General features: G+C 52.2%; 52 protein-coding genes (1 of these 52 running past the window's edge). 27 read left to right on the plus strand and 25 right to left on the minus strand.

Annotated elements, in window-relative coordinates; translation table 11 throughout:
• Nucleotides 1-91: 91 nt before the first annotated feature.
• Nucleotides 92-607 carry an outer membrane protein OmpX gene (gene ompX, locus B4923_RS15620; protein WP_109055300.1) on the minus strand — a complete coding sequence of 172 codons (516 nt, stop codon included), beginning with the start codon at nucleotides 605-607 and terminating at the stop codon, nucleotides 92-94.
• Nucleotides 608-1,003: 396 nt separating this feature from the next.
• Here ompX and rhtA point away from each other — a divergent pair, with 396 nt between their 5' ends.
• The 5 genes from rhtA (at nucleotide 1,004) to glnQ (ending at nucleotide 5,542) form a co-directional block, all read left to right on the plus strand.
• Nucleotides 1,004-1,894 (plus strand): threonine/homoserine exporter RhtA, encoded by an 891-nt coding sequence (gene rhtA / locus B4923_RS15625; protein WP_109055440.1) that lies wholly within the window; start codon nucleotides 1,004-1,006, stop codon nucleotides 1,892-1,894.
• A gap of 413 nt (nucleotides 1,895-2,307) precedes the next feature.
• Complete coding sequence (gene dps, locus B4923_RS15630) at nucleotides 2,308-2,811, plus strand: DNA starvation/stationary phase protection protein Dps (RefSeq protein WP_109055301.1); 504 nt, start codon at nucleotides 2,308-2,310, stop codon at nucleotides 2,809-2,811.
• 453 nt (nucleotides 2,812-3,264) lie between these two features.
• Entirely contained in the window at nucleotides 3,265-4,011 is a 747-nt protein-coding gene (gene glnH, locus B4923_RS15635) for a glutamine ABC transporter substrate-binding protein GlnH (RefSeq protein ID WP_109055302.1), read from the plus strand.
• Between the two features lie 152 nt (nucleotides 4,012-4,163).
• The gene (glnP, locus tag B4923_RS15640) at nucleotides 4,164-4,823 is read left to right on the plus strand and encodes a glutamine ABC transporter permease GlnP (protein ID WP_109055303.1); all 660 of its coding nucleotides are present in this window, start codon (nucleotides 4,164-4,166) and stop codon (nucleotides 4,821-4,823) included.
• The gene (gene glnQ, locus B4923_RS15645; protein WP_109055304.1) at nucleotides 4,820-5,542 is read left to right on the plus strand and encodes a glutamine ABC transporter ATP-binding protein GlnQ; all 723 of its coding nucleotides are present in this window, start codon (nucleotides 4,820-4,822) and stop codon (nucleotides 5,540-5,542) included. The genes glnP and glnQ overlap by 4 nt, the downstream gene beginning before the upstream one ends.
• A 43-nt stretch (nucleotides 5,543-5,585) precedes the next feature.
• On the opposite strand, the gene B4923_RS15650 is transcribed toward glnQ, so the two are convergent.
• The 3 genes from B4923_RS15650 to dinG all read right to left on the minus strand — a co-directional run bounded on the left by B4923_RS15650 (nucleotide 5,586) and on the right by dinG (nucleotide 10,697).
• Nucleotides 5,586-7,445 carry a M3 family metallopeptidase gene (locus tag B4923_RS15650; protein WP_109055305.1) on the minus strand — a complete coding sequence of 620 codons (1,860 nt, stop codon included), beginning with the start codon at nucleotides 7,443-7,445 and terminating at the stop codon, nucleotides 5,586-5,588.
• A 61-nt stretch (nucleotides 7,446-7,506) separates the two neighbouring features.
• Nucleotides 7,507-8,475 carry a DNA-binding protein YbiB gene (gene ybiB / locus B4923_RS15655; RefSeq protein WP_109055306.1) on the minus strand — a complete coding sequence of 323 codons (969 nt, stop codon included), beginning with the start codon at nucleotides 8,473-8,475 and terminating at the stop codon, nucleotides 7,507-7,509.
• A 122-nt stretch (nucleotides 8,476-8,597) separates the two neighbouring features.
• Complete coding sequence (gene dinG, locus B4923_RS15660; protein WP_109055307.1) at nucleotides 8,598-10,697, minus strand: ATP-dependent DNA helicase DinG; 2,100 nt, start codon at nucleotides 10,695-10,697, stop codon at nucleotides 8,598-8,600.
• 160 nt (nucleotides 10,698-10,857) lie between these two features.
• Between dinG and B4923_RS15665 the strand changes: the two genes are divergently transcribed.
• The 3 genes from B4923_RS15665 (at nucleotide 10,858) to B4923_RS21125 (ending at nucleotide 12,608) form a co-directional block, all read left to right on the plus strand.
• Complete coding sequence (locus tag B4923_RS15665; protein ID WP_109055308.1) at nucleotides 10,858-11,745, plus strand: AraC family transcriptional regulator; 888 nt, start codon at nucleotides 10,858-10,860, stop codon at nucleotides 11,743-11,745.
• Between the two features lie 49 nt (nucleotides 11,746-11,794).
• On the plus strand, nucleotides 11,795-12,430 hold the full coding sequence (locus tag B4923_RS15670) for a LysE family translocator (RefSeq protein ID WP_109055309.1): 636 nt from the start codon (nucleotides 11,795-11,797) through the stop codon (nucleotides 12,428-12,430).
• Between the two features lie 70 nt (nucleotides 12,431-12,500).
• On the plus strand, nucleotides 12,501-12,608 hold the full coding sequence (locus tag B4923_RS21125) for a hypothetical protein (protein WP_245929619.1): 108 nt from the start codon (nucleotides 12,501-12,503) through the stop codon (nucleotides 12,606-12,608).
• Between the two features lie 34 nt (nucleotides 12,609-12,642).
• On the opposite strand, the gene idi is transcribed toward B4923_RS21125, so the two are convergent.
• The 3 genes from idi to cedA all read right to left on the minus strand — a co-directional run bounded on the left by idi (nucleotide 12,643) and on the right by cedA (nucleotide 16,161).
• Nucleotides 12,643-13,188 (minus strand): isopentenyl-diphosphate Delta-isomerase, encoded by a 546-nt coding sequence (idi, locus tag B4923_RS15675; protein WP_109055310.1) that lies wholly within the window; start codon nucleotides 13,186-13,188, stop codon nucleotides 12,643-12,645.
• Nucleotides 13,189-13,308: 120 nt separating this feature from the next.
• Nucleotides 13,309-15,615, minus strand: a complete 2,307-nt coding sequence (gene bglX, locus B4923_RS15680; RefSeq protein ID WP_109055311.1) for a beta-glucosidase BglX — start codon at nucleotides 15,613-15,615, stop codon at nucleotides 13,309-13,311.
• 312 nt (nucleotides 15,616-15,927) lie between these two features.
• Nucleotides 15,928-16,161, minus strand: coding sequence for a cell division activator CedA (gene cedA / locus B4923_RS15685; protein ID WP_109055312.1), 234 nt, complete (start codon nucleotides 16,159-16,161; stop codon nucleotides 15,928-15,930).
• A 204-nt stretch (nucleotides 16,162-16,365) separates the two neighbouring features.
• Here cedA and katE point away from each other — a divergent pair, with 204 nt between their 5' ends.
• A complete protein-coding gene (gene katE / locus B4923_RS15690) occupies nucleotides 16,366-18,624 on the plus strand; it encodes a catalase HPII (protein ID WP_109055313.1) in 2,259 nt (752 codons plus the stop codon).
• Nucleotides 18,625-18,828: 204 nt separating this feature from the next.
• On the opposite strand, the gene B4923_RS15695 is transcribed toward katE, so the two are convergent.
• Nucleotides 18,829-20,166 (minus strand): aspartate aminotransferase family protein, encoded by a 1,338-nt coding sequence (locus B4923_RS15695; RefSeq protein WP_109055314.1) that lies wholly within the window; start codon nucleotides 20,164-20,166, stop codon nucleotides 18,829-18,831.
• 450 nt (nucleotides 20,167-20,616) lie between these two features.
• On the opposite strand from B4923_RS15695, the gene B4923_RS15700 reads away from it, so the two are divergent.
• The 5 genes from B4923_RS15700 (at nucleotide 20,617) to B4923_RS15720 (ending at nucleotide 25,956) form a co-directional block, all read left to right on the plus strand.
• The gene (locus B4923_RS15700) at nucleotides 20,617-21,633 is read left to right on the plus strand and encodes an ABC transporter substrate-binding protein (protein WP_109055315.1); all 1,017 of its coding nucleotides are present in this window, start codon (nucleotides 20,617-20,619) and stop codon (nucleotides 21,631-21,633) included.
• Nucleotides 21,634-21,664: 31 nt separating this feature from the next.
• The gene (locus tag B4923_RS15705) at nucleotides 21,665-22,675 is read left to right on the plus strand and encodes an ABC transporter ATP-binding protein (protein ID WP_109055316.1); all 1,011 of its coding nucleotides are present in this window, start codon (nucleotides 21,665-21,667) and stop codon (nucleotides 22,673-22,675) included.
• Nucleotides 22,672-24,321 (plus strand): ABC transporter permease subunit, encoded by a 1,650-nt coding sequence (locus tag B4923_RS15710; RefSeq protein WP_109055317.1) that lies wholly within the window; start codon nucleotides 22,672-22,674, stop codon nucleotides 24,319-24,321. Before B4923_RS15705 ends, B4923_RS15710 begins: the two co-directional genes overlap by 4 nt.
• A gap of 37 nt (nucleotides 24,322-24,358) precedes the next feature.
• Nucleotides 24,359-25,129: a DeoR/GlpR family DNA-binding transcription regulator gene (locus B4923_RS15715; protein ID WP_109055318.1), complete on the plus strand. Its 771-nt coding sequence runs from the start codon at nucleotides 24,359-24,361 to the stop codon at nucleotides 25,127-25,129.
• 140 nt (nucleotides 25,130-25,269) lie between these two features.
• Nucleotides 25,270-25,956, plus strand: coding sequence for a glutathione S-transferase family protein (locus B4923_RS15720; protein WP_109055319.1), 687 nt, complete (start codon nucleotides 25,270-25,272; stop codon nucleotides 25,954-25,956).
• 78 nt (nucleotides 25,957-26,034) lie between these two features.
• On the opposite strand, the gene pbpG is transcribed toward B4923_RS15720, so the two are convergent.
• The 8 genes from pbpG to B4923_RS15760 form a co-directional block, all read right to left on the minus strand.
• On the minus strand, nucleotides 26,035-26,982 hold the full coding sequence (pbpG, locus tag B4923_RS15725) for a D-alanyl-D-alanine endopeptidase (protein WP_109055320.1): 948 nt from the start codon (nucleotides 26,980-26,982) through the stop codon (nucleotides 26,035-26,037).
• Nucleotides 26,983-27,179: 197 nt separating this feature from the next.
• The gene (locus B4923_RS15730) at nucleotides 27,180-27,689 is read right to left on the minus strand and encodes a DUF6622 family protein (RefSeq protein ID WP_109055321.1); all 510 of its coding nucleotides are present in this window, start codon (nucleotides 27,687-27,689) and stop codon (nucleotides 27,180-27,182) included.
• Nucleotides 27,690-27,834: 145 nt separating this feature from the next.
• Nucleotides 27,835-29,349, minus strand: a complete 1,515-nt coding sequence (locus B4923_RS15735; protein WP_109055322.1) for an ABC transporter substrate-binding protein — start codon at nucleotides 29,347-29,349, stop codon at nucleotides 27,835-27,837.
• Nucleotides 29,330-30,364 (minus strand): ABC transporter ATP-binding protein, encoded by a 1,035-nt coding sequence (locus tag B4923_RS15740; protein WP_109055323.1) that lies wholly within the window; start codon nucleotides 30,362-30,364, stop codon nucleotides 29,330-29,332. The genes B4923_RS15735 and B4923_RS15740 overlap by 20 nt, the downstream gene beginning before the upstream one ends.
• Nucleotides 30,365-31,342, minus strand: a complete 978-nt coding sequence (locus tag B4923_RS15745; RefSeq protein ID WP_109055324.1) for an ABC transporter ATP-binding protein — start codon at nucleotides 31,340-31,342, stop codon at nucleotides 30,365-30,367.
• The gene (locus B4923_RS15750) at nucleotides 31,339-32,184 is read right to left on the minus strand and encodes an ABC transporter permease (protein WP_109055441.1); all 846 of its coding nucleotides are present in this window, start codon (nucleotides 32,182-32,184) and stop codon (nucleotides 31,339-31,341) included. Before B4923_RS15750 ends, B4923_RS15745 begins: the two co-directional genes overlap by 4 nt.
• Nucleotides 32,185-32,249: 65 nt before the next feature.
• Nucleotides 32,250-33,188 carry an ABC transporter permease gene (locus B4923_RS15755; protein ID WP_109055325.1) on the minus strand — a complete coding sequence of 313 codons (939 nt, stop codon included), beginning with the start codon at nucleotides 33,186-33,188 and terminating at the stop codon, nucleotides 32,250-32,252.
• A 2-nt stretch (nucleotides 33,189-33,190) separates the two neighbouring features.
• A complete protein-coding gene (locus tag B4923_RS15760) occupies nucleotides 33,191-34,090 on the minus strand; it encodes a proline iminopeptidase-family hydrolase (RefSeq protein ID WP_109055326.1) in 900 nt (299 codons plus the stop codon).
• A 248-nt stretch (nucleotides 34,091-34,338) separates the two neighbouring features.
• Between B4923_RS15760 and B4923_RS15765 the strand changes: the two genes are divergently transcribed.
• The gene (locus B4923_RS15765; RefSeq protein ID WP_109055442.1) at nucleotides 34,339-35,094 is read left to right on the plus strand and encodes a LuxR family transcriptional regulator; all 756 of its coding nucleotides are present in this window, start codon (nucleotides 34,339-34,341) and stop codon (nucleotides 35,092-35,094) included.
• A gap of 91 nt (nucleotides 35,095-35,185) precedes the next feature.
• Nucleotides 35,186-36,103 carry a proline iminopeptidase-family hydrolase gene (locus tag B4923_RS15770; protein WP_109055327.1) on the plus strand — a complete coding sequence of 306 codons (918 nt, stop codon included), beginning with the start codon at nucleotides 35,186-35,188 and terminating at the stop codon, nucleotides 36,101-36,103.
• A gap of 283 nt (nucleotides 36,104-36,386) precedes the next feature.
• Here the strand turns inward: B4923_RS15770 and B4923_RS15775 are convergent, their stop codons facing one another.
• From B4923_RS15775 to cyaB, 4 genes are all read right to left on the minus strand, one after another.
• Nucleotides 36,387-37,796, minus strand: a complete 1,410-nt coding sequence (locus B4923_RS15775) for a flavocytochrome c (protein WP_109055328.1) — start codon at nucleotides 37,794-37,796, stop codon at nucleotides 36,387-36,389.
• Nucleotides 37,797-38,200: 404 nt separating this feature from the next.
• On the minus strand, nucleotides 38,201-38,551 hold the full coding sequence (locus B4923_RS15780) for an FMN-binding protein (protein ID WP_109055443.1): 351 nt from the start codon (nucleotides 38,549-38,551) through the stop codon (nucleotides 38,201-38,203).
• Nucleotides 38,552-38,679: 128 nt separating this feature from the next.
• Nucleotides 38,680-40,089, minus strand: a complete 1,410-nt coding sequence (locus tag B4923_RS15785; protein ID WP_109055329.1) for a flavocytochrome c — start codon at nucleotides 40,087-40,089, stop codon at nucleotides 38,680-38,682.
• Nucleotides 40,090-40,684: 595 nt separating this feature from the next.
• On the minus strand, nucleotides 40,685-41,224 hold the full coding sequence (gene cyaB, locus B4923_RS15790) for a class IV adenylate cyclase (RefSeq protein ID WP_109055330.1): 540 nt from the start codon (nucleotides 41,222-41,224) through the stop codon (nucleotides 40,685-40,687).
• Nucleotides 41,225-41,561: 337 nt separating this feature from the next.
• Between cyaB and B4923_RS20810 the strand changes: the two genes are divergently transcribed.
• A complete protein-coding gene (locus B4923_RS20810) occupies nucleotides 41,562-41,747 on the plus strand; it encodes a hypothetical protein (RefSeq protein ID WP_146187266.1) in 186 nt (61 codons plus the stop codon).
• A gap of 32 nt (nucleotides 41,748-41,779) precedes the next feature.
• Here B4923_RS20810 and B4923_RS15800 read toward each other — a convergent pair whose 3' ends face one another.
• From B4923_RS15800 to B4923_RS15815, 4 genes are all read right to left on the minus strand, one after another.
• Entirely contained in the window at nucleotides 41,780-42,328 is a 549-nt protein-coding gene (locus B4923_RS15800) for a hypothetical protein (protein ID WP_109055332.1), read from the minus strand.
• A gap of 1 nt (nucleotide 42,329) precedes the next feature.
• Nucleotides 42,330-43,292 carry a homocysteine S-methyltransferase gene (mmuM, locus tag B4923_RS15805; RefSeq protein WP_109055333.1) on the minus strand — a complete coding sequence of 321 codons (963 nt, stop codon included), beginning with the start codon at nucleotides 43,290-43,292 and terminating at the stop codon, nucleotides 42,330-42,332.
• Nucleotides 43,293-43,411: 119 nt separating this feature from the next.
• On the minus strand, nucleotides 43,412-44,350 hold the full coding sequence (gene dusC / locus B4923_RS15810; protein WP_109055334.1) for a tRNA dihydrouridine(16) synthase DusC: 939 nt from the start codon (nucleotides 44,348-44,350) through the stop codon (nucleotides 43,412-43,414).
• 171 nt (nucleotides 44,351-44,521) lie between these two features.
• Nucleotides 44,522-45,397 (minus strand): helix-turn-helix domain-containing protein, encoded by an 876-nt coding sequence (locus B4923_RS15815; protein WP_109055335.1) that lies wholly within the window; start codon nucleotides 45,395-45,397, stop codon nucleotides 44,522-44,524.
• Nucleotides 45,398-45,511: 114 nt separating this feature from the next.
• Between B4923_RS15815 and B4923_RS15820 the strand changes: the two genes are divergently transcribed.
• On the plus strand, nucleotides 45,512-46,435 hold the full coding sequence (locus B4923_RS15820) for a DMT family transporter (protein ID WP_109055336.1): 924 nt from the start codon (nucleotides 45,512-45,514) through the stop codon (nucleotides 46,433-46,435).
• Between the two features lie 83 nt (nucleotides 46,436-46,518).
• Here B4923_RS15820 and rhlE read toward each other — a convergent pair whose 3' ends face one another.
• Nucleotides 46,519-47,889 (minus strand): ATP-dependent RNA helicase RhlE, encoded by a 1,371-nt coding sequence (gene rhlE, locus B4923_RS15825; protein ID WP_109055444.1) that lies wholly within the window; start codon nucleotides 47,887-47,889, stop codon nucleotides 46,519-46,521.
• Between the two features lie 455 nt (nucleotides 47,890-48,344).
• Here rhlE and B4923_RS15830 point away from each other — a divergent pair, with 455 nt between their 5' ends.
• The 9 genes from B4923_RS15830 to B4923_RS15870 form a co-directional block, all read left to right on the plus strand.
• The gene (locus B4923_RS15830; protein WP_109055337.1) at nucleotides 48,345-49,055 is read left to right on the plus strand and encodes a CerR family C-terminal domain-containing protein; all 711 of its coding nucleotides are present in this window, start codon (nucleotides 48,345-48,347) and stop codon (nucleotides 49,053-49,055) included.
• A 6-nt stretch (nucleotides 49,056-49,061) separates the two neighbouring features.
• Entirely contained in the window at nucleotides 49,062-50,072 is a 1,011-nt protein-coding gene (hlyD, locus tag B4923_RS15835; RefSeq protein WP_109055338.1) for a secretion protein HlyD, read from the plus strand.
• Nucleotides 50,065-51,807, plus strand: a complete 1,743-nt coding sequence (locus B4923_RS15840) for an ATP-binding cassette domain-containing protein (RefSeq protein ID WP_109055339.1) — start codon at nucleotides 50,065-50,067, stop codon at nucleotides 51,805-51,807. Before hlyD ends, B4923_RS15840 begins: the two co-directional genes overlap by 8 nt.
• A complete protein-coding gene (locus B4923_RS15845; RefSeq protein ID WP_109055340.1) occupies nucleotides 51,800-52,945 on the plus strand; it encodes an ABC transporter permease in 1,146 nt (381 codons plus the stop codon). The genes B4923_RS15840 and B4923_RS15845 overlap by 8 nt, the downstream gene beginning before the upstream one ends.
• A gap of 9 nt (nucleotides 52,946-52,954) precedes the next feature.
• Nucleotides 52,955-54,061 (plus strand): ABC transporter permease, encoded by a 1,107-nt coding sequence (locus B4923_RS15850; protein WP_109055341.1) that lies wholly within the window; start codon nucleotides 52,955-52,957, stop codon nucleotides 54,059-54,061.
• Between the two features lie 155 nt (nucleotides 54,062-54,216).
• The gene (locus B4923_RS15855) at nucleotides 54,217-54,612 is read left to right on the plus strand and encodes a hypothetical protein (RefSeq protein ID WP_170116070.1); all 396 of its coding nucleotides are present in this window, start codon (nucleotides 54,217-54,219) and stop codon (nucleotides 54,610-54,612) included.
• A gap of 27 nt (nucleotides 54,613-54,639) precedes the next feature.
• Nucleotides 54,640-54,990 carry a hypothetical protein gene (locus tag B4923_RS15860; protein WP_109055343.1) on the plus strand — a complete coding sequence of 117 codons (351 nt, stop codon included), beginning with the start codon at nucleotides 54,640-54,642 and terminating at the stop codon, nucleotides 54,988-54,990.
• A gap of 10 nt (nucleotides 54,991-55,000) precedes the next feature.
• Nucleotides 55,001-56,137, plus strand: a complete 1,137-nt coding sequence (locus B4923_RS15865) for an efflux RND transporter periplasmic adaptor subunit (protein ID WP_109055344.1) — start codon at nucleotides 55,001-55,003, stop codon at nucleotides 56,135-56,137.
• A gap of 13 nt (nucleotides 56,138-56,150) precedes the next feature.
• A protein-coding gene (locus B4923_RS15870; protein ID WP_109055345.1) for an ABC transporter permease crosses the window boundary here: on the plus strand, nucleotides 56,151-57,671 show its 5' portion. Its footprint extends 411 nt past the window's final position; the window shows 1,521 of its 1,932 coding nt (coding positions 1-1,521); it begins with the start codon at nucleotides 56,151-56,153; the stop codon falls past the right edge of the window.

Below are 57,671 nucleotides of genomic sequence, written 5' to 3' on the forward strand. Positions count from 1 at the left end.
AGGGATAAAAAAATCCGCCTCTTAAAAAAGAGGCGGATTTTGATTGACACATCTAACACCAAAACTGAAGGCAAAAGCCACTGGTTTTAGATTAGAAGCGGTAACCTACGCCAACAGCCCAGGTGCCGACATCAACACTGCGGATACGGCTTTGTTCGTAACCCACATCCAGAGCAACGTCCTGGATCGGGTTGAACTGCAAACCAGCACCGTAGGTGAAGCCATAATCGTCATTGCTCTGATGGGAAGAACCGTCAGTTTCGTTGCCGGTATATTTACCATGACTGAAACCAACAACACCGTAGATGCTTGCCCAGTCATTCAGACGATAGGCTGGGCCGGCAGTAAAGCCCATGTATTGACCTTTGGTGTATAAACCGTCGTTAGTATTGCTATCTCCCAAATAGGTGAAAGAACCAATTACACCCAGCGGATCATTATCTTGCTCATAACGATATTTCAGGTTAAAGCCTTTTGCTTTATTAATGACACCTTGAGCGTCACCCTGAGCATAACCGGCAGTCACCGTGCTCTGGCCAGCCATTGCGGAACCTGCGCTAACGGCTAATACACAAGCCAATGCTGAAAGACACGCGATTTTTTTCATATATACAGCCTCGAATTCATCTTATGAAAGAATACCTAACGCCCTAAATATAACAAACAAATGATAGACTTTCTGCCTGATAAATAATCTTCAATTGTACCTTTGATGTAACAAATATTTTCAAACTCGCGCTATCACGCTAATTATATTGATCTTTTAAAGAAGACAACCAAACCGGAAAATAATTCTCCACAAGGGGCTAAAACAGATAATTCTTAATTATTCGCTCAGTTTTCATGCTAATTAATTTGCATAAAAATACACCAGATAAATATATCGTAAATAAAAGTCAATAAAAGTAAGTTTTACCCCGACAAATCCTTTACAATTGACTAGTCTGGCAGTAATGTTTTTTCGTCCACCAGCATGATTTATTCCATTATTAAGGCCGAAAGCATGACCTTATCTTCTCAGCGAGTGCCGGCATTGCTTGCCATACTGCTGATCATTATATCCATGATCTCCATCCAAAGCGGCGCCGCGCTAGCCAAAAGCCTGTTTCCGGTGGTTGGTGCTACGGGAATAACCGCATTGCGTCTGGGTATCGGCACATTGATCCTTTGCGTCATTTTCAAACCCTGGCGGATGCGCTTTAGCAGTAACCGACTGCCGTTGATCGTTTATGGCGTGACGCTGGGGGGCATGAATTTTCTATTTTACCTTTCACTGCGTACTGTTCCTCTCGGCATTGCCGTAGCACTGGAATTTACCGGTCCACTCGCGGTCGCAATGTTATCATCACGCAGGTTGATCGATTTTGTGTGGGTTATTCTGGCGATACTGGGATTGTGGTTTTTATTACCGCTTGGACATAATATCGGCAATGTCGATATTACAGGCGCACTTTGCGCAATTGGTGCGGGCGCATGCTGGGCGTTATATATTCTCTTTGGACAAAAAGCAGGCTCAAATCATGGGCCGGGGACCGTTGCTATCGGGTCATTTATTGCTGCGATGATATTTTGTCCAATCGGGGTCATCTATGCTGAATCTGCATTATTTTCGCTCTCAATATTACCATTGGGTATTGCGGTTGCTATTCTTTCCACCGCGCTCCCCTATTCTCTTGAAATGATAGCCTTAACTCGTCTGCCGGCCAGAACCTTTAGCACACTGATGAGTATGGAGCCGGCGATTGCAGCCGTTTCTGGTATTCTGTTTCTCAACGAGCAATTGTCCTTTACCCAGTGGATGGCGCTATTATTTATTATTACCGCCTCTATTGGCGCAACGATGACGATAAAATCAGCCGCGCCTGCGGAGGAAGAAAATAATCACGCCGCATGATGTCTGGTCGATTTCCCACTCCCGCGCGTCCCCACGACGTTCACTTTCATCCAATCCTCACCAACCTCGATCGTTATCGGCCCTATGCTTCAATAACAGGAACTTATTTCATCTGATATTAACTGTTATATTTTATAGGAAAATCATTATTTAACCATAACGAAAGGATAATGATTATCATTATATGAAAATAAATTATTTCAATTTCGCTTAATGGGAATATCATTTTAGCTTATATCTGATGACCAGCGGTTGATCGCTATCAGAAAAAACCTGATAATAAAAATTATCGCCTATATCTTCTATAACTATTTATTCGATAGGTAATTCTTTTCAATATTTTGTTTGATTGCTGCTATAATTAACCAAGTTGAACAGTTAGATGATGAAAATTAAATAAGAGGATTATATTTATGCGTACCGCTAAACTGGTAAACCCCGCATCTTCCGAACTTATCTACACTCGTAATGATTTGGATGATGACGTGAAGACCTCTACTATCAAGCTGTTAAACCATCTGGTAGTAGACTTTATTGACCTGTCTCTGATAACCAAGCAGGCGCACTGGAACATGCGTGGCGCAAACTTTATTGCCGTACATGAGATGCTTGATGGTTTCCGTACTGCGATTACCGATCATCAGGACACCATGGCAGAACGTATCGTTCAGCTCGGTGGCGTTGCGCTGGGTACCGTACAGGTGGTCAACGAACAGACTTCGCTGAAAAGCTATCCAACGGATATCCATCGTGTGCAGGACCATCTGAAAGCGCTGGCAGAACGTTATGCCGTCGTCGCCAATGATGTTCGCAAAGCAATCACCAAAGCGGAAGATGAAGATACTGCGGATATCCTGACAGCCGCATCGCGCGATCTGGATAAATTCCTGTGGTTCATCGAATCCAATATTGAATGATGCCAACATTGAATGATGATTGTCATCGGGCTGCTTCGGCGGCCCTTTTTATTGGTGCCTGCTCGCCAGCGATTTTCCGCTTACCCGGGGATTTTGTTCATGATGTAACCCCGTTACGGTCATTACTCGCTATTTTATCCGTTTTAGCGCTCAAAAAATTAGCTTTTACCTGAAATATTGCAAGATAACCGCAATCAACGGTTGTTTCCCCGGTATAAATTAGTTAATCATAGCAACGCTCTGCGCAATGACATTGGATTAAAAAATGTTCATCTTCGGCAGAGCAACGACATAAAAACAACAGGTTAAGTAAAGCACTTGGTGACTAACCTAATGTTTTTGCAGGTTTTTTACTACAGTCGTTATTTTTGAACGATGTCTGATCGTGCCTGTAAAACATCGTCCCTATAAAACACAGGGCTTTCCACAACTGATATAAACAGGAAGGATTTGATGAAATCATTACTTAAAGCTTCTTTGGCTGCACTGACGCTGGCCATGAGTATTTCCAGCTACGCCGCAGAGAAAGAACTGATTGTCGCCACTGACACCGCATTCGTTCCATTCGAGTTCAAACAGGGTGACAAATATGTCGGTTTCGATATCGATCTTTGGGATGCTATCGCCAAACAACTCAATCTGAGCTATACCCTGAAACCGATGGATTTCAGCGGTATTATTCCTGCGCTGCAAACCCGTAATGTGGATCTGGCCCTGGCGGGTATTACCATTACTGACGAGCGTAAAAAAGCCATCGATTTTTCCGACGGTTATTACAACAGCGGCCTGCTGGTCATGGTGAAAGCCGACAATAATGAGATCAAAAGCGAACAGGATCTGGCCGGGAAAGTCGTCGCGGTGAAAAGCGGTACCGGCTCCGTCGATTACGCTAAAGCCAATATAAAAACGAAAGATCTGCGCCAGTTCCCGAACATCGATAATGCCTATATGGAATTAGGGACTAACCGTGCCGATGCCGTTTTGCATGATACGCCGAACATTCTTTACTTCATCAAAACAGCAGGTAACGGCCAGTTCAAAGCCGTTGGCGATTCTATCAAAGCACAGCAGTACGGCATCGCATTCCCGAAAAACAGCGATCTGCGTGAAAAAGTCAATGGCGCACTCAAGACTCTGCAAGAAAACGGCACTTATGCCGAGATCTACAAAAAATGGTTTGGTGTGGAACCTACACTCTAAATAATTCGAGCTGCCGGACAAAACGTTATCGTTTTTGAATAATGCAACGCGTTGGCCTTTTACGGGCGAGGCCCATGGAGGCAAAGCCAACGCCCATGCAACTCGAAGTATGACGAGTATAAGTAATTGCCGAATTAATCTGGAGATATTCCATGCAGTTTGACTGGAGCGCCATTTGGCCTTCTCTGCCCCTCTTGTTAGAAGGGGCAAAAATGACATTGCTGATCTCAGTACTGGGTCTGCTTGGCGGTTTGGTTATTGGTGTGCTCGCGGGCTTTGCCCGCGCTTACGGCGGTTGGTTTTCCAGCCGCGTCGCACTGGTATTTATTGAAATCATCCGCGGTACGCCGATCGTCGTGCAGGTCATGTTCATCTATTTCGCTTTGCCAATGATGCTGACCTCAGTGCGGATCGACCCTTTTGCCGCCGCGGTGGTGACCATCATGATCAACTCGGGCGCCTACATTGCGGAAATTACTCGCGGCTCGGTGTTGTCTATCCATAATGGTTTCCGTGAAGCCGGGCTGGCGCTGGGCTTATCCCGCCGCGACACCTTGCGCTACGTCATCGCGCCACTCGCGCTGCGTCGTATGCTGCCGCCGCTGGGTAATCAGTGGATTATCAGTATCAAAGACACCTCATTGTTTATCGTGATTGGCGTGGCGGAACTGACCCGTTCCGGCCAGGAAATCATCGCGGGTAACTTTCGCGCCCTGGAAATATGGAGTGCAGTCGCCGTGATTTATCTGTTCATCACGCTGGTACTCAGCTTCATCCTGCGTCGTCTGGAAAGAAGACTTAAGATTATATGATTGAATTTAAAAACGTATCTAAACACTTTGGTCAGACAAAAGTTTTGCACGATATCGATCTGAAAATTGACCAGGGTGAAGTGGTCGTGATTATCGGGCCTTCAGGCTCCGGTAAATCGACGCTGCTGCGCTGCATCAATAAGCTCGAAGAAATCACCAGTGGAGAACTGATCGTCGATGGGTTGAAAGTCAACGACCCGCGCGTTGATGAGCGCTTAATCCGTCAGGAAGCGGGAATGGTATTCCAGCAGTTCTATTTGTTCCCGCATTTGACCGCGCTGGAAAACGTCGCCTTCGGCCCGATCCGGGTTCGCGGCGCCAGTAAAAACGAGGCGGAAAAGCTGGCCAAAGCACTGCTGGCCAAAGTCGGTTTGTCCGAACGGGCGCACCACTACCCTTCCGAACTCTCCGGCGGACAGCAGCAGCGTGTCGCGATTGCGCGCGCGTTGGCCGTCAAACCTAAGCTGATGCTGTTTGATGAGCCCACTTCCGCGCTCGATCCGGAACTGCGCCACGAAGTGCTGACGGTCATGAAGGATCTGGCCGAAGAAGGCATGACCATGGTCATCGTGACCCATGAAGTCGGCTTTGCTCACAAAGTCGCTTCCCGTCTTATCTTCATTGATAAGGGCCGTATCGCAGAAGACGGCGATCCGGAAACGCTGATCACCAACCCGCCAAGCGATCGCCTGCGCGAGTTTCTGCAACACGTTTCCTGAGTCAACGCGTTAAAGGGTGCAACCGCACCCTTTAACTCATCAATTAGCGCGGATATTCCTTTTCAATAAACCCGGCAAAATCCTGACACATCGCCTCATCGCCTTTTTCATTATCAGCCAGAACACGATCGCCATCGACAATCCGTATCCGCGCGGACAAATCAAAATCCGCCCCGGACTGCGGGCGTAGCTGCGCCTGCGCCATGGTCGTCTGAGCCTGTTGCCAGGCTTCATCGACGGTCAGATTGCAGGCACGAGCCAGATATGCGGGATTAAACCCTTCACCGGTAAGACTGATCAAGGTTGCGTCATGACTGACGCTGTTTCCCGGCAGCCAGTAATGTTTTGCCAGATCGGGGCCAATTGCGGCGTTATCGGTCAGATAACCATCACGTTGCAGAAAATAGTGCCGGGTCTGCTCTACCGCCATCAGCGCCAGCAAATACCCCTGGTAGGAACAGGCTGACTCCATCGACAACAGATGCGGGATCGCCAGAGTAGGCCGCGGACTGCCGCTGATGCCCAGAATACGTTGCTCAACATCGCGCGCCAGTTGCGTCATCGCCGCCGGCGTCCGCTGCTCATCGGACCATGAATAGAGTTCCCACTCGAAGTAAGGCACCAACAGAATATGCCGTTCATTAAAGGCGCGCATCGGCTGACGGGTACTGATATCCGCACGGATCAGCTCATCAGGGATCGCCTCGCCCTGCGAGTTTTTTGCATAACGTTTCAACCAGTCGGCATCGTGCAACAGACTGTCGCAAAACATGGACTGGGTTTCCGCATAGGCCATGGACGTTGGCGGAAACTCCTGTGAGAAACACGGCGCATTTTGACGGATATTGGCAAAATGCGCGGCATGTCCCCCTTCATGAAACAGCGTATTAATACCGCTGGCGCCACTGCCCACCTGATCCGGTCTTGCCAGACTGGTGAAATTAATACGGGCCGGGATCCATTTATTCTGCTGGACAAAAGCGGGAACCGGCGCATGCATAAAGCCGTTTTCGTATTTACCCTTGCGCACCAGCAAATCAAGCTGCATTTCTGCGCCGTTAAAACCAATATGCAGACGTTTAAAACTATTGACCCAACGCGCCAGCGAAGCGGCAAAAGGGAAATAGGGATCAAGCTGGCGAGTGACATCGCCTGCGCTGGCGTAACGAACGTTCCACGGCAGTAATGCATCCGGTCCTTTCGACTCGGCCAACTCCCGCAGACTTCGGACATTCGCTTCGCGGGTTTGCGCTTCAAAAGGATCGAGAATGGCGAAAAGCTGTTCCGGCGACATGCGCTCGGTTTTATTGACCTTATAGTCAAAATAGTTGCGGTAACCCATCTGACGGGCAAAACGGTTACGCAGGCTAATCAACTCGGGAAAACCGTTATCCAACAACCACTGTTCCAGATCGCGCAGCGCCTGCTGAGAACTCTGTCGATAGGCTTCCGTATCATTCGTCGCCTGGTTGGTCAGCAGTTCACCTAATGACGCCGAAACCCATTCGCCTTTTGCATTCAGATGCGTCATCTCATACGCTTTGCGCTTCTCATACAGGGCGCTTTCCGCGGCGATAATGTCATCCATCAACGCCTGCGCCTGAGGATCTTCGATAACGTTACAGTCAAAAAAACGATACCACCCTTGCAGACCGTGCAACAATGCCTGCCGATTGTCACTTACCGGACCCGCTTCCAGCGCTGAGATGTGCTTGCGCAACTCAACCAAACGTTGCGGTTGAGAAATAAAACGCTTGTATGCGCTTTCCGCTACAGAAAACCGAGCGGACACGTCATCACTCCCCGTGCCCATATACAGTTGCCAGAACAGGTCTTCTTTCGCCTGATGAACGGCAAGATAATCGCGATTCAGCGCATTAAAATAATCCACACTCTGTTGCATGATATTTCTTCTCCAGGAGGGAAATAAGGATCATTGAGACAATATGTTACGCCCAATCGACCTATCCCAAACGTTTTCTAATCGTGGCGACGGCTTGTTCCATGGTTGGCGTTTCCCCGGTGGCTACCAGGCAGCAGGCAAGCTGTAAACGAATCGCATGCGGTATGGCAATTTCTCCGGCCAGACATTGCGCCGTCCAGCGCGCCGTGGTTGCCGCATCCTTCGCGATCGGCAGGCTGTCAGGCGCGACCACAATATCCTGCCGCAAATGCAGCACCTGCGTTTTTTGCTGGTGAATAAAGTGAATTTCCGGGCAGCGCTGCGGATTGGCATACACTTCCCCTTCCGTCCCCTGCATCAATAGGGCACGGCCGTGAATATCGTTAAAAAAGGTCCCGACGCGGGCAATATATTCAGGGTGCGATACGCTGGCGATCCTTAATGCCTCATCCTCTGCAAAAGGCGTCGCCACTTTCGCCAGAGTATGGCTGCTGTTACGCACCCCCATACGCCAGCGTAGCTGCAACTGCCGATCAATCTCAGGACACAACACTGAAACGGGGATAAACACCGGATAGCCTTCATCAATCTGCCGCTGCGCCTGTTCCGCACTCTCCACCTCCGCGATACCGAGGTTGCGCAGTATCTCGGCGCTGGTAACGCGCGTTGGATCTTCACTGACGCCATGAATGACTACGGGAAAGCCCAGCCTGGTCAGCAACAAAGCCAAAAGCGGCGTCAGATTAGCCTGCTTTCTCGCTCCGTTATAACTGGGGATGACAACCGGCATCGGGCGATTGACCGGAGGCTGAAGGCGAAGAACGCGCTCGTGCATGGCCTGATAAAAACCGAGCATTTCTGATTCAGATTCGCCTTTGATGCGGAAGGCGATCAGTAGCCCACCCAATTCAAGCTCGGGTACTTCGCCATTCAGCACCCGACGGTAAAGCTCGCCGGCGGTGGCCTGATCCAGATCGCGGGCATGATTTTTGCCGCGTCCGACCTCTTTAATAACCTTGGTGTAATCCATGCGGGCCTCTCGTTAACGGCGACACAGTTGATAGCTCGTCTGCGAAAATATCATGTTTCACTTTGGTCCGGGTAATGTAAACACGGCGGAGAGGAATAGAGATGCGTCAGGCGCAGCGCCCCTCAAGGCATCTCCCTTTCTTCAATCGGGAATACGGGCAGCGCGGCGAGCAACTGGGCGCCATAGCCTTTACTGAGCAAACGGCGATCGTAAATCACAATTTCACCAAAGCACTCATGGCTGCGGATCAAACGTCCCACCTGCTGGATCAGGTTAAACGATGCGCTGGGCAGGCTCTGTACCACAAACGGATGACGTTTCAGGCTCTTAAGCCATTCGCCTTCCGTCAGAATGACCGGGCTGTCGATCGGCGGAAAGGCTATTTTGTGGATATGAACCTGAGACAACAACTCGCCTTTCAGATCCAGTCCTTCAGCAAACGACTGTAGGCCAATCAGTACGCTGGTCTGCCCCGCCTCAACACGCTGTCGATGCAGTTCAACCAGCCGGTAACGAGGTTTATCGCCCTGAACCAGTAGCATCAGGCGCAAATCGGTCACCTGCGTCAAAAAAAGCTGCATGGCGCGCTGACTGGCGAACAGCATCAGCATGCCGCGATGCGTACCCTTTTCCAGTTCTGCCCTGAAAAACGCGGCCATTTCAGCAATATGCTGCGCTTCGTTCGCCATCAGCGGTTCATAACGCATTTTGGGGATCACCAGCCGCCCTTGTTCCCGGTGATTAAACGGGGAATCCAGCGTAATAAAATGATCCCCTTCCTGCTCGTTCAGACCGGAGAGTTCCTGTATCCGGGCAAAGCTGTTCAGCGAACGCAGGGTTGCCGATGTCACCACCACATGCGGCACCTTGCTCCACAGCAGTTTTTCCAGTTGATCGCACACCCGGATACCGGCGCAGTACAGATGCAAATGAACCTGCTTGTCGCGAATATCACGGGTGAGCCATTTGGAAACCGGCGCATTAGAGGATTTTTCCATCGCGGCCAACCGCCACAGTTTGCTCAGCGATTCCAGATAGCCCAGCGCCCGGCTCATCTTCAGCAGTGAATGATGCAAACGCACCACATCATGTTTGGCGGTTTTCTCGCCGAGATCGTTGAGCATGAATTCCGTCAGCGCGCGCAGCGTATCGGTCAGCTTGAACAGTCGGACACAGATCTCGCGCATTTCCTCCGGCATTTGCCCCATCGGAAAGCGATATTCGGCCTCACTGCCGTCACCCGGCAAAAATAACCCGCTGATTTGCGCGAACATCTGTACCTGTTCCCGCAGTTCTTCGCAATGGGCGGTCAGCCTTTCGCTGTGTGCCAGTCGCGGCGGCGACTTTGGCGCAAACTGCGCCATGCACTGACCGATCAACTGAACCAGCTGTTCCAGTTGCGACGTGATATAGGCCGGCGTCACATCACCCGACATTTCCAGCGTATCGCGAGCCACATCGGGAATATGGTGGCCTTCATCCAGCACCAGCAATAATTCTTTCGGATTGGGCAGCACCGATTCACTTTCCATCGCCGCCATGACCAGCGCATGATTGGTCACCACCACATCCGCCTGCTCAATCTCACGTCGGGCGACGAAAAAAGGACACGACCGGAAATAATGGCAATTATGTGCAAGGCAGTTTGCCTTATCGGTACTCAGCTTGCGCCACAGGCTGTCATCAATCGATTCCTGATAATGATCGCGCAATCCGTCCCAGGCGTAGCTTTGCAACGCTTTCTCAATCCGCGCGCAAAGCCCCTGTTCCTCCCGGCTAGAAGGCGCAAGCTCATCATCCAGAAACAGCGTTAAATCGCCCTGAGCATCGACATCGGTTGCCAGCCTTGCCAGATTGCGCGGACAGACATAGCGTCCCCGGCCAAACGCCGCGGTAAACGTCAACTCAGGGATAAATTTCTGCAATAAAGGCAGGTCTTTGCTGAAAATCTGATCCTGTAACGCCACATTGGCGGTACTGACCACCAGCGTTCTTTCCTCTGCGCGCCCTACGGCAATGCCGGGGATCAAATAGGACAGCGTCTTTCCCACCCCGGTAGGCGCTTCAATAACCAGATGGCGCGGATAATCGCCCGCCAGCGTTTTCGCCACTTCGGCAATCATCTGTCGCTGGGGGATACGAGGGATAAAATCCGGGATCTGCTGTTGCAGGGCCTTATACCATTGACCTATCTGTAATTTTATTGCGGGGGACAGCGCCATGCATTCTCTGTATTGAGTGAATCTGACGGGCATTGTCCCACAGACGGGGAAACACGTCAGCCGATATCACACATTGCCGGTACTCCGCCTCGACAATTTCCATCTCAAAGATTAGGGTAAAGGTTGCCGCCATGATTGGGATTAAGGTGCTGCTGAAACTATGTCATGTAAAAACATATCATCTAAAAACAGGTCGTCCGTTTGTCACGTCGAGCAAACCTACTGGTTTTCACCGCTGTTGCCTCATCTGGAAAGTCGCTCAACCTGGCACAGCCGTCAGGCGTATAAAACGCATACCCACCCGCAGTTCTCCATCGGCGCGATTGAACAAGGAGGAACGCGCAGCCATTACCGGGGGCAGCAGCACCTGCTACAGGCCGGCGATCTGATCCTCATCGATCCCCATCAGCCGCACAGCTGTAATCCCCTGCCGGGGCAAACCCGCAGCTATCATATGCTCTATCTGGATACGGCGTGGTGCCTGCAACAACTATCCAGACTTTGTGGTCATCCCGTAACATCGCTGCACTCGCGTGGTGTTGTTCTGCAAGATCCGGCACTATTTACCCGTTATCAACATCTGATCGCCCAACTTCATCAGGGAGACATTGCCGCCGCCGAAAAAACGCTGCATCACCTCATCACTCCCATCCTGCAACAATATTGTCTCCCGGTGGAACCGGCTCCGTATTCATCCTTTCCCCCGGAACCCACATACCATACGACGACACGCTACGTGCGCCAGCGTTTGCTGAGTAACCTGCAAACGTCGCCATCGCTGGAAGCACTGGCCGCAGAGCTGAATCTGCGGCGGGAAACCATTGTGCGCCAGTTCCGTCGCGAGACAGGCGTTACGCCGATGGCCTTTCTGAATAACGCCCGCGTGGAATATGCCAAGACGTTGCTGCGTCAGGGCACGCCGCTGGCCGATGCCGGGTATCAAAGCGGTTTTTGCGATCAGAGCCATTTCCACAAGACATTCGTTCACTATACGGCAGCAACGCCCGGGCAATACCGGCATTCGCGATCAATATTTGACAATAAATAGCCCTGCCGATTGCCTAGACTGACCCCGATTATTTTTCGAGGTCACAGGTATGATACTTATCAGTACATTATTTCCCGCTAATTTTCCGGCACTGGCATTGGCTCACTTTGTGGCGCTGTTGAGCCCGGGACCCGATTTTTTCTTATTGACCGCCTACGCTATCCGCTATCACTTGCGCGGCAGCGCCGGTATCTGTCTGGGCATTGCATTGGGGAACGGTATTTATATTTTGCTCGCGACGCTCGGCTGGGCGGGCATTCAGCACTCGCCACGGCTATTTAGTCTGATTGAACTGAGCGGCGCCTGCTATCTGCTGTGGATTGGCTATCAACTGCTGAAAAGTCGTTCATCACCGCAACTCCAGCCTGTTCGACAAACAGAAACGCCCCTGACGTTGGGTCGGCAAATGCTGCTGGGTCTGGGTTCTGCGTTACTCAATCCTAAAAACATGCTGTTTTACATCAGCCTGATGACCACAATTCTGGGGCAGAATGTCACGGCCACGCAGCAGATCGTTAGCGGCGGCTGGATGTTTTTCATCGTACTCGGCTGGGATTTGTTGATTGCGGCGCTGATTACACGCCCATTGGTACAACAACGGCTTCAACGTTATCTGAACATCATTGAACGCGGCGCAGGGGTTGTTTTGATCTTCTTTGGCCTGATTCTGCTGTTTCATCGTTAAGTGACGTCCACGCCTTGTTTCACCCGCTGAAGGCTTTATAATCCGTGGCAGTTAACAAAAGGATAACCTGATGAGTTTAAGCAAACTGGGTATTATCGGGCTGTTCGCGCTGTGTGCCATCGGCGGGATCGGCGGCGTCATGCTGGTGGGGTACATCATTATTGTTCACGGCGGTTGACCGTTGCCCGCAACATCAACGACCGTGTCAGCATTTATGCGCCGCGGGCATGGTCAATCTGAAATTGTTCCCAATAGGCGGGAATGCGTGAGAAGGTCAGCCGGAACCAGGCCGTGAAGCGTTCCGGTGACCTATCCATACTTTGTTTGATCTGTTCCAGCGATAGATATTCATAGCCCGCCGCCTCTTCAGGATTAACCAGGGGAACGTCATCGGTTATACCAAAATAGACATGCCCCAACTCATGTTCGGTGAGTCCATTATCCAACGGTAATCGGTAAGTCAGCGTAAACATGGGAGTAAGCGGGCAACGCAATCCCATTTCCTGATACAGCCGGCGATGCGCAGCCTGCACTGTCTCTTCTCCCGGCGCGGGATGGCTGCAACAGGTATTACTCCATAATCCACCGCTGTGATATTTGTCTTCCGCCCGTTGCTGAAGCAGCAATTGCTGACGGGAGTTGAACACATAAACGGTTACGGCACGGTGTAATAATCCTTTCTCGTGCGCTTGCTGCTTTTCCATCACGCCAGTTGGCTGATCGGTTTCATCAATCAGAATGACTTCCGTCAACGGCATACTGCTCTCTCTTCACTACATAGTCGTACATGATATAACACGCCGCCGGTTAATACCGGCGGTGCGGCTGAACCGACATCATTATAACAACGATTGACGGCTGCGCTGGCAACGCATTGATTATAGCAGCGTGAAACGCTGGCTGTTCAGGCGCTGCGAATCCAGGCCGATCAATACATAAAATGCGCCAGGTTCAACCACCTGCTGCATGTCGGCATTGTAGAACTTCAGCGCCTCCTGCTCGATCGGGAAACTGATGGTGCGGGATTCACCCGGTTGCAGCATGACTTTCTGAAAACCGCGCAGCTCTTTCACCGGACGGCTGATCGATGCCACCACATCATGCAGGTACATCTGCACCACGGTTTCCCCGGCCCGATCGCCGGTATTTTTTACCGTGACGCTGGCCGTCAACGCGCCATTACGTTTCATGGTCTGACTCGACAACCGCACATCCGAAACGCTGAACGTGGTGTAGCTCAAACCATATCCAAAGGGATAGAGCGGCCCATTGGCTTCATCGTAATAGTGGGATGTGTATTTGCCAGGGTTTGCCGGCGAATAAGGACGACCTGATGGCAAGTGGTTGTAATAAATCGGAATCTGTCCAACAGAACGCGGGAAGGACATCGGCAGTTTACCGGAGGGGTTGTAGTCGCCGAACAGAACATCAGCGATCGCATTTCCCCCCTCCGTACCGCTGAACCAGGTTTCCAGCAGCGCATCCGCCTGTTGGTCTTCACGCACCAACGCCAGTGGACGGCCATTCATCAGTACCAGAACCAACGGCTTGCCCGTAGCTTTCAATGCCGCAATCAGGTCACGCTGGCTTTGTGACAGATCGATATTGGAACGGCTTGAGGCTTCGTGCGCCATACCTGCCGCTTCCCCCACCACCGCAACCACGACATCGGCTTGCTTCGCCGCCTGAACCGCCTCATCAATCATCGCCTGTGGAGGACGTTTATCGACCTGCACCGCCTCTTCATATTGATTCAGGAAATCGATAATCCCCTGATGGTTGCTGACGTTAGCGCCTTTGGCATACAGAATAGTGGCGTTGTTGCCGACGGTATTCCTGATCCCCTGATAGACGGTGATGGTTTGTTTAGTCACGCCGGCAGCGGACCAACTCCCCATGGTATCGCGCTTGCTGTCAGCCAGCGGCCCCACAACGGCAATGGTGCCCTGTTTCTTCAGCGGCAACGTTTGCAGCCGGTTTTTCAACAGAACCAGACTTTTACGCGCGATCTCACGAGCTTCCAGACGATGCAAGCGGCTTTCCGCATTGGTATCCGCCGGATCGGCGCCCGCAGGCCCCAAATGACGGTATGGATCGGCAAATAATCCCATATCGTACTTCACATTCAGTACCTGACGGCAGGCATCATCGATCTCCCGCTCGGTGACGGCCCCGCTTTTCACCAGTTCCGGCAGATAGCGGATGAAATATTCATCGCTCATGCTCATACCGACACCGGATTTCAGCGCCAGACGCGAAGCATCACGCGGGTCGCCCGCCACGCCGTGTTTAATCAACTCCTTGATCGCGCCGTGATCGGTAATGGTGATCCCTGTGAAATGCCACCGATCGCGCAAAATATCTTTCAGCAACCAGCTGTTTGACGTTGCCGGCGTACCGTTGATGGAGTTCAACGCCACCATCACCCCGCTGCTGCCGGCATCAATAGCGGCTTTATAGGGGGGCATATAATCCTGAAACATGCGTTGCGGGCTCATGTCCACCGTGTTGTAGTCGCGGCCGCCTTCCACCGCGCCATAAAGCGCATAGTGTTTTACGCTGGTCATCAGCGAATGACGGGCAGTAACGTCATCCCCCTGAAACGCTTTGACCACCACGCCCGCGATTTTGCTGGTGAGCCAGGTATCTTCGCCGAAACCTTCAGACACCCGGCCCCAACGAGGATCGCGGGTAATATCGACCATGGGCGCCCAGGTCATATTCAGACCGTCTTCCGTGGCTTCATAAGCCGCCACGCGCGCGCTTTTGGCAATCGCGTCCATATCCCAACTGGAGGCCAGTCCCAGTGCGATCGGGAAAATGGTTCGCTGACCATGCACCACATCATAAGCGAAAAACAGTGGAATTTTCAGGCGGCTGAGCTGCATCACCTGATCCTGCATCATGCGAATATCAGGACGCGTTACCGTATTAAAAATCGCGCCGACCTGACCGTTCCTGATCATCTCGCGAATTGCTTTTTTGGGATTATCCGCCCCGACGCTGATCAACCTGAGCTGGCCGATTTTTTCGTTCAGCGTCATTTTTTTCATTAAATCAGAAACAAAGGCATCACGCTGTTGATGTGACGGTGTCACCGATGCCGGTACAAATGGCGTGTCCTGTGCAAAAACCGGGTTACAGACAAGCCCAATTGCGATAGTCAGTGAAGTAAGCCAATTCATTCTTTATACAAACCCAAACGTTCCAGGCACCAGGAAGCGTCACTGAAGCACAAGACAGGTTGAAGATAAGTCAGCAACTGCGCCATAAAATCTGGCAAAGTGAAGGCCCGAACCCGACATTCACCTACAACGCCAACGCACTTAAATACACCGCGCGTAATCATAGTGTATTTATTTACGTTTCATTTAATAAAAACTGTAAGAATAATGCGATACGTTGCGCAGAATAAAAATTCTTCTTCGCCGTGCCCAACAAATTTCGAATGACGGAAAGACAGCAGGCGCGATGACCCGCAGGATGATGTGACTTCTTTATATTTCGTATTCCTGACGAATCTGTTCCGCCCATCGTTGCGCCGCCTCAGCTAGGGTAAAAGGCGGCGACTGAAGAAACTTGCCGTCCACCAGCACAAACGCCACGTATTTCCTCCGTACTATCCAGACATCACTAAATCCTTCAACGCGCTCGGGATGTAACGGCGGCGCGGGCTCAACGCGCGGTTGGTAAGTTAGTACAGGGCGATTTTGTTGACGCAATGGTTTCATAGGCAATGCAAAACGAACAAGTGAACAACCTCATCATGATAACGGATCAACAGGGTATACGTCGTGTTTTACGACACGCCTGCCGTTCCGCCTCATCGTGGGAGATAAATAGCCATCCGCCAGCAGGGACCGCGTATTGTTCTATAGTTAGAAGGGTCTTTAACATAATCATCTTGTTCAATATAAAAACAGGAGTCGAGTTCAATGTCGAAAAAAGATAAACCCGCGTTAAAACACGTGGCGCCGGTTCATGATGCTAACCAGGCAAAGCCCGGGTTAGGCTCTTTGGCTCCCAAAGATAGCTCTCATCGTCCGTCGGCCAAACCCACTCCCCCCGGCGCGGAACCAACCGCATCCGGCAGTGCGAAAAACCCGAAAACCACTAACGAAAAGCTGAAGTCGCTCGATCCGCTGCGCAAAAACGGTGACCAGTCACCGCTGACGACCAATCAGGGCGTACGCATCGCGGACGATCAGAACTCATTACGTGCGGGTTCGCGCGGGCCTACGCTGCTGGAAGATTTTATCCTCAGAGAGAAAATCACCCACTTTGACCATGAACGTATTCCCGAGCGTATCGTACACGCCCGCGGTTCGGCGGCGCATGGTTTTTTCCAGCCGTACAAAAGCCTTGCGGATATTACCAAAGCCTCATTCCTTGCCGATCCCGATAAAATCACGCCGGTATTTGTCCGGTTTTCTACCGTACAGGGCGGTGCGGGCTCGGCGGATACCGTACGTGATATTCGCGGCTGGGCAACCAAGTTCTACACCGATGAAGGAATATTTGACCTGGTCGGCAACAACGCCCCCATATTCTTTCTTCAGGACGCCCATAAATTCCCCGATTTCGTCCATGCGGTAAAACCCGAGCCGCACTGGGCCATCCCGCAGGGGCAAAGCGCTCACGACTCGTTTTGGGACTACGTTTCATTGCAACCGGAAACGTTGCATAACGTAATATGGGCGATGTCCGACCGTGGCATTCCCCGCAGCTACCGAACGATGGAAGGCTTTGGCATCCATACCTTTCGACTGATCAACGCCAAAGGAAAAGCCACTTTCGTTCGCTTCCACTGGAAACCGGTAGCCGGCAAAGCCTCACTGGTCTGGGATGAAGCGCAGAAGCTGACCGGGCGCGATCCGGATTTCCACCGCCGCGACCTGTGGGAAGCGATTGAGGCCGGCGACTACCCGGAATACGAGCTGGGATTCCAGCTTATTCCTGAAGAAGACGAGTTTAAATACGATTTCGATCTGCTCGATCCGACGAAACTCATCCCTGAAGAACTGGTGCCGGTACAACTGGTAGGCAAAATGACGCTCAATCGCAATCCGGATAACTTCTTCGCCGAAAACGAGCAGGCAGCATTCCACCCGGGGCATATCGTACCGGGGCTGGATTTTACCAACGACCCGCTGTTGCAGGGGCGTTTGTTCTCTTATACCGATACGCAAATCAGCCGTCTTGGCGGGCCGAATTTCCACGAAATTCCGATCAACCGGCCGGCTTGCCCGTACCACAACTTTCAGCGCGACGGCATGCACCGCATGGATATCGACAGCAATCCGGCAAACTACGAACCCAACTCCATTAACGACAACTGGCCGCGGGAAACCGAGCCGGCGCCGCAGCGCGGCGGTTTCGAAAGTTATCAGCAACGCATGGAAGGCCATAAGATCCGCGAGCGCAGCCCATCGTTTGGCGAGTATTATGCGCACCCCAGACTATTCTGGCTGAGCCAGACGCCGGTTGAGCAACAACATATCGTCGAGGCTTTCAGCTTTGAATTAGGTAAATTGGTGCGTTCGTACATCCGCGAACGCGTTGTCGATCATCTTGCCCATATTGATGGCTCACTGGCCCGGCAGGTGGCTGATAATCTTGGCATTGCGTTGACCGATGAGCAAAAGCGCATAGCCCCGCCCAAAAACGTCAACGGTCTGAAAAAGGCGCCAAGTCTGAGCCTGTACGATACGCCAAATGCTTCAGTAAAAGGCCGTACCGTGGCGATCCTGCTGAATGGAAACACCAGTTCCGCAGACGCACTGGCCATCGTTAAAGGGCTTCAGGCGCAGGGCGTTTATTGCAAGCTGCTCTATTCGCGAGCGGGCCAGGTGACCACCGATGACGGTTCGGTATTACGCATCGCCGATACCTTTGCGGGTTCGCCTTCGGTGAGCGTGGACGCGGTGATGGTTCCGGGCGGGGAAATAAACACCATTATCAACAGCGGGGATGCCATCTACTATCTGCTTGAAGCCTACAAGCATCTGAAAGTCATCGGTCTGGCAGGCGATGCGCGCCAATTTAAAGCCAAACTGGGTTTGGACAAAAAAAGTGAAGCAGGCATTATTGAAGCCGATACCGCCGCAGGAGACTTTATGAAGGATTTCCTCAAGGCGTTGAGCGAGCACCGCGTCTGGTCACGCAGTAAAAAAATCGCCGGCATTCCCGCGTAAACAGGCGATAACCCGGCGTATTCAGACCATTGACAACACGTTCATTCACCACATAGGAACCAACGCCGTCATTCCTGCTCAGGAAGGAATCTTCATGATATCAACGCGTTATCTGAAGCCCCCCCACCTTCGCGAGGATGACGGCAGTGTTCGGCAGTTTTGTCATCAACCTCGCGTATTTTCCCCATTCAAACAACGCCAGCTTTAACGCGCCGTGCTCAACGCCTTATCCAGCGCGCCAACCAGCCAGTCGATATCCTGCTCCTGGAAGGCCAACGGCGGACGCAGTTTCAGCACATTGCCGTGCGGCCCCGCCACCGAGGTCAGAACGTGGTCGGCACGCAGCTGTTCAATGACATCCAGCGCCAGCTGCTTGTCCGGCGTTTTTGCCTCACGATCGCTGACCAGTTCAAACCCGATGAACAACCCGGCCCCGCGGACATCACCGACACAATCGTGACGATCGGCCAGCTGTGCCAGCTCACGACGCAGTTTTTCACCGACGACGCGACTATGTTCCTGTAGATTTTCCTCGCGGATCACGCTCAGAACCGCCTGTGCGGCGGCAATGGATACAGGGTTGCCGCCAAACGTATTGAAGTAGGGAATCTCATCACTGAAGGCCGCCAGCACATCGGCTTTTGCCAGCAGTGCGGACACCGGAATGCCGTTGCCCATGGGTTTACCCAAAGTCACCACATCCGGGACGATATCGTGGCGGGCAAAGCCCCAGAAACTGTCACCCGTGCGCGCAAATCCGGGCTGCACTTCATCCGCGATGAAAATACCGCCGTTGGCATGCACCACGTCAATCGCCGGTTTCAGGTAGCCCGCCGGCCCCGGCAGTACCCCATCGGACGAGAAGATTGAATCCGCCAGAAAACCGGCAAACTTAATGCCGTACGCCGCCATATCATCAATTTGTTTCTGTATCTCATTGGCAAACCAGACGCCCAGATCGGCAGCATTGACGCGATAGCGATCCGGCGCGGGAACCAGACGCGTGGTAGCGGCCAGCGGTTGGCCGCTGCCCAATGCCGGCGAAGCGCCGGACGTCAGCTCACTGGTGCCATGGTAGGCTTCCCGACTAACAATGATCCCGGTGCCGCCGCTGTAGGCCCGGGCCACCCGGATCGCCAAATCGTTGGCTTCCGACCCCGTGCACATGTACATGGCTTTATTGATTTCATCAGGCACGGTGGTCAGCAAGTCTGCGGAATAATCCAGAATACGCTCGTGCAAATAGCGGGTGTGGGTATTCAGCAGGCTCATCTGCTGATGAACGGCTTCAATCACCGCAGGATGGCAGTGGCCGATGCTGGCGACGTTGTTGTACACATCCAGATATTTATTCCCGGCGGCATCCCACAGATATTGCCCTTTCCCCCGCACCAAATGCACGGGGTTGCGATAAAACAAACGATAGGATTCGCCAAGTACCTGGCTGCGCTTATCGGTCAGCTTACGAACGTCCTTATCCAGCGCATCGGCATGTTCCGCACGAAAGCTGTTGGTATCCATGATGGTTGAGCGTGTCGCCATGATGACTCCAGTTTAAATAGTAAATAACCGGGCTTTCCCCCTGCGATCAAATCGGTTAGGCCAGACGATAAAACAGCAAACCAGATTGATATGGCTATCACCATACAACAAAAGCAATAAAATACACAAACACAAAAAAACGCACTTTTTTAATGCACATAAAACACCAAAAAAGTGCAATAAATCGGCAATGAATTGTTCAAAAACCCCATTACCACTCATCCCCTGTAAATCACATTTCAACCAAAAACCATCAATTCATTGTTTTATATGAATTTAAAATAAATAACAGGCAGATAAAAATGAAATGGCATGATTAGTGCTAGAAATCCAACAATAAGCAAAAAAACGCACAAATAAGCGCGATGCGCAAAAAACACCAAAAAAACTCACGCACTGAAGGGTGCCGTCACCGTGTTAACACTTTCAGCAACCGTAAGGGGAACGCTCATGAAAAAATTCTCACTCCGCCGCACCAGCCTGATGGCCGCATTCTCGTTGGCCACGCTGGCAGGCGCCGCGCACGCAGGCACCATCACGGTGTATACCTCACTGGAAGAAGACGAAATCAAGGACTATGTGGCGCAGGCCAAAAAAGACATGCCGGATCTGACGATTAATGTACTGCGCTTGTCCACCGGCGATCTGGGGCCGCGTATTCTGGCTGAATCCCGAAATCCACAGAACGATGTGATCTGGGGATGGGCGCTGACCAACGTGATGGACCCGCGCATTTCCGCCCTGCTGGAGCCCTACACGGCCAAAGGCAGCGAGAAGCTGGGCGACACTTACCGTGCGCCGGACAATAAATGGTTCGCCGCCACCGGATATATGGCCGCCTTCTGCGTCAATACCGAAGCGCTTAAAGCCAAAAACCTGCCGGTTCCAGCCTCCTGGCAGGACCTGACCAATCCGGTTTATAAAGGCGAGATCGTCATGCCCAACCCGGTCTCTTCCGGTACTGGCTACCTGCAAATTGCCGCCCTATTACAGTCCAGGGGCGACGATAAAGGCTGGGAATTTCTAAAAACGCTGGATGGCAATATCGCCCAATACACCAAATCGGGCTCACGCCCCTGTAAGGCCGCACGTACCGGCGAGTATGCCATCGGCGTTTCGCTGGCTTTCGCCGCCATGCAGTCCATTGAAGAAGGCTATCCGGTCAAAATGGTTATCCCGAATGATGGCGCAGGCTATGAGCTGGAAGCATCGGGTTTGATGGCGGCGTCAAAAAACAAAGACGATGCCAAACGTTTCCTCGACTGGACGATGTCCAACAGCGCCGCGGCGCTTTACACCAAATATAAAGAGATCGTCACCATTTCGGGGGTTGAGCAGTCGAAAGCGGCTCAGCTAGCAGGGCTGCCCGCCGATCTGTCCTCCGTGTTGTATCCCGTCGATTTCGCCAAAAGCGCCGAAGAACGTGACGGGATTCTGGCAACCTGGCAGAAAACCATTGGCCGTTAATCGTCAAACAGGGTGATAAGAGGTAACTATCATGGCGCTGGTTATTCAGAATCTTTATAAAAGTTTTGACGGCTATGTTGCACTCGATCGGATTAATTTATCGATCGGGAATGCCGAGTTCGTCTGTCTGCTGGGCCCGAGCGGCTGTGGGAAAACCACGCTGCTGCGCATTATTGCCGGGCTGCTCAGCAGCGATGGCGGAAAAATCAGCCTTGATGGCCGCGATCTGGTGAACGTTCCCGCCCGTGACAGGGGTTTTGGGATTGTTTTCCAGTCCTATTCACTGTTTCCGCATATGACCATCGCACAAAACATCGGTTATGGGCTGAAAATCCGCCGCACGCCCGATGCCGAAATCCAGGATCGCGTGAACAGCCTGCTGGATACGGTCCGACTGAGCGGCTTTGGCGATCGGTATCCCACTCAATTGTCCGGCGGTCAACAGCAGCGCGTGGCGATTGCCCGCGCACTGGCCGTTAATCCTTCCCTGCTTCTGCTGGATGAGCCGCTCTCGGCGCTGGATGCGCGGGTACGAGCCGGCTTACGGCAGGAGCTGCGCGAGGTGCAACAGCGGCTGGGGATCCCAACGCTGATGGTGACGCACGATCAGGAAGAGGCCATGAGCATGGCGGACAAAATTGTCTGTATGCATGGCGGGCGTATTGTGCAGGAAGGCACGCCGCGAGAGCTGTATACCAGCCCACGAACCCGCTTTGTGGCGGAGTTCATGGGACATAGCAATCTGCTGTCCCGATCCACGGTACAGGAATGGATGCCGGAGCTGCTTCACACCGCACAGCATGACGGTCTGCCGGATAACGCCGAGCTGTTTATCCGCCCGGAACGCATCACGCTCCATAAAGCGCCCGACGCAGAAGGCCAGGTGATCAACACCAGCTTTCTGGGCAGCATTCAACGGGTACAGGTGCTGTGGAAAACGCAGCCGCTGTTAGTTGAAACCAGCAGCGCCGTCAGTTGGTTACCCGGTGACAGCGTTAATCTTTCCATCGCCGCGCAAGATTGTGCCTGGGTGCAAGCATGAGTCTATCCCTTCTCCCTCCTCAAACCGCCGGCGATCGCTGGTTATCACGCCTGTGCCTGTGGCTGCCGCTCGCCGCCCTGCTGGCTTTTTTCGGTATTCCGATGCTGAGCATCGTATGGCACAGCCTGATTGACGATCGAAGTGGCGCCTTCGGTCTGTCGAACTATCTGGCGCTGATGGATTCTCCCGGCATCTGGCGGGCAACGCTGAACAGCCTGCTACTGGGCGTGGTGACAACGCTGGTGACACTGGTTCTGGGCTTTATTGTCGCCTATGGGTTGGAATGCACGGCCATGCCCGCCAAACGTTTCATCGCTTTCGCCACATCGCTGCCGGTGCTGGCGCCGTCGTTGGTACTCGGGCTGGGATTGATCTTCCTGCTGGGGCGAAACGGGATTGTCGGCAACATGCTGGGCGTCCGGCTGGATATTTACGGCTTTTGGGGCCTGCTGATTGCCAACGTACTGTACGCCCTGCCGCAGGCGATCCTGATCGTTCGCGCGACGCTGCGCCACAGCGATGCCCGCCAATACGAAGCGGCTAATGTGCTGGGCGCCACCGACTGGCGACAGTTTATTGATATCACGCTGCCCGGCGTCCGCTATGGCATTCTGAGCGCGGCGTTTGTTGTATTCACCATCACCATCACCGACTTCGGCAACGCGATAGTGATCGGCGGTAACTTTTCGGTATTGGCGACTGAAATTTATAGCCAGGTCAGCGGACAGATGAAGTTTGGTATGGGCGCCGTGGTCGGTATTTTACTGCTGCTGCCCGCCGCCGCCGCTATCTGGATCGAACGAGCCGCCGCCCGCCGCCAGAAAATGATCGGCACGCACGCCGTCATTCCACATGTGGCTCAGCCGTTACGCACCCGCGATATCTCTTTCTATCTGGCGACCATGACCATTGCGCTGGCGATCGTCATCGTGATTGTCACCGTCGTGATTGCCAGCATGATCCGGCTGTGGCCGTACCGTCTGGATCTGACGCTCAGGCATTACGATATCGACCTCGCCGGAGGCTATGCGCCGCTGTGGACATCGATCTGGATCTCGGCGCTGGCCGCAATGATTGGCACCGTTCTGTTGTTCCTGCTGACGTTCGGCATCCGTCGTCAGCCGGGCAGGAGCGCCAACTTCGCCGCGCTGCTCAGCGCGCTGCCAGTGGGCGTTCCCGGCCTGGTATTAGGTTTGTCCTACGTTTTTACCTTCAACAGCGCCGATCTGCCCTGGGGAATGCTGTACGGCTCCGCCATTCTGGTGGCGTTGTGTAATTACTACCACTATCACACTCAGGGCTATACCACGATGATGATGGGAATGCGCAACGTACCGAATGCCATGGAAGATGCAACAACCGTGTTAGGCGGCGGCGTGGCGCGCATTCTGCGCGATGTCTACCTGCCCGCCATGCGCGTCACGTTAATCTCTGTCGCCATGTTCCTGTTTATGCGCTCAATGGTGACGCTATCCGCCGTAATTTTCCTGGTGACGCCGTCACTGCCACTGGGCGCCGTCACCGTTATGCGGCTGGATGAAGCGGGTTTCACGTCGCAGGCAGCGGCCTTTTCTACATGCATCATGGGGATTGTGGCTATAATGGCGTTGCTTCTTCATACCCTGACGGGGAAGCAGAATAAATAGCCGCCGTCTGCTCCGTTAATCCAGAGAATCGATATTCATGTTAGAAGAAACGCGCTTACATCGCATACGGGCCCTGTTGTCCACGTTGAACCGGGTCAGTACCGAGAAAATCATTCAGCACCTCGGGGTATCAAGAGAAACAGTACGGCGCGACATCCTGAAACTGGAAGCCATGGGCGCATTGCGCCGCGTTCATGGGGGTATTGTCGCCACCACGCTGGAGCCGGAACCCCCTTTATCCGTTCGTAATACGGTGCGTGAAAAAGAAAAACAGGCCATTTCCCGCGCGGCGGTGCAGCAGTTAAAAGCCGGGCAAACGCTGTTTATCGATGCGGGGAGCACCACATCGCTGCTGGCTGATGAATTGTTGTCGATGCCCGGCATGACGGTCATCACCAATAGTCTGAACGTGGCGCTCAAGCTGACCCCGGCGGAAACCACGCTGCGCCACGAGGTCATTCTGCTTGGCGGGCATATGGGACCATCCGTTCAGGCGACCAGCGGCGATTTAACCATCCGCGAACTTCAGCGTTACCGGGCCGATGTCGCCCTGCTGTCTCCCGTCGGCATTGCCAGCGCGTCGGGGGCCAGCAGCTTTGCCTACCATGAAGCGGCGATTGCCAGCACCATGGTGCAGTACGCCAAGACACGGATTATTCTGGCGGATAACAGCAAAATTGGCGTTACCAGCCGGGTGATTTACGCCACGCTGGCTGAAATCGATATCATCATCACGGATGCCGCATCGGCCGCCAAACCCGATCTGGCTCCGCTTCAGGCGCAATGCCAGCAAATCATTCTGGCTTGATCTTACGCCACCTACGCCCGGCGATCGGGCGTAGGTGGCGTCCTGCGATATTTTTTGATTTAAATTAATAATCAGCGATGTTTTCCGGCGTTTTTCATGCTAATGCTACGCTTCGGTTAACGTAAGGAATCTCAGACATCATGTATCAATTGTATATTGCCAATAAAAACTACTCGTCCTGGTCGCTACGCCCATGGGTACTGTTGAAAACACTTTCAATTCCTTTTGAGGAGAAGAAAGTCGCGTTTGCTCCCGGCGCGACCCAGGCGGCATTTAAGGTTTTTTCACCAACCGGCAAGGTTCCCTGCCTGATTGATGGCGATATCACCGTCTGGGATTCACTGGCGATTACTGAGTATGTCGCAGAAAAATATCCGCAGGTCTGGCCTGCTGAGGCAAAAGCACGCGCCTGGGCCCGCTGCGCCGCTGCGGAAATGCACGCTGGCTTCACCGCTCTGCGTAATCAGTGCGCCATGAGCTGTGGCGTGACGGTGAAGATGAACGCGATATCTCCTGCGCTCAACAATGAAATCCAGCGTATTAACACCCTGTGGCAGGAAGGCTTAACGCGATTTGGCGGCCCGTTTCTGGCTGGAGAGCAATTTTCGGCGGTGGATGCATTCTTTGCGCCTGTGGTGTTCCGTATCAGAACTTATCAGCTGCCGGTATCACCAGAAGTCAGCGCCTATTGTGAACATATGCTGTCACAACCCGCGATGCAACACTGGCTGGAAGCCGCGCTGGCAGAAACCTGGCGCGAACCCTCACATGAAGAAGATGTCGCCAGCGCGGGCGTGATTATTGAAGATTTGCGGGCGCAGGAGTAACGATAACGCGTTGTTACTCCCACTCAGGCGTAAAAGAAAGCGAGGCGATAACGGCATTAATCGCAAAGAGATATCTGCTTACTCCGACTCCACACTCGCCATACTTTGCGGCTGTCGTGACGCCAGCGCTTTCTGTTTTTTATAGCTCAGCGCCGCAGCGGGAACCGCGGTGATCTTTCCGCTTTCCAACCAGTTTCGCAGCCGGCTGGCATCAGCAAAATGGGTGTACTTGCCAAAGGCATCCAGCACCACCAGCGCAACCGGGCGCTGATTGATCATCGTCAGCATCACCAGGCAATGGCCCGCCTGATTGGTAAAACCGGTTTTGGTTAACTGAATATTCCAGTCCGGTTTATAAACCAGATGGTTGGTATTTCTGAACGGCAAACTATAGGCAGGACGCAGGAAGGTCGCCGTTTTCTCATGCGTGGTGCTGAGCTGGCTGAGCAACGGGTACTGCTTGCTGGCAATCAGCAGCTTGGTGAGATCGCGGGCGGTCGAAACATTATTAATCGACAGTCCGGTCGGCTCCACGTAACGAGTGTGCGTCATCCCCAATGATCGGGCTTTGGCATTCATGGCATTGATAAAAGCCTGATAACCGCCGGGATAATGATGAGCAAGGCTGGCGGCCGCACGGTTTTCCGAAGACATCAGCGCCAGCAGCAACATATCATGGCGACTGATTTCACTATTTAATCGCACGCGCGAATAGACGCCCTGCATCTCTTTGGTCTGACTGATATCAATGGAAATCACTTCATCCAATGGCTGGTTCGCATCCAGCACCACCATCGCCGTCATCAGTTTGGTCACTGAGGCGATCGGCACCACCACATCCGGATTCGTTGAATACAAGATGTGGTTATCACGTAAATCCACCACCATCGCACTACCAGAAGCAATCTCCTGCTGGACGGCAGGCGCTGGCCTGGCGGATTCCTTTGCGATAACCGCAGGAATAATCACAGCATTGGTTGACAGCAGCAACAGGCCAAACAAAGAAGCTCTAAACGTTTTACTCATTATTCAACAACTTAAACAGTAATCTGTTAAATGAAAAGAGATAGGCCGTCGCATTATAATTTACCGTCACTTGCCACGCACTCACACAGCAGAAAAAGGTTTGTGACAAAGTTTAACAAGCCGTTGAAGGTTTCCCTGCTCCATGCGATACGGCATCAAAATCAGCCAGGCGCGGACAGCAAGAACAACGAGCGATATCAAGAGTGAGAAATGTTCAATCCGCGCTTCTGGCTTAGCAAACGCAGACTGATACCCCAGAATATCCCGGCGGTTATCCCACCAGATGCACCCGATAGCGTGCTGAAAAGCACGTCGTGCGTCAACGCGGGGAAACGGGCCTGTTGCAGGGAAAAGTAAAAACGCGTACAGAAAGTCAACAACATCAGTACCAGCGGCCACGACGAACCATTGCGCTGGAAACACCGTTCATCCGGCAGATAGACGCCCGCATTTTTACCTCCCCACCAGCCGATCGCCACACCCAGTATTAACGTCAGCACAAAACCGACCGCCACGACGTCAGGTGACGTCGGCGCATTAAAAATGGAGGCGATGCCCCAGCACAGAAAAAGACCGGGGACGATCAGCATATGCGGCAGCGATTGCCGTCTTGTCTGGCGGGCTTTGAGCCCGGCATAAATCAGATAGGCCAAGACTCCCCACACCCAGTAGGGCGTGTGATTAACCAGCATCAGTATATTTTCCATTAATGACGGTTCCGGTTTTATGAATGCACCGTATCATACGCCTGTCAGAGGCGCTGTCACCGTCTGCGCGACGCGGGAGACATCTTCTGACGGACAGACCGCCGGTGCCGCCCCATCCATGGGGCTCGCCCTGACGGACCAGCGATTATTCCTTCACCGTATCTTCCAGTTGAAAACGTCCCAACGGGTTCTGATTGAAGCCTTTGATGTTTTTACGGCTGACGTTACGGTACGGGCTGTAGTACAGATCGATCCAGTTCACGTCGGCTTTTGCCATCTTCTGCAAATCAATGTACATCTGCTCACGTTTCTGCGGATCCATCTCAACGCGGGCCGCTGCCACCAGCGCTTTCACCTTATCATTCTGGTAGTGGGTCATGTAGTTGTTGTTGGCGTCATGCCCCAGCACAAACGTGGTTTTCTGGTCGGGGTCGAGAATATCGTTGGTCCAGTACATCACTGAAATATCGTATTCTCCCGCAACCAACATATCCCAGCTCTGGCTGGGATCGACTTTTTGCAGGTTCACCGTCACGCCAGCTTTCGCTAACTGCTGCTGCAACAGAATCGCGATTTGCTCGTCAACCTCATCGCCTGCGTTCACCACGTAATTTAATTTCAAGCCGCTGGCGCCGGCGTCCGACAGCATTTGCTTCGCTTTCTCAGGATCGTAAGGGCGGCGCAGGTTATCCGCATAGTGATACAGCGCTCCGGCTGGAATATAGGAATTCGCCACGCTGCCATAACCAAAGGTCACCGTTTTCACGATGGCGTCTTTATCAATGGCGAAATCCAGCGCCTGCCGAACTTCTGTTTTTGCCAGCGCGCCATGCTCGTGGTTGATCAGCAGGTGATCCTCACGGGTAGAACGATCCAGATCCACCGTCAGGTTCGGGTCTTTCTGCAACGACTCGATACGAGAGAACGGCACCGATAGCGCGGCATCCAACTCCCCGGCCTGCACTTTCAGCATGCGGGTATTATCATCCGGCAGCGTCAACCACTCTACGCCGTCCAGACTGACGCGATCCGCCTGCCAGAAATACGGATTCTTCACCAATACCACTTTCTCGCCGCGCGTCCACTCTTTCACGCTGAATGCACCGGAACCCATCGGTTTTTCTGCAAACGCTTCCTCGCCTTCGGCTTTCAGCGCCTTCTCCGAAATCACCGACGCATTCGGTAAAGCAAGCTGCGACAGGAACGGCGCCGACGGCGATTTAAGCGTAATCACCAGCGTATGAGGATCGGGTGCTTCCGCTTTATCAATAATGCTGTAAGAATCACGCCACAGCGACTCGCTGTTATCGCGGATACGCAACAGGCTGAACGCCGCATCGCTGGCGGTCACCGGCGTGCCGTCGGAGAACCTGGCGTCACGGATCTTCAGAGTGTATACCTTGCCATCCTGAGAAATGCTCCAGCTTTCCGCCAATCCCGGCTCCAGTTTGGTGCCGCTGTTGTCTACCCGTACCAGTGGGTCAAATACGTTGGAAAACACCCAGTTATCGGCGTTCTGCGCCGATTTGATCGGATCAAAGGTGGTGCTGTCTTCACGACGACCGATCGTCAGTATTCCGGCAGCCTGAGCCATTTCGCTGACGGCGCAGAGCGACAGCAGCAGACCGGCAGCGGCGACGTTAAAGTGCTTTTGCTTCATTTCGTTTTCCCTCAGTCAACGGATACACCCAATCACCTCCGCTGCGCTCAAGTACGCAGGCAAAGGCATGGTCGGCAACATGCCGGATTTCTGGCGTCGCACCCTGACGGCACGACGGTGTGGCATAAACACAGCGGGGATGAAACGCACAGCCGGCGGGCAACGACACCGGGCTGGGCGGTTCCCCCTGCAAAGGGTTGGCGGGCAGCGGCCGATCGGGGTCGATTTCCGGGATCGCCGCTACCAGCGCGGCGGTATAAGGGTGACGAGGCGTGGTAAAAACCGCCTCAGTCGGACCTTCTTCAACGATACGGCCCAGATACATGACGGCCACGCGGTCGCACAGACGACGGACGATCGCCAGATCGTGGGCAATAAACAGGATGGCCAATCCCATCTTTTCCCGCAGATCCATCAGCAAATTGATAATCTGCCCCTGAATCGACACATCCAGCGCGGCGACGCATTCATCAGCCACAATCAAACGCGGTTCCAGCGCCAGTGCGCGCGCGATCCCCGCACGCTGACACTGCCCGCCGCTCAGCCCTTGCGGACGCCGGCTGGCCTGTTCGGGACGCAGACCGACCAGCTTCAGCAATTCACCGACCCGTTCGGGGATGGCGGATGGCGGCGCTTTTCGGTGAACGCGCAACACTTCGGCAATACTTTCACCAATGGTTTGCCGTGGATTCAGCGACGCAAAGGGATCCTGAAAAATCATCGCCGTTTGCTGACGCAAGCGGGCAATGTCACTTTTCAGTCCGCCGGTAATCAGATGTCCATCAAAACGCACCCGCCCCGCGCTGGAAGACTCCAGATGCAGAATGGCCCGCCCCAGCGTACTTTTTCCGCTGCCCGATTCGCCGACCAGCCCCAGCGTTTCCCCGGCGTGAATCTGCAACGAGACATGATTAACCGCCTGCAACTGACGTTTGCGCCAACCCAGCCCCTCGGAGACCGGAAACGTGACGCAAAGATCGTCAATATCAAGCAACGGATAAGATTGACCCGCCATTCACGCCTCCTGAGCTATCAAAGAAGACAGCGGATGATGGCAGGCCGCGCCATGCTCATTCGGCAGCATCTGCATCATCGGCTGAACGGCCCGGCAATCGTCCCCCGCGTACTGACAGCGGGGATGAAAACGGCAGCCGGCGGGAAAACGCTCGGCCAGCGGCGGCTGTCCCGGAATGGTGATCAGCCGCCCGCGACCGCCCTCACTCACTGGCTGACACTGAATCAAACCCCGGGTATAGGGATGAACGGCGTTTGCCAGCACCTGACGCTTTTCGCCAATCTCACACAGCCGGCCGCCATACATCACCGCAATCCGGTCGCAGGTTTGCGCCACCACGCCCAAATCATGGGTGATCAGGATGATGGCAATGCCCAGCCGATCGCGCAGTTCACTGAGCAGACGCAAAATCTGCATCTGTACGGTCACATCGAGCGCAGTGGTCGGCTCATCGGCAATCAGGACGGCAGGTTCGCAGGCCAGCGCGACGGCAATCATCGCCCGCTGCCGCATGCCGCCGGAAAACTCATGCGGGTAGTTGTCCACCCGCCGCGCCGGATCGGGAATACCAACCTGACGCAACCATTCGATCGCCTGTTGATGCGCTTCCCGTCGGCTGGCGGCAAAATGCAGACGGCGGCTCTCGGCAATCTGCTGTCCGATGGTCATTACCGGGTTGAGGTGACTGGTGGGATTCTGAAAAATCATCCCGATTTCCCGCCCGCGAATGCCGCTCATCTGCCGTTCACTCAAGGCCAGCAGATTGTTTCCGCGCAGCAGGATGCCGCCGCTGCTGATGCGTAGTCCTTCACCGGGCAATAAACGCATCAGCGCCCGGCAGGTGATGGTTTTGCCCGACCCGCTTTCGCCAACCAGACCAAGGATTTCCCCTTCGTTCAACGAGAGGGAAACCCGATCAACCAGCGCAACGCCCTGCCGGTTTTCGAGCGTAAGTTGCGATACCGTTAATAGCGTCATGGACGTTCTCCCAGCTTATCGCCCAGCCCATCCGCCAGCAGGCTAAATCCCATCGCCAGCAATACAATCGCCAGACCCGGGAAAGTGGTAATCCACCAGGCAGTGGTAATAAAACTCTGACCTTCCGCCACCATCACGCCCCATTCGGCAACCGGCGGTTGGACGCCCAGACCGAGGTAACTCACGGCGGCGCCATTGAGCAGCACCAGAACACAGTCGGACATGGCAAAAACCACCGAGCCGGTCAGGGCATTAGGCAACAGGTGAACAAACAGAATGCGAAAGTGGTTGTAACCGAGACTGCGCGCCGCCAGCATAAAATCGCGGTGTTTCAGCGACAGCACCTGTGAACGCACCAGACGGGCATAGGACACCCAGCCAACCATTGCCATGGCAATATAGAAACTGCTCAATCCGGGCCCAAGAATGGCGATGATCGCCAGCATCAGTACCAGAAAAGGGAATGCCAGCACGATATCAATACCGCGCATAAGCAACGTATCGACGATCCCGCCGACGTAGCCAGAGAACGCGCCCAATACCGTGCCGATGATGAAGGGAAAAATCACGCCCATTACGCAGATTTGCAGGTCGATTCGGGCGCCCCAGATCACCCGGGACAGAATGTCGCGACCAAAGTTATCCGTGCCAAACAGATGAGTGCCTCCGGGCGGCAACAGGCTGGCCTGCGAGTTTTGGGCGATAGGATCGAAGGGCGCTATCCACGGCGCAAAGAGCGCCAGCAGCAGCCAGATTGCCAAAATCAATAACCCGATTTTCAGCGTATGCTGGCGCGGTAACCAGCGGCGGAAAAATCGATGGGCCGGATTGGTCGGGATCATGTCATGGGCACGTTGTTCGGACACGACGCGCTCGGCGGGGCTCGCGATGCCGGGTTTTATCACATTCATAGTTTCACCCTTGGATCCAATGCCACCGTCAGCAGGTCGGCCAGTAAATTCACCGCCACCGTCGCCAGCGCGAACACCATCACCACGCCCTGCACCACCATATAATCACGGCTGAAGATGGCCTTAACCAACAGTTGCCCCATGCCCGGAATAGCAAAAACGCTCTCGATGACGACCGTACTCCCAATCAGCCAACCGATGTTGACCGCCAGCAGATTCACCGTCGGCACCAGCGAGTTGGGCATAACGTGTCGCCAGAAAATGCGCCGTTCGCTCTGCCCGCGCGCTTTGGCCGCCGTGACATAGTCATTTTGCAGTTCCATTAACAGGCTGGCGCGCAGGTTGCGGGTCAACACGGCGGACAATGCCAGCGCGACCGTCAGACAGGGCAACACCAGATGGTGTAACCGATCCGACCAGTCGCTGCCGTAGCCCGACACCGGAAACCAGCCGAGCGTGACGCTAAAGAGCAGGATCATCATGATGCCCAGCCAAAAGGCGGGAAAACCAAGCCCGGCCGTCGAAAACAGACGAATAAACTGATCGGCCCACCGGCCACGATGACGGGCTGCCGTTGCCGCCAGCGGAAACGTAAACAGCAAGGCAAGCAGTACGCTGCCTGCGACCAGATACAACGTGGGCTCAATGCGGGACAGAATCAGTTTCAGGGTATCCACGCGATAAACGATGGATCTCCCCATCTCGCCATGCAGCAAATTGCGGAGAAAGTAGAGATATTGCAGCCAGACCGGTTCATCCAATCCGTACTGGGCACGAATACGCGCGATCGCTTCCGGCGTACTGCGCACCCCCAGCAGAATGCGCACCGGATCGCCGGGAATGGCGCGCACCATGACAAAGGTAATCAGGCTGATGCCTAACAGCACCGGCACCAGCTGTAGCGGGCGCCAAATCAAAAAGCGGTAACGGTGCATGGTTACCCCCTGCCGGCATCGCGCTGGCGGGCAAGAAAATCCAGCAGGACCGGATAATAAGCCTGTGGTTCTTCGTAAAACGGCATATGGCTGCTATTGGGGAACACATGCAACTCCGCCTGCGGCAAGCCTTGTTTCATCTTCAGCGCACAGGCGGGCGTCAGTTCATCATGCTGTCCGGTGGTAATCAGGCAGGGAATACTGATACAGGCCAGATCGACGCTGCGATCCCAGTCGCGTAAATTACCGGTATAGAGAAATTCGTTCGGCCCCTGCATGGTGACATAAGGTCCGGCGTTGCAGTCGGACAGCGAACGCGTCACCGGAGCAGGCCAGTCATCCAGCCGACAAACATGACGGTAGTTCAGCAACGTGATCGCTGCCTGATAGGCCGGATGATCCAGTGTCCCCATCGCTTCGTGCCGTTGCATCATCGCCACCGTTTCCGGACCGAGCGCCGCCCTCAACCGGTTCAATTCCTGAATAAGATGCGGCATATCCGCAACCGTATTTTCCAGAATCAGACTGCGCAGCGCACTTTGATGGTGCAAAGCCACTTCAATCGCCAGCCACCCGCCCCAGGAATGACCAAGCAGATGCACTTTGCCCAGATTCAGCGTTTTCCTTATGGTTTCCACTTCACGCACATAGCGCTCGATCGTCCACAGCCGTTCGTCGGTCGGACGATCGGATTTCCCGGTTCCCAGTTGATCAAACGCAATCACCCGATAGCCGTGCGCCGCCAGACAGGAGTGAGCTTCACGCAGATAATCACAGGGTAATCCCGGCCCACCGTTCAGACACAGCACCACGTCATCGCCGGCGCCAAACTCATACGCCACGACGTTATAGCCATCAACTTCAATGACGTGTTGCCTGTCGGCATTGATTTCGCTCCACATATTTCCTCCAGCTCATCATGCCCGATAGATTTCAGAATGCCGTTTTCCAACGATCCGAAAAGGGGCATAGCGGTAATGGGTAATGCCATTCCTTGCTTCCTACGCTAACCGCCGCCGCAACAAAGGGGTAGTTAGTAAAAATGCTAGGTTTGTGTCCGTCAGCTAATGGCATTTTATTTGCATGCTTACTCTCAGGATTTGCAGGATCCATGCCCGAATGGAAGGGCCGCGAGCTTGTAGAGGCGAAAATGAAACTCGTAGTGAAAGAAAATGACACTCGGCCACAGAAAGCCACGCTGGACGCGGCATTCGAACACTTGTTTGCCCAAACGTCACAGCTCGGTTTCGATGCGCTGATTTATGACTACACCCCTGTACCGCGTTCCGTCGAGGGGGATTTGATTACCCCGTCGGTGCTGCGAATGAGTAATGTGCCGGAAGATATGCGCCAATTATGGTGCGAGAGCGGCTACTATCAGGTTGATCCGGTGCAGATTTACGCGCTGGAAAGCTGTGCGCCGTTTGTCTGGTCCTATCAGCGGCCAGATGACACGTCATTACGCAATGTGATCAGCGATCGGCACCATCCCGTCACGCATTACATGCGCGACAACAACATGCCCTGCGGCGCGACAGTGCCGCTGCATTTGCCGCATGGCGGATTCGTTACGGTAACGGGGATACACACCGGCGCAGAACACGAACAGGATATCAGTCAGGTATTAGCCGAACTCGGCCTGTTGGCGCACACCTTTCAGGAACAGATCTACCCGCTGTTTGATGACAGCGTGCTGACCTGTCAGCATGTGCATCTGAGCAAACGTGAACGGGAATGTCTGGCCTGGGCGGCTGAAGGGCTGACGGCCAAAGAGATCGCCCGTAAGCTGCACCGCTCCATTGCCACCGTCACGCTGCACCTTAATTCGGCGGCCCGTAAACTGGGGGCCAGCAACCGCGTTCAGGCCGTGGTGCGTGCCCTGCACTACCGGTTGCTGGATAGCTGACAATGGGAAGAGAAACCTATCTTTTTTACTAGCTGTGTCCGGTCATTCACACGTTTACCCTGAAAGCACCAATAGCGACAGGGTAAACCGTATGTACACCATTACAGAAGGCTATGCGCCTTATCTTGAGTACCAAACCTGGTATCGCATCTGCGGCGATTTGCACCATGGGCTGACGCCGCTGGTGGTGGCGCACGGCGGCCCCGGATGCACACATGATTATGTCGATGCCTTCCGGGATATTGCGCAAAGCGGCCGGGCGGTAATCCATTACGACCAGTTGGGTAACGGTCGTTCAACCCACCTGCCCGACAAGCTCGCTGACTTCTGGCGACCGGCCCTGTTTCTCGCCGAGCTGGACAACCTGTTACGCCATCTAGGTATCGCCGATAATTATGCGCTGCTCGGCCAGTCCTGGGGGGGAATGCTGGGTGCGGAACATGCCGTGACGCAACCTGCCGGGCTCAAGGCGCTGATTATCGCCAATTCCCCCGCGTCCATGGCGCTGTGGCTGTCAGCCGCCGCCAGACTGCGCAGCGAATTGCCACAAGAAGTACAGGATTGTCTGCTGGAACATGAAACCGCCGGGACATTGGACAGCGACGCCTATCGCGCGGCCTCACAGGTATTTTATCAGCGTCACGTTTGTCGCCTCGATCCCTGGCCGGAGGAAGTCAAACGCACCTTTGACGCCATGGACGCCGATCCCACCGTTTATCATGCGATGAATGGTCCGACAGAATTTCATGTTATCGGCAGTATGAAGGACTGGAGCATTATTGACCGGCTGTGCGCCATTGCCGTTCCCACGTTGTTGATTTCCGGGCGCTACGATGAAGCGGCGCCGGAAGTGGTCGCGCCGTTTGCAGAACATATCCGTGACGTTGAATGGATCATTTTTGAACAGTCCAGTCACATGCCGCATGTGGAGGAACGCGCCGCCTGCATGGCTGCCGTCAATGATTTTCTGACGCGTAAATTGTCGGACGCGGGCGGCGGCGAGGCATGAAAATAACGCTCTCCCCGCGCACGAAATCACGCTGAATTTACCCGGACGATATATCGGTAAACCGGTGCACGGATCAGATTGGGTAATCACCATTGGCCTGGGGTTTTGATTCACTTGCTATCGCATCACGATAGTGAAAACGCGATAGCAGCCGACCGTCGATGGTGATAAACCCAGGGAAAATGGCCGCCATACCGTTCAGCATGCCGGCCGTTATTGTTTCCGGTAAAAAAAATCACGTAAGCCAACGCCGCCCAACCCATGTCAGTGCGAGAACAGGCCGTCATTTTCCCGCTTTAATTTCTTTTACCGCTTCATCAGCGCCAATACGGCCGTAAGTTACAATATCCGCCAGTGAATTTCCCCCCAGACGGTTAGCGCCATGTACCCCGCCGGCCACTTCACCCGCAGCGAATAGGTTAGGGATTACGTTACCGTTCACATCCAGCACCTGTGCTTTCGTGTTAATGGCAATACCGCCCATGGTGTGGTGGATACCCGGCGTGACTTCAATGGCATAGTATTTACCGCTGTCCAGCGCAAACTTCATGCTGTCACGACCAAATTCAGCATCTTTTTTATCGTTGAAATAACCACTGTACGCTTTGATAGTCTGCGCCAGCTGTTTGCTATCAACGTTAATTGCCTTGGCCAGCTCCTCAGGCGTAGCGCCTTCAGCCACGAGCTTCTGTTTAAAATAGGTTTCGATCGTATGATTCTGTTTTAACAGCTCATCATTAAAAATCACATAGGCATGTTTACCCGGCTGTTTCAGAACATTTTGGGAAACCACATCGCGGGTTAACAGTTCATTGGTAAAGCGTTTACCCTGTTCATTAACCAGAATGGCTCCGTCGCCGCGTACCCCTTCAGAAATTAAAATCCCTTTACCGGGTACGGTTGTGGGATGGATCTGGATATATTCCATATCAACCAATTTGGCATTCAGGCCCTGCGCCATTTTAATCCCTTCACCGAGCGCCCCCGGTGCATTCGTGGTTTTAAAACCGACCAGTTTAGGATCATATTCTTTAATCATGTCGAAATTAGCGCCGAATCCTCCCGCCGTAATCATTACTTTCCTGGCGTCGATGGTGAATTCTTTCCCGTCTTTATCTTTCGCCTTAACCCCTGATACTTCACCTTTGTCATTTTTCAGGATCTCCGTGGCTGAAGTGTGGGTCCGAAGATCGATGTTTAACGCTTTCACCTTTTTGATCAGCGCGGTAGCAATAAAACTACCGGCCGGTTGTCCGCCCATCGGGCGATGGATACGGTCAACACTTGCACCACCCGCTCTGGTCACATCAGACAGTTCCGCCCCATTCTCTTTCAGGAACAGGATCGAGTCTTTGGCATGCTCAGACAGAACTTTTACCAGCTCTGGGTTATTCTTTTGCTGACCGCCCTTCATGGTGTCCTGATAAAAAAGCTCCGGGCTGTCCTCGATGCCTTTCGCTTTCTGATACTCGGTGCCTGCGGCATTTAATCCTCCCTCGGCTCGTGCGGTATTCCCCCCGGCAAACGGCATTTTCTCCAGTAATATCACTTTTGCGCCCTGATTATGCGCCTCAATGGCCGCTGACATCCCGGCACCACCCGCACCGATAATAACAATATCGGTGGTTTCGCTCTGCGCGGCGACGGAAAAAGCCAGCGCTAATGCACTTAATAATAGGATTTTTCTTTTCATGATAGATGAACCTGCATTTTGTTATTTTCAAGATGGAGTTCAATGATTGAGATGGTTTGTTGCATCATCTCCTGCTGCCAGAAATGAATGGCAGTTTCCCTTTTGCATTAGAAAATTAACAGGATGACAACATAAATAAGACATTGATGACATATTATTTCCCCGCGACGAAAAAATCAGGATAAATTCTTAATCGGCCTGACTTGCCACAGAGGAATAGCATCAAATTTAAAAACTGCCAGACGGTTCCGTACGAATTACCCGCGCGGGAATTAAGCCGTCATTGAAGAGAGTGCAATACCTTAAAAAGCGGTATGTAAATAGAAGAGGCAATCCAAACAGGATCGCATCAGCCTGCACCCCGACGATGCAGGCTGATGCGAGATGATAAAACAAACGGAATATTATTTTTTAGCTTGTTCAAGCGCTTGCTTAATTGCCTCAATCACGCCCTGGCTCGACAATGTCGCGCCCGTCACTGCATCAACTTTATCGATATCCTGTGTTTCAATCAGCTCAGGGATAACGTTATCAATTACCCCCAGCATCAACGCTTCGGTGTCTTCATGATTCACCACTTCGGCATTGGCGATTTTCCCGTCGTCGATACTGACGCTGACTTCGATCTCTCCCTCTTTTCCCTGCCCTTTTCCGGTATAGGTTCCGTCTTTATATTGTGCGACATCGCTGCTATACGCAGCCAATGAGAACGAAAACGTCAAAGCGGCCACTATGGCCGGAATCAATTTCTTCATAATTTTCCCATAAATAAATGACATCACTGCCCCAGTTGGCAGCATTAATGATAAATGACAAATAATAGAGCCACTGTGATCAACGTCCTCATTGTGGCTCCCTGCAACGAAAATCTATTGATAACTTATTATTGGCCTGCTTTGATTTCTTTCACTGCTTCAGCGGCGCCAATGCGTCCATACGTTACAATATCCGCCAGTGAGTTGCCGCCCAAACGGTTGGCGCCATGTACCCCACCCGCCGCTTCACCCGCAGCAAACAGGTTAGGGATTACGTTACCGTTCACATCCAGCACCTGTGCTTTGTTGTTAATGGCAATACCGCCCATGGTGTGGTGGATCCCCGGCGTGATTTCAATGGCATAATATTTACCACTATCCAGCGCGAGCTTCATACTGTCACGATCAAATTCACCGTCTTTTTTCGCTTTGACCGCGGCGCTGTAGGTATTGATCGTCTGCGTCAGTTGTTTGCCGTCCACGTTAATCGCTTTGCCCAGCGCTTCAGGCGTGTCACCTTCAGCCACCAGTTTTTGCTTAAAGTAGGATTTTGTCGCCTGATTCTGATTCACCAGTTCATCGTTGAAAATCAGATAAGCATGCGCACCCGGCTGTTGCAGAATGCTTTGTGACACCACATCACGGGTCAGCAGTTCGTTGACGAAACGCTTGCCGCTTTCATTGACCATGATTGCGCCATCACCACGTACCGCCTCCGTAATCAGAATGCCTTTACCCGGCACCGTTGATGGGTGAATCTGAATGTATTCCATGTCCACCAGTTTGGCATTCAGGCCCTGCGCCATTTTAATGCCTTCACCCAACGAACCCGGCGCATTGGTGGTTTTGAAATCGACCAGTTTAGGATCGTACTGTTTGATCATGTCAAAATTGGCGCCAAAACCCCCGCTGGTGATCATGATTTTTTTGGCATCGATGGTGAATTCCTGACCGTCTTTTCCCTTCGCTTTAACGCCCGTCACTTCCCCTTTATCGTTTTTGAGGATGTCGGTTGCCGACGTATTGGTGCGCAGATCGATATCCAGCTCCTTAACCTTTTTAATCAGCGCGGTGGCAATGAAGCTGCCCGCTGCCACACCGCCTGCCGGACGGTGGGTACGGTCTACGCTCGATCCGCCGGTCCGGGTCAGATCCGCCAAATCCGCCCCATTCGCTTTCAGGAAGGTCACGGAATCTTTGGCATGTTCGGTGAGGGTTTTCACCACTTCCGGGTTGTTAATATTCCGGCCGCCTTTCATGGTATCTTCATAGAACAGTTCCGGGCTGTCCGTAATACCTCTGGCCTTTTGCAGATCGGTTCCTGCCGCGTTTAATCCTGCTTCCGCACGGGCGGTATTCCCTCCGGCAAACGGCATTTTTTCCAGCAAAATGACGTTTGCCCCTTGATTGTGAGCTTCAATGGCAGCCGACATCCCCGCCCCTCCCGCTCCGATAATGACAATATCGGTCATTTCACTATGAACAGCAGAGGAAAAGGCAAATGCCAAAGCACTCAATAATAGAATTTTCTTCTTCATACTATATGAACCTATATTTTGTTATTTTTAATCAGGAATCCAAATAATTGAAATGATCGTCATTATTACTGCTTTTATACCGCCAAAATCACGTCCATCTCAACGAAATCCCAAACGCCGATTGCAATTACCTGGATCAGGCTTTACTGGCACTGATTCGATACAAACGAAAATTAATTGCGCTGTAACCACTAACAAAACAATGTCGGGAACAAGCCTACTCCAATTGCCATACAAAAATTTTAACTCGATCATATATTTATGAATTTATATCGAATAGATTCCACAATACGGAAAAGCGGTAACCACGGGGATCATTCAGGCACAAAAATAACACGGGAACAGGAGAAATAGCGGGCAATCCGCGTTACTGTAACGCGAAAGATAATGAGGAAACGGCAATATATCCGATCAGGAATAGACAAAACAAAATCGGAAGGATGTGTATTCCCTATAATACATCCCTCCATCAATTTACGGAATCAGACCAACAGAATCTATCAGCAGAATATCGATAATTCGCATTTAATTTAACAACAAAACAACATAAAAAAGACATTATTGTCATAACAGTTCATTCTGGTATAGCAACCGATTAAAAACCAAGTAATTGTCGATAAGAATGATTTTCAATATTATCCAGCGATAAGCCCAGCCGCAATGCGCATTCGACACACAGATCCCTCAACGCCTTCAACTGTGTCTCGTCATCCGTCATCACGGATATTTCGACAAAATGGCCGAGCGGCTCAATATAATCCAAAGTAATATGAAAAATATCCATAAAATAGATACTGCGTACTTTATTGATTTCGTAAAGCGATCTATACCCCAGGGTCTTCAGCATACTGTCCGTTTTCTCGAACGACTCGACATTAACGGCTTCACAGCGTCCCGCGCCAGGGCCTTTAACAATCAATAGCTTAATTCCTGACGGTTCCATGCTCCGTAGTAACATGCTGATATGTTGCTGCTGTAGGCGTTGTTGAGCATCATCATAATAAATATCATGCTCTTTATTTTCAAAAACAAATGCTTCAGGATGATGGCTAAAGAGTGTACTCCGGAAAACCACAATATCCTGAATACGGAATTTTAGTTCAACTTCATATTTCCCTGTAAAATGTTCAACCATGTTCTTTCTCCTTACTGGACTGCCTGCCAATACCCTTAAACGCCCAGCCCCAACAGCAACGCGTTTTATCAACACATTGAGCAAGGACGCTTCCCCAATACACATTCGGCAACCCGCAGATTGATCCTGATAACATCAAACTACACATCAGATAATAACCTTGCCTCGGAATCCTGCAATGGCAAAAGACCTCCGATGACCTGACGCCAGTCAAATAATCCGGGTATTGCCCAGCAGCTTTCAAGATGCAGGACAAAACGCCGTCGTTTTGAACAACGCAAGGCGTTGGCCCTTGACGGGCAAGGTTCATGCATAAGCCTCATCACGCGGCAACCGCATGTCTCCCTGGAAACTGATGGATATCAAAGGGTTGGGACGGCAATCCTCCCACAACAGAGTCATACGCTGCCTGTCGCGGCGCGCCAATACGCCGGCGTTTCCTTCACCCTGCGCGGCCAACACGGTAAAACATCTTCCGGACAGAAAAAACGGCCGCATCCTTTCACTGGTTATCGGCCGTTAATGGTCGTTGAGACGGCAAAAATCGCCAGTGCCTCACGTCGCCGCTGGCGGATAAGACATTATCGCCAGCGTATCAAAGCTATGATGATGCATGAACTCGCGCAGAATAAGCAATCTGGCGGCAAAGTCGCGCGTCAATGGAATGCCCTCCCATGAGGCTGGGCTGCCAAATATCACCTGTTCCAGCCGCTTAAACGTTCGCTCCATTTCATCCTGAGAAAGTCGCCAACCGTCGGCCTCTTCCTTTACGCCTGAAATCCGGGCGATCTCGGCTACGCCGGGATCGACGGAGAATAGCAATGAACCAGCCGGAAGGTCGTGGCGAATACCAATCACCTCATCTTCAACAGCCATGATGGCTCGTTCCATTTCGTCCGGCGTCGGCGGAAGATGTTTAAAAAATGTCTCGCCCGTCTTACCAAATCCCATCGCCAATGGCAAAACGACGGCGGGTTCCGCCTCATTACCACAAACAACCAGTGACCGCTGTTCACCAATATACAATAACGTCACGGGTACAGGTGCCGTAACCCGCTGTCTGACCTGCGCATAAGACTGACGGGCAAGGGTTTCATTTTCCATCTTATTTTTCTTCGTTAATCACGGCAGGATCGTGCTGACAGCATCGGGCGATACCGGCGATATCCGCGGGCGTGGTTCGGCAGCAGCCCCCGATCAGCTTCGCGCCTGCGGCCTGCCATGCGGGCAAATGGGCGGTCAGCGAGCAGTCGTGAGCACCATGCCGGCTCCAGGTTTTACTGGTTGCGTCGTACTGTTCGCCCGAATTGGGATAGACCACCAACGGTAACGCCGTCAGCGAAGACAGATGCGTCAAAGCAGCGGTGACCTTATCCAGCGCAATGCAGTTGATGCCAACGGCAACTATCTGAGGATAAGCATGCAATAATGACAGCACATCGCTCAACGGTGTGCCGTCACTCAGATGTTCACTGTCCCGCAAGGTGAAAGAAAACCACGCTGAAGCCTGCGGGAATTCAGTCAACAGTTCAGCCAATGCCTTGATTTCTTCAAACGACGGCATGGTTTCGCAAGCGAGGATATCGACGCCGGCGTTCAGCAACGCCGCCATACGAGGACGATGAAACGCCATCATATCGGCCTGTGGCAGCGAATAGTCGCCGCGGTATTCCGAACCATCGGCCAGATACGCGCCATAGGGACCAACCGATCCGGCAATCAGCCGTTTCCCTGCCTGACGATTGGCCTTGAGGTAATCTTCACGCGCCTGAGCCGCCAACTGTACGCTTTTTGCAATCAGCGCCAGCGACTGCGCTTCACTAAAGCCTCGAGCCTTAAATCCCAGCGGCGTCGCCTGGTAGCTGGCCGTTATCGCGCACTGCGCCCCCGCGATGAAATAATCAAGATGTACCTGATAAATCAGCTCCGGGTTTTCCACCAGAACCTTGGCTGACCACAGTGGATCGGCCAAATCGCAGCCACGCGCTTCCAACTCGGTGGCCATCGCGCCGTCCAACACGATCGTCGAGGCCGTTTCCAGCATCTCGGTGACAGGATTATTACGCAATGTCTTCTACTCCCTTCGCAAATTTACGTTTCTTCATCCACTGGATGACATCATAAGCACCACGGCCCTGCGCGACAAAGGGGATTTCACGCCACAGCGTAATTCGCCGCCCATACAGGCTAGTAAACAGACGCGTCGATTGCCCGTGCAATTTCAACAGACGTTTTCATCGCCCGGATGTCGCTGAACAATTCTGTCGCCTCGACATACTCTTTACGCAGATAGCCCAGCCACTGTTTGATACGAGCCACGTGGTACATTCCGGTATCGCCCTGCTTCTCCAGGCGGACATACTTCCGCAGCAGTTCCATGACTTCCGGCCACGGCATTCGCGGCTCGTTGTACTTAATCACCCGACTCAGGTTCGGGACGTTCAGTGCGCCTCGGCCAATCATTACTGCGTCACAGCCCGTTATCGCCAGACAATCCCGGGCACTTTGCCAGTCCCAAATTTCACCGTTGGCAATCACCGGAATGGTCAGCCGCCTGCGGATTTCGCCAATTGCCTGCCAGTTGATACGCTCCGCCCTGTAGCCATCTTCTTTGGTACGTCCGTGCACCACCAGTTCACTCACGCCAGCCTGCTGCACGGCGTCCGCAATCTCAAACTGACGTTCGCCGGAATCCCAGCCCAAACGTACTTTCACCGTGACCGGCAGGTGCGCGGGCACTGCTTCACGCATGGCTCTGGCTCCCTGATAAATCAGTTCAGGGTCTTTGAGCAAGGTCGCGCCGCCCCCGCTGCCGTTCACCAGTTTGGAAGGACAGCCACAGTTCAGGTCAACGCCGTAAGACCCCAGCTCCACGGCCCGTGCCGCATTCTCTGCCAGCCATTGCGGATATTGCCCCAGCAGTTGAACACGCACCAGCGTTCCCGACGCTGTACGACTGGCATAACGCAATTCAGGGCAAAGACGATAGAACGATTTAATCGGCAGGCGCTGATCCACCACCCGTAAAAATTCGGTGATGCACAGGTCATAATCATTAACTTCGGTCAGCAATTCCCGTACTAATGCATCGAGAACACCTTCCATTGGGGCAAGCAGAACACGCATAACGCAACTCAGTTAAAAACAGCACGCCATGGTACTGTTCATCATGAACGCAACGCAATGGGAAAACACAGGATTGCATCGGCGTTGTCATTTATCAAATACGTTATGATACCGGTCCGAATCGCAGCCTGCCGGCGCCATTGATACGTGAATGAGGAAGAAGCAAAAATCTCAGCGCGCCAGCGTCTGACGTAGCGCCGATGGCGTCTGACCGCGCTCGCTTTTGAACCGATGGCTGAGGTGGCTGGCAGAGCTGAATCCACAGGCCAGAGCAATCTCAGTGATCGATAGCATGCTATGCCGCAGCATGTCTTCGGCGCGCGCCAGCCGCTGTTTCAGCACATACTGGTGCGGCGCCATGCCCTCGCTTTGCCGGAACATACGGGCAAAATGAAACTCACTCAGTCCGGCTTCCGTCGCCAGATCCGCCAGCGTCAGCGACTCACCGAGACGGCTCTCAATTTGTTCCTTTATCCGCCGCCGCACCGCGGGCGCCAGACCGCCGCGCACAGCCGGCATCGTCCACTGCAACTGGGTATATTGTCTGAGCATATGGATCATCAACAGCGTGGCGGCGCTGCTCAGCACCAGATGACTGGCGGGATCCTTCCAACTGTTATTAAGCAGAAACTGACGATAAAGCACGGTGATTTGCGGATCTTCACAGAACGTTCGTTCTTCGGTGCAGATGGAAGACGGACTGCGATCCCAGGTTTGTTCCGCCAACTGTCGCAGATGCATATCGTCGCAGTACAGATGAACAAAGGAGAGATCGCCGCGAATATCCCAGGTTGATACGCTCTCTTTCGGCATCAGACAGAAGCGATCGGGACCGCCGCCATTGTGCCAGCCGTTCGGCGTTTTATGGTAGCTCTCGTAGCCATCGGCAATATAAAGGCTAAGGGTGTGATGGTCGCCATTTTCCACGGTTACGCGATCGTAACGGTTGAACCAGGACGCCAGCCGCACGCCAGACGTCAGCTCAACGGTATCACGCAATTGAGTTTTATAATGTTGCAGCGTATCGAACACCTGATACTGATGCATCACCGCCTCCTCTCAATAAACCGCAAGATTATGTAATCGACCGCAACTCGCTGAAAGCCAGCGTCGAAACAAAAATATCATACTGCCAGACAGGATAACCATGAGAGTCTGCTGATGAATATTTTGCTGTATTTTTCCGTCGTGCTGATCTGGGGCACCACCTGGATCGCCATCAGTCTGCAACAGGGCGCGGTTGCCGCCGAAGTTTCCATTTTTTGGCGTTTCCTGCTCGCTTCCACCATTTTGCTGGCGTTTCTGGCGCTCACCCGCCGCCTTCGTCCTTTGTCCAGACGGGCACACCTGCTGTGCATGGTTCAGGGGGGTTGCGTTTTCGGTATTAACTTTCTTTGTTTTTACCACGCTATCGCATGGATTTCGAGCGGATTGGAATCCGTCATTTTTTCCATGGCGGTGCTATTCAATGCGTTCAACAGCCGGCTCTTCTTCGGCCAGCGTCTGACACGCAATGTCGTTATCGCGGCGCCGCTGGGACTCATCGGTATTGTGGCGCTGTTCTGGCATGATTTGCTGGATATGGATTCGCAGCCACACTTTCTCTGGGGCGCAGGCTTGAGCCTGCTGGGGACTTACTGTTTCTCTCTCGGCAATATGATCAGTACCCAGCATCAACGGCAGGGACGCGATGTGATGACGACCAATGGCTGGGGAATGTGCTATGGCGCACTGTGGATGGGTTTATTCAGCTTGTTTCAAGGCTATGATTTTACGCTGGAGCTGACGACTCGCTACCTTGGTTCACTGTTTTATCTGGCGGTATTTGGTTCGGTGATTGCTTTCAGCGCCTATTTCATCCTGGTGGGGCGTATCGGCGCCAGTCAGGCCGCCTACTCTACCCTGCTGTTTCCGCTGATTGCGCTATCCATTTCTACTCTATTTGAAAACTACCACTGGCAGGCAAATGCCATCTTTGGCTTGCTGATGATTCTGGCGGGCAACGCTGTCATGTTCTACCGCCCGCGCCATCGGGTAATACACGCCGCGCCGGTAAAGTCGTCGATAAAAAAGAGCGCTAGCTGAGACAACGTCTGGAGGTTTACTGTTAACCCCTCTCCCAACTTTCGTTGCAAGGGAGATGGGAAGAGGGGTAACAGTCATCTGGATTATCGCACAGCAGATGGTTTACTGCGGTTTTGCGGACGCGGCGAACGGCGTTGACCGTCATTACTACTCCACGGGCCGGCGCTATTGCCTGACGATTTACGTGGCTGACGGGCGCCATCGGCAGGTTTGCGATCGCCGTGGCCACGGTCGGATTGACCGCGCGGCGCACCGGAACGACCGCCACCGCGATTACCCTGACGGCCATTAATGATCGGCTCGGCTTTAATCGACGGGTCAGGCTCATAGCCCGGTACGGCAATGCGTGGAATTTCACGGTTCAGAAGACGTTCAATGTCACGCAACAGCTTGTGTTCGTCTACACACACCAGCGACAGTGCTTCCCCCGTCGCCTCCGCACGACCGGTACGGCCGATACGGTGAACATAGTCTTCCGGCACGTTTGGCAACTCATAGTTGACCACATGCGGCAATTGATCGATATCCAGACCACGGGCCGCGATATCGGTCGCCACCAGCACGCGAATGCCGCCATCCTTAAAGTTCGCCAGCGCACGGGTACGCGCGCCCTGACTTTTATTACCGTGGATCGCCGCGGCGGTGATGCCGTCTTTTTCCAGCAATTCAGCCAGATGGTTGGCGCCGTGTTTAGTGCGGGTAAAGACCAGCACCTGCTGCCAGTTATTCTCGCCAATCAGCTGAGACAACAGTTCGCGCTTACGACGCTTATCCACAAAGTGTACGTGCTGCGTAACCAGTTCAGACGGGGTATTGCGACGCGCCACTTCAACAGAAGCCGGATTAGTCAGTAATTTGTTCGCCAGCGTTTTGATCTCGTCAGAGAAGGTGGCTGAGAACAGCAGATTCTGACGTTTCGCCGGCAGCTTGGCCAAAACACGACGGATATCATGGATGAAGCCCATGTCGAGCATACGATCCGCTTCATCCAGCACCAGAATTTCAACCTGAGACAGGTCAACCGCATTCTGATGTTCCAGATCGAGCAAGCGACCCGGCGTTGCCACCAGAATATCCACACCGCCACGCAGCTTCATCATCTGTGGGTTGATGCTGACGCCGCCGAATACCACCAGCGAACGTAAACGCAGGTATTTGCTGTAGGCGCAGACGTTTTCATCAATCTGCGCGGCCAGTTCACGGGTTGGGGTCAGGATCAGCGCCCGTACCGGACGACGACCTTTCGCCTGAGGCGCGCGGCTGCTCAGCAATTGCAGTAAAGGCAAGGTGAAACCCGCCGTTTTACCGGTCCCGGTTTGTGCGCTGGCCATCAAATCACGGCCAGCCAACACCACCGGGATCGCCTGGCGTTGTACAGGCGTCGGTTCACGATAGCCCTGTTCTTCAACAGCGCGCAGAATGTCGGCACTCAGGCCGAGAGAATCAAATGACATAATAGGAAACAACTCCAGATCCGCTCTGACCGGATAACGACCGGTGTAGTTTTCAGAGGGATGATAAGACGGGGTTTGCCGGGTCACCATTAACTCAACAATAACGACATAAGCAACAACCACGATGAACGGGCACAACTACGGTGCATAACTGCCGACGATTGTAGCAGAGATTCCGGGCGTTATGGGATTTTTATCTGTAATGAGTCATGTTTATCCTGATACGCTTCCCTCGCCTCGCGTTTTTCTTTTTCTGGACGTAACCGTAAAGCCGGGTCGGGGCAATACTCCTGCGGCGGTGAGGCTATTCCAGCCGTTTCCCTTCTCTTGCCATCACAGCCTCAAGCGCCTGTTCCAGGAAACAGACTTATTTTTGCCAAGTAAATCACATCAAAATGCAAAAAATAGCCTAAAGTTAATCATATGATTGATTAACTCATTAACCGGACGAGGGTATGGCAAACGAACCAGTTAGCCGGGGCGACCAAACTCGCCAGCAGTTGATCCATGCAGCGCTGGATGTTTTTGGAGAATATGGTCTCCAGGCGGCGACGACACGTGAAATAGCCAATCGTGCGGGACAAAACATTGCCACCATTGCCTACCATTTTCATTCCAAAGACGGACTGTATCTGGCGGTTGCCAATTGGATTGCAGACTATATCCGTCAAACCTATCGTCCTCTGGTGGTGGAAATTGACGCATTCATGCAGCGCCCGCCGCATGAACAGTCACCCGATCAGATCATGGACTATCTGCGACAGGCTTTGCTCTATCTCGGCCGTCTGATGACCCGCTCTGAAACGCTGAATCTCAGTCGGATCATGTCGCGTGAACAGCTTTCGCCCACGGCTGCCTATCCGCTCATTCATCAGCAGGTTATCGAACCGATGCACCGGATGATGACACAACTGGTTGCCCGCTACACCGGACTGGACGACAGCGATCGCAAGGCCGTCATTCATACTCATGCGTTGCTTGGCGAAGTATTGTCGTTCCGCGTCGCCCGGGAGACCATTTTACTGCGTGCGGGTTGGCAGGATATCGGTACGGAAGAAGCCACGCTTATCCAACAGGTTCTGGTAGAACACCTTGAAATTCTTCTTAACGGATTGCGGGATATCTATACCCCACAGCGGGATGATACCCGACAGAGGAAGGAATAATACGTTATGTATAAGAAAAAACTGGCTATTGTCAGCCTTATCATCATCCTGATTGCAGCCGTGGCATACGGTATCATTCACTATCGACAACAGCAGGATAAGCCGCTCACGCTGTATGGCAATGTTGATATTCGCTCGGTGAATCTGGGTTTCCGTGTGGGAGGACGGCTCACCGCGTTGGATGTTGACGAAGGCGATGACATCAAACCGGGACAAAAGTTGGCAGCACTGGATAGCGATCCCTACCAAAACGCGCTGCATCAGGCACAGGCCAATGTTGCCAGCGCGCAGGCGCAGCTTGGATTATTACAGGAAGGATATCGTCGCGAAGAGATCGCACAGGTGCGGTCGCAGTTGGTGCAGAGTCAGGCCGCTTACGATTACGCCAACAGCTTCTATCAACGCCAGCAAGGGCTCTGGGCGAAACGCTCAATCTCCGCCGATGCGCTGGAAGACGCCAAAACCGCACGCAACCAGGCACTGGCGACGCTACAGGCGGCTAAAGACAAACTGAGCCAGTATGAAAGCGGCAATCGTCCACAGGAAATCGCCGCGGCGCAGGCCGCGCTGGCACAAGCACAGGCCGCACAGGCGCAGGCCGAACTGGATATAAAAGATACCGAACTGTATTCCCCGTCTGCCGGCGTGATTCTGACCCGTGCGGTGGAAGCAGGCAGCATGCTCAGCGCAGGCAGTACCGTCTTTACTCTGTCGCTGACGAACCCGGTCTGGGTCCGCGCCTATGTCAGCGAAAAGGATTTAGGTCGCGCCGTGCCCGGCAGCGAGATCCTGATTTACACCGATAGCCGCCCGGACACGCCTTACCACGGCAAGATCGGTTTTGTCTCGCCCAGCGCCGAATTCACGCCGAAAAACGTCGAAACGGAGGATCTGCGTACCGATTTGGTTTATCGCCTGCGGATTATTGTCAACGATGCCGACGACCAGCTTCGCCAGGGCATGCCGGTCACGCTGCGCTTTGCCCAGGAAACGCAGGATAAGCCGCGCCATGAATGACACCCCCCAGCTTATCGAACTCAATGCGCTGGAAAAACGCTTTCCCGGACAGGATAAACCGGCGCTCGCCAGCCTCACCGCTCAGATTCGCAGCGGCGCGGTGACGGGGCTGGTTGGCCCGGACGGCGCCGGTAAAACCACCCTGCTGCGGATGCTGGCCGGGTTGTTAACCCCCAGCCACGGCACCATGAAGGTTATCGGTCTGGATCCCATAAAAGAAGATCGCCAGTTGCATGCGATTCTGGGCTATATGCCACAGAAATTCGGGCTGTATGAAGACCTTACCGTCATGGAAAACCTGACGTTGTATGCCGACTTACGGGGTATTACCGGCGAGGTGCGACAGCAGACGTTTAAGCGTCTGTTGTCGTTTACCGATCTGACCCGCTTTACCGGGCGGCTGGCCGGCAAGCTGTCCGGCGGGATGAAACAAAAACTGGGGTTGGCCTGTACCCTGGTGGGTCAGCCACAGGTACTGCTGCTGGATGAACCGGGCGTCGGCGTCGATCCCATTTCCCGTCGCGAGCTCTGGCAAATGGTGCATGAGCTGGCTGATGACGGCATGCTGATTCTGTGGAGCACCTCCTACCTTGATGAAGCCGAACAGTGCCGTGATGTCTTGCTGCTGAATGAAGGCGAACTGCTGTATCGTGGTGAACCGCGTGAGCTTACCGAACGGATGACCGGGCGCAGCGTATTGGTCAGCGCGAGTACCGGTAGCCATCGAAAATTACTACAGCAGGCGTTGCGTCTGCCACAGGTCAGCGACGGTGTTATTCAGGGCCAATACGTGCGGCTGATTCTGAAACAAGACGCGGCGCAAGATGAACTGCTATCTGCCCTCCATCTGCCAGAAGATAGCCTGCAAAAGACTGCGCCGCGATTTGAAGATGCCTTTATTGATCTGTTGGGCGGCGGTCCGGCCAGTGAATCGTCACTGGCGAAGATCATGCCCAGGATTGAGGCCAACAGTGAAGAAACCGTGATCGAAGCTCAGCAGTTAACCAAAAAATTCGGTGATTTCGCCGCCACCGATCATGTCAGCTTCAAGGTTAAGCGCGGTGAAATTTTTGGTTTGCTGGGGCCGAACGGAGCCGGAAAATCCACCACATTCAAAATGATGTGCGGATTGCTGGTCCCGACGGCCGGTAAAGCGCTGGTGCTGGAAATGGACCTGAAAACCAGTTCAGGCAAGGCGCGCCAACATTTAGGCTATATGGCACAAAAATTCTCTCTTTACGGCAATCTGACGGTTGAACAGAACCTGCGTTTCTTCTCTGGCGTTTATGGATTATCGGGCAAAGCCCAGCGCGATAAAATGGCCGAAATGACGGAGGCCTTCAACTTCAGTCCCATTTACCGTCAGACGCCCGATGCTCTGCCGTTAGGATTCAAGCAGCGGCTGGCGCTGGCCTGCGCACTGATGCATGAGCCGGATATCCTGTTTCTGGATGAACCGACCTCCGGCGTCGATCCCCTCACTCGCCGGGAGTTCTGGATACATATCAACGGGATGGTCAATCGAGGCGTGACCGTGATGGTCACCACCCATTTTATGGATGAGGCCGAATACTGCGATCGTATCGGACTGGTTTATCGTGGCAAACTCATCGCCAGCGGTACGCCGGATGATTTAAAACAGCAGGCGGCGGATGAAAAAATCCCCTCTCCCACCATGGAGCAGGCATTTATCGCACTGATACAGGATTACGATCGGGAGGCGGATAATGGCTAGTCAGCGCGGCAGTATCCATTTTTCCTGGCGTCGCCTGCACGCCCTGTGCCTGAAGGAAACCCGTCAGATTCTGCGCGATCCCAGCAGCGGGCTGATCGCGGTGGTGATCCCGCTGCTGCTGCTCTTTATCTTTGGCTACGGCATTAATCTGGACTCCAGCCGTTTACACGTCGGGATTCTGATGGAACAGCAAAGCGAGGACGCCCGCAATCTGGCAAATGTTTTCATCGCGTCTCCCTTCGTTGAACCCACCATCAGCGATAACCGGCAACAGCTGATTCAGATGATGCAGGCTGGCACCATCCGCGGTCTGATCGTCATTCCCAATGATTTTGCCGCACGCATGGCCCGAACCGCGTCGCAGGCGCCGCTACAGGTCATCACCGACGGTAGTGAACCCAATACGGCCAATTTCGTTCGCGGGTATGCCGAGGGGGTCTGGCTTATCTGGCAGCAACAGCGCGCCAGCGACCGGGGAGAAGAATTCGAACAGCTGATTGAGGTTCAGCAACGCTACTGGTTTAACCCTGCCGCCATCAGCCAGCACTTTATCATGCCCGGCGCCATCACCATTATCATGACGGTGATTGGCGCCATTCTCACCTCGCTGGTGATCGCCCGCGAATGGGAACGCGGCACCATGGAAGCCCTGCTTTCGACGCAGGTCACCCGTAGCGAGCTGCTGTTGTCCAAGCTGATCCCCTACTATGTCCTCGGCATGATGGTGATGGCGCTGTGTCTCGTAGTTACCATTTTTATTATGCATGTGCCGTACCGGGGATCGCTGTTGCTATTGTTTGGCATCGGCAGTCTGTTTCTGGTCAGTACGCTGGGCATGGGGCTGCTGATTTCCACACTGACGAGAAATCAGTTTAATGCGGCCATGGTGGCGCTGAATGCGGCGTTCCTGCCCGCCGTCATGCTGTCCGGCTTTGTTTTCGAGATCGACAGCATGCCCGCGCTGGTTCGTGCCGTGTCTTACATTATTCCTGCCCGCTATTTTGTCAGTACGCTGCAAACGCTGTTCCTGGCAGGCAATATTGGCAGCGTGTTGCTGGTTAACCTGATGTTTCTTATCGCTTCAGCCATCGTCTTTATCGGTCTGACGGCCTGGAAAACCCGGCGCCGGCTGGATTAGGGAGTTCGCATGTTTCATCGTCTGTGGACATTGATTGTCAAAGAATTACAGTCGCTGCTGCGTGAGCCGCAAACGCGATCTATTTTGATTCTGCCGGTGATTATTCAGGTTTGTCTGTTTCCCTTTGCCGCGACGCTGGACGTGACGAATGCCACCATCGCTATTTACAGCGAGGATAACGGCCACGCCTCCGTTGAACTGACGCAGCGTTTCGCCAAAGCGCAGTCCTTTTCCAACATCGTGATGCTGCATAGTCCGCAGGAGATTATCCCGACGCTGGATAATCAGAAAGCGCTGCTGCTCATCCGTTTCCCCGCGCAATTTTCCCGCGATATTGTCAGCGGGAACCCCGCCTCGCTGCCGATTATTCTGGATGGACGCCGTTCTAACAGCGCCCAGATCGCCGCTAATGATGTACAGCAAATCGTGCGCGATTATCAGTTGGAGTTGCTGGGCGATCGGCCGAGGCAAAATAATAGCGAACTGGTTATTCGCCACTGGTACAACCCGAACCTCAACTATAAATGGTTCGTGGTGCCTTCGTTGATTGCCATGATCACCACCATTGGCGTATTAATTGTCACGGCACTGTCCGTCGCCCGCGAACGCGAGCAGGGCACGCTGGAACAGCTTCTGGTTTCACCGCTATCCACATGGCAGATTTTTGTCGGCAAGGCGGTCCCGGCGCTGATCGTCGCCACCTTTCAGGCCACGATTGTCCTACTGGCGGGAATATTCGCCTATCAAATCCCCTTTGCCGGCTCGCTGCTGCTGTTTTACGCCACCATGCTGATTTATGGCCTGTCGCTGGTCGGCTTCGGGCTGTTCATCTCATCACTCTGCTCCACGCAGCAGCAAGCGTTCATCGGCGTATTTGTGTTTCTTATGCCCGCCATTCTGCTCTCCGGTTACGTATCGCCGGTGGAAAACATGCCGGAGTGGTTACAGCAGATGACCTGGATTAACCCGATTCGCCACTTCACCGATATTACCAAGCAGATTTACCTGAAGGATGCCGACTTCTCCATCATCTGGGGAAGCCTGTGGCCGTTACTGGTGATCACCGCGACCACGGGCACCGCCGCTTATGCGATTTTCCGGCGCAATATTGCGTGATGGCGCGTATAAAAAACCGTTATTAGTAAATACTGTATATTTAAAATGAAAAAGTGATAATTCGATTATTGTATATATAAATAAAAATAATGAAGTTGACGTTTTTTTACATAATGATATATTCCGATATAAAGTCATTATCAAGGATGAATTATATGAAAAACTTATTACATTTTCTATTTAGCGCGTTATTGTTTTTTCTGTCCTCACAACATGTTTATGCCAACCAATGTGGTACGCAAGCGGGCGGTACACTATGTGCGCAAGGCCTATGCTGTAGCGAATATGGATTTTGTGGCACTACTGAAAATTATTGTGGGAAAGGATGCCAATCAGGAGATTGCGATACCGATAAAATTAACCCCGTAGTTTGTCGTGCGGCTTGCGCTACGGCTGGAGCTGGTTTTTGCGCCGGAGTGGCAGTATCTTGTGCCGCAGGTTCTGTTATTACTGTTGGTACATTATCTATACCATGTACAGCTGTAGTGATTAGCAGCTGTGCCGCATCAGGTGGTGGGGTATCAGTGTGTAATGATATTGTATGTAATTAATAGAATTCCAACTATAGGGATAGCTTTATGAATATGAAAAATTTTCCATATAAAATAGCAACTTACATTACAGCTTTGCTTGTGATTCCCTTTGTGATTTTATATATTATAAAACCATATGAATTATCAATTACAGCACAATTGTTAACATATGCAATAACTATTCTAATACCTTTACTTTTGTTAAAACTTATTCTAAGAAAAAGAAAAATAAAACTAACTGCAATGGCTATTCCGGCAATTATTTATTCTTTTTGCATTGTGGCGTCAGGCTTACTCCACGATGGTATGAAGATCTATTTCAATATAGCCATTATAGGAATTTCAGCAATATCATTTTTTGTCATTTGCGCTGTATATAACCGTTCTAAAAAATAAGGAAGTTGTGATGAAATGGATAGCATCATATATTTTGACAAAAAAAACTTACTATTTATTATTTATAATAATCACGATTATTTATTTTTTCAACAGCAATACAAATAAAAAAAGGGAAGATTACAAATTAATAACAGTAAAACAAGGTAACCTGCAAGAAAGTATTTCTGCTTTAGCGCTTATCGTTCCTTCAGAAATCGTCAATATCGGAACACAGGTTACTGGTCAAGTAAAAAAAATCCATGTCAATGTGGGGGATATTGTACAGAAAAATACGCTTATTGCTGAAATAGATGCCACCTCGCAGGAAAACGATCTTACGGCTAGCCAGGCTCGTCTAGAAAGTTTACAGGCGCAATTACATGCTAAAATTGCCACATCCAACCTCGACGCAATTAATTTTCGCCGCCAAAAGGAGATGCTTCATAAAAATCTATCTTCCGTACAGGGGTTTGAAGAAGCGGAAGTAGCATTAAAAGTCAGCAGAGCCGAGATAAAATCACTGGAAGCTCAGTTGCAAGAGGCAAGAATATTGGTCGACACGGCTAGAATAAATCTAGGTTATACGCGTATCACCGCTCCAATTAACGGCACTGTGGTTGCAATACTTGCCACCGAAGGACAAACCCTTAACGCCAATCAAACCACTCCAAATCTGGTTAAGATCGCCAATTTATCAACCATGTCTATTGTTGCCAAAATATCAGAAGCCGATATAAACAAAGTAGAGGTAGGACAAAAGGCTATTTTCTACACGTTGGGCTCTCGCGATGAGATACATATGACCGCTGTCAAGAATATCGAACCGGCCCCGATAAATATCAGCCAAAGCGATGATATTAGCGAACCAACACAAGGCGGTATTTATTATAGAGCCACAATGGATATCGATAACAGTAAAAGTCAATTCCGAGCATTAATGACAACAAAAATAAAAATTATTTTTTCCGAAGCTAAAAACACACTATTGATCCCATCAGCATTATTGAAAAAGGCAAATAACGATGGTAGCTATTCCATTAATGTTTTGGATCCACAAGGCAATCCGTCTCCACGCAACATAAAAATTGGAATGAATAATAGAATAATGGCACAGGTGCTTGAAGGATTGACTCCTGACGATAAAATAATTGTCAATATGCCTTAATAATGAGGAACCAATGCTGCTAACATTACACAATGTCTCAAAAAGATATGGCAATCATCATGAGGATCAATTTGTACTAAAAAATATCAACATGTCAATCGGCTATGGTGAATTTATTGCCATTTTAGGTCCTTCAGGTTCAGGCAAGTCAACATTGCTCAACATTATTGGATGCTTAGATAAGCCGTCTTCAGGTGATTATGCGATAGACGGCATCATAACAAATAACCTCCCTCCTGCATCTTTATCCAACTTGAGGTTGAAACACTTTGGTTTTATCTTTCAAAAATATAATCTTATCCCGTATTTAAACTCCATTAACAATGTTACCTTACCCGCGCTTTACGCCAATGTAAAACCATATACAAAGAAAGTCAGAGCAATACGGTTACTCAGCTTGTTAGGTATGAAACATCACCTTCATCATACGCCATCACAACTTTCCGGCGGACAACAACAACGCGTGAGTATTGCCCGGGCGTTAATGAATGGAGGAAACATAATACTTGCTGATGAACCTACGGGAGCGTTGGATCAGAAGAATGGAGAAGAGGTATTAAAACTATTAAAGAAAATGAATGATGATGGCCACACTATCATTGTCATCACACATAGCAAGCAAGTTTCTGATTACGCTAACCGTATTGTAGAGATCATTGATGGAGAGATCGTCAGCGATAGCAAAAAAAATAGTATTAGAACACAAGACAGTAAAAGCAAGAATATAAAAGCACTAACAAGGACAGTAAAGTCCCATGTCATACCCTTTACCTATTATTTTGAATTATTGAAAACGTCCGTCAAGATAATGCTCTCGCACAAGCTAAGAACATTGATCTCTATGCTAGGAATTATTATAGGTATAGCTTCTGTGGTGTTAGTAACGGCCATCAATGAAGGAGGAAGGCAAAAAATTATTAAAGATATTGCTTCATTTGGTACGAATACGATTGATATTATCCCTGGTTCTCTTTCCAATAAAAAAATCATACCAGCCAAGCTCGATGATGTCCATATAGACATGATATCTACTCAAAATTATATACATCAATTATCCCCTATAATCAATATGAGCTCGAAAATAAAGTATCAAGACAAAGTGCTTGATATTGTTATCGATGGTGTTAATGAACATTATGAAGCTATTCTTGGATTAAACGTTACTAATGGTCAGTTTATTAGCTCAGAATCTATTGACCATCAATCTCAGGAAATTGTTATCAGTGATAAAGTTCAAAAATACCTTTTTCCGGATGGTTCTTCACCTATTGGTGAAGAAGTCATTGTTGGAAACGTACCCTGTCAGATTATAGGCGTAATAAAGCAAACAGAAAATAGTACCTCGTTGACGTCATGGATGCCCTATACCGCAGTCGCAACGCGTATGCTAGGGTTACCTTACTTCACCAGCATCAAGGTGAAAATCGATGACACGATACCAATGTCGTTTGCTGAGAAAGAAATATTCTCTCTGTTAATTAATTATCATGGCATTGAGAATTTTCAGTTATTAAATATGGATATGTTTAAAAAA

Origin of the sequence: Brenneria roseae subsp. americana, from assembly GCF_003115815.1 — a bacterium.
Taxonomy (GTDB): Bacteria; Pseudomonadota; Gammaproteobacteria; order Enterobacterales; family Enterobacteriaceae; genus Brenneria; species Brenneria roseae.

Excerpts from the sequence above, each read along its gene's own strand:
- B4923_RS20810 (WP_146187266.1), top strand. The coding sequence starts at position 41,562 with ATGTCTCCCTGGAAACTGATGGATATCAAAGGGTTGGGACGGCAATCC.
- ompX (WP_109055300.1), bottom strand. The coding sequence starts at position 607 with ATGAAAAAAATCGCGTGTCTTTCAGCATTGGCTTGTGTATTAGCCGTT.
- dinG (WP_109055307.1), bottom strand. The coding sequence starts at position 10,697 with ATGGCGCTGTCCCCCGCAATAAAATTACAGATAGGTCAATGGTATAAG.
- bglX (WP_109055311.1), bottom strand. The coding sequence starts at position 15,615 with ATGAATTGGCTTACTTCACTGACTATCGCAATTGGGCTTGTCTGTAAC.
- B4923_RS15760 (WP_109055326.1), bottom strand. The coding sequence starts at position 34,090 with ATGTGGAGCGAAATCAATGCCGACAGGCAACACGTCATTGAAGTTGAT.
- B4923_RS15715 (WP_109055318.1), top strand. The coding sequence starts at position 24,359 with ATGTTAGAAGAAACGCGCTTACATCGCATACGGGCCCTGTTGTCCACG.
- B4923_RS15850 (WP_109055341.1), top strand. The coding sequence starts at position 52,955 with ATGTTTCATCGTCTGTGGACATTGATTGTCAAAGAATTACAGTCGCTG.
- B4923_RS15840 (WP_109055339.1), top strand. The coding sequence starts at position 50,065 with ATGAATGACACCCCCCAGCTTATCGAACTCAATGCGCTGGAAAAACGC.
- hlyD (WP_109055338.1), top strand. The coding sequence starts at position 49,062 with ATGTATAAGAAAAAACTGGCTATTGTCAGCCTTATCATCATCCTGATT.
- B4923_RS15775 (WP_109055328.1), bottom strand. The coding sequence starts at position 37,796 with ATGAAAAGAAAAATCCTATTATTAAGTGCATTAGCGCTGGCTTTTTCC.
- rhtA (WP_109055440.1), top strand. The coding sequence starts at position 1,004 with ATGACCTTATCTTCTCAGCGAGTGCCGGCATTGCTTGCCATACTGCTG.
- B4923_RS15670 (WP_109055309.1), top strand. The coding sequence starts at position 11,795 with ATGATACTTATCAGTACATTATTTCCCGCTAATTTTCCGGCACTGGCA.
- B4923_RS21125 (WP_245929619.1), top strand. The coding sequence starts at position 12,501 with ATGAGTTTAAGCAAACTGGGTATTATCGGGCTGTTCGCGCTGTGTGCC.
- B4923_RS15710 (WP_109055317.1), top strand. The coding sequence starts at position 22,672 with ATGAGTCTATCCCTTCTCCCTCCTCAAACCGCCGGCGATCGCTGGTTA.
- idi (WP_109055310.1), bottom strand. The coding sequence starts at position 13,188 with ATGCCGTTGACGGAAGTCATTCTGATTGATGAAACCGATCAGCCAACT.
- B4923_RS15770 (WP_109055327.1), top strand. The coding sequence starts at position 35,186 with ATGTACACCATTACAGAAGGCTATGCGCCTTATCTTGAGTACCAAACC.
- pbpG (WP_109055320.1), bottom strand. The coding sequence starts at position 26,982 with ATGAGTAAAACGTTTAGAGCTTCTTTGTTTGGCCTGTTGCTGCTGTCA.
- B4923_RS15700 (WP_109055315.1), top strand. The coding sequence starts at position 20,617 with ATGAAAAAATTCTCACTCCGCCGCACCAGCCTGATGGCCGCATTCTCG.
- B4923_RS15785 (WP_109055329.1), bottom strand. The coding sequence starts at position 40,089 with ATGAAGAAGAAAATTCTATTATTGAGTGCTTTGGCATTTGCCTTTTCC.
- B4923_RS15740 (WP_109055323.1), bottom strand. The coding sequence starts at position 30,364 with ATGGCGGGTCAATCTTATCCGTTGCTTGATATTGACGATCTTTGCGTC.
- B4923_RS15820 (WP_109055336.1), top strand. The coding sequence starts at position 45,512 with ATGAATATTTTGCTGTATTTTTCCGTCGTGCTGATCTGGGGCACCACC.
- B4923_RS15705 (WP_109055316.1), top strand. The coding sequence starts at position 21,665 with ATGGCGCTGGTTATTCAGAATCTTTATAAAAGTTTTGACGGCTATGTT.
- glnH (WP_109055302.1), top strand. The coding sequence starts at position 3,265 with ATGAAATCATTACTTAAAGCTTCTTTGGCTGCACTGACGCTGGCCATG.
- B4923_RS15695 (WP_109055314.1), bottom strand. The coding sequence starts at position 20,166 with ATGGCGACACGCTCAACCATCATGGATACCAACAGCTTTCGTGCGGAA.
- glnQ (WP_109055304.1), top strand. The coding sequence starts at position 4,820 with ATGATTGAATTTAAAAACGTATCTAAACACTTTGGTCAGACAAAAGTT.
- B4923_RS15755 (WP_109055325.1), bottom strand. The coding sequence starts at position 33,188 with ATGCACCGTTACCGCTTTTTGATTTGGCGCCCGCTACAGCTGGTGCCG.
- glnP (WP_109055303.1), top strand. The coding sequence starts at position 4,164 with ATGCAGTTTGACTGGAGCGCCATTTGGCCTTCTCTGCCCCTCTTGTTA.
- rhlE (WP_109055444.1), bottom strand. The coding sequence starts at position 47,889 with ATGTCATTTGATTCTCTCGGCCTGAGTGCCGACATTCTGCGCGCTGTT.
- B4923_RS15745 (WP_109055324.1), bottom strand. The coding sequence starts at position 31,342 with ATGACGCTATTAACGGTATCGCAACTTACGCTCGAAAACCGGCAGGGC.
- katE (WP_109055313.1), top strand. The coding sequence starts at position 16,366 with ATGTCGAAAAAAGATAAACCCGCGTTAAAACACGTGGCGCCGGTTCAT.
- B4923_RS15750 (WP_109055441.1), bottom strand. The coding sequence starts at position 32,184 with ATGATCCCGACCAATCCGGCCCATCGATTTTTCCGCCGCTGGTTACCG.
- B4923_RS15780 (WP_109055443.1), bottom strand. The coding sequence starts at position 38,551 with ATGAAGAAATTGATTCCGGCCATAGTGGCCGCTTTGACGTTTTCGTTC.
- B4923_RS15665 (WP_109055308.1), top strand. The coding sequence starts at position 10,858 with ATGTCATGTAAAAACATATCATCTAAAAACAGGTCGTCCGTTTGTCAC.
- B4923_RS15730 (WP_109055321.1), bottom strand. The coding sequence starts at position 27,689 with ATGGAAAATATACTGATGCTGGTTAATCACACGCCCTACTGGGTGTGG.
- ybiB (WP_109055306.1), bottom strand. The coding sequence starts at position 8,475 with ATGGATTACACCAAGGTTATTAAAGAGGTCGGACGCGGCAAAAATCAT.
- B4923_RS15855 (WP_170116070.1), top strand. The coding sequence starts at position 54,217 with ATGAAAAACTTATTACATTTTCTATTTAGCGCGTTATTGTTTTTTCTG.
- B4923_RS15720 (WP_109055319.1), top strand. The coding sequence starts at position 25,270 with ATGTATCAATTGTATATTGCCAATAAAAACTACTCGTCCTGGTCGCTA.
- B4923_RS15860 (WP_109055343.1), top strand. The coding sequence starts at position 54,640 with ATGAATATGAAAAATTTTCCATATAAAATAGCAACTTACATTACAGCT.
- dusC (WP_109055334.1), bottom strand. The coding sequence starts at position 44,350 with ATGCGTGTTCTGCTTGCCCCAATGGAAGGTGTTCTCGATGCATTAGTA.
- B4923_RS15765 (WP_109055442.1), top strand. The coding sequence starts at position 34,339 with ATGAAACTCGTAGTGAAAGAAAATGACACTCGGCCACAGAAAGCCACG.
- cedA (WP_109055312.1), bottom strand. The coding sequence starts at position 16,161 with ATGAAACCATTGCGTCAACAAAATCGCCCTGTACTAACTTACCAACCG.
- B4923_RS15815 (WP_109055335.1), bottom strand. The coding sequence starts at position 45,397 with ATGCATCAGTATCAGGTGTTCGATACGCTGCAACATTATAAAACTCAA.
- B4923_RS15650 (WP_109055305.1), bottom strand. The coding sequence starts at position 7,445 with ATGCAACAGAGTGTGGATTATTTTAATGCGCTGAATCGCGATTATCTT.
- dps (WP_109055301.1), top strand. The coding sequence starts at position 2,308 with ATGCGTACCGCTAAACTGGTAAACCCCGCATCTTCCGAACTTATCTAC.
- B4923_RS15845 (WP_109055340.1), top strand. The coding sequence starts at position 51,800 with ATGGCTAGTCAGCGCGGCAGTATCCATTTTTCCTGGCGTCGCCTGCAC.
- B4923_RS15800 (WP_109055332.1), bottom strand. The coding sequence starts at position 42,328 with ATGGAAAATGAAACCCTTGCCCGTCAGTCTTATGCGCAGGTCAGACAG.
- B4923_RS15865 (WP_109055344.1), top strand. The coding sequence starts at position 55,001 with ATGAAATGGATAGCATCATATATTTTGACAAAAAAAACTTACTATTTA.
- B4923_RS15830 (WP_109055337.1), top strand. The coding sequence starts at position 48,345 with ATGGCAAACGAACCAGTTAGCCGGGGCGACCAAACTCGCCAGCAGTTG.
- B4923_RS15735 (WP_109055322.1), bottom strand. The coding sequence starts at position 29,349 with ATGAAGCAAAAGCACTTTAACGTCGCCGCTGCCGGTCTGCTGCTGTCG.
- cyaB (WP_109055330.1), bottom strand. The coding sequence starts at position 41,224 with ATGGTTGAACATTTTACAGGGAAATATGAAGTTGAACTAAAATTCCGT.